48 protein-coding genes and 1 riboswitch (1 of these 49 only partly in view) are annotated in these 48297 nt (G+C 70.7%); of the genes, 13 read left to right on the top strand and 35 right to left on the bottom strand.

The annotated features are described in order from the left end of the window. Window positions 1-298, top strand: partial view of a SpoIIE family protein phosphatase gene (locus AB0K36_RS18780; RefSeq protein ID WP_364595341.1) — the end only. Its footprint begins 1430 nt before the window's first position; 298 of the gene's 1728 nt are visible here — the last part of the coding sequence; its start codon lies off the left edge, out of view; the stop codon is at window positions 296-298. A gap of 102 nt (window positions 299-400) precedes the next feature. Here AB0K36_RS18780 and AB0K36_RS18785 read toward each other — a convergent pair whose 3' ends face one another. The 6 genes from AB0K36_RS18785 to AB0K36_RS18810 all read right to left on the bottom strand — a co-directional run bounded on the left by AB0K36_RS18785 (window position 401) and on the right by AB0K36_RS18810 (window position 8228). After that, the gene (locus AB0K36_RS18785) at window positions 401-1837 is read right to left on the bottom strand and encodes an MFS transporter (RefSeq protein WP_364595343.1); all 1437 of its coding nucleotides are present in this window, start codon (window positions 1835-1837) and stop codon (window positions 401-403) included. Window positions 1838-2124: 287 nt separating this feature from the next. Further along, on the bottom strand, window positions 2125-3105 hold the full coding sequence (gene ku, locus AB0K36_RS18790; RefSeq protein WP_364595345.1) for a non-homologous end joining protein Ku: 981 nt from the start codon (window positions 3103-3105) through the stop codon (window positions 2125-2127). A 267-nt stretch (window positions 3106-3372) separates the two neighbouring features. Then, window positions 3373-4821 (bottom strand): GH1 family beta-glucosidase, encoded by a 1449-nt coding sequence (locus tag AB0K36_RS18795; RefSeq protein WP_364595348.1) that lies wholly within the window; start codon window positions 4819-4821, stop codon window positions 3373-3375. A gap of 55 nt (window positions 4822-4876) precedes the next feature. Then, window positions 4877-5800, bottom strand: a complete 924-nt coding sequence (locus tag AB0K36_RS18800; protein WP_364595351.1) for a carbohydrate ABC transporter permease — start codon at window positions 5798-5800, stop codon at window positions 4877-4879. Further along, a complete protein-coding gene (locus tag AB0K36_RS18805; protein ID WP_364595354.1) occupies window positions 5797-6816 on the bottom strand; it encodes a carbohydrate ABC transporter permease in 1020 nt (339 codons plus the stop codon). Before AB0K36_RS18805 ends, AB0K36_RS18800 begins: the two co-directional genes overlap by 4 nt. A 98-nt stretch (window positions 6817-6914) precedes the next feature. Continuing rightward, entirely contained in the window at window positions 6915-8228 is a 1314-nt protein-coding gene (locus AB0K36_RS18810; RefSeq protein ID WP_364595357.1) for an ABC transporter substrate-binding protein, read from the bottom strand. A 295-nt stretch (window positions 8229-8523) separates the two neighbouring features. Here AB0K36_RS18810 and AB0K36_RS18815 point away from each other — a divergent pair, with 295 nt between their 5' ends. Beyond that, the gene (locus AB0K36_RS18815) at window positions 8524-9540 is read left to right on the top strand and encodes a LacI family DNA-binding transcriptional regulator (protein WP_364595360.1); all 1017 of its coding nucleotides are present in this window, start codon (window positions 8524-8526) and stop codon (window positions 9538-9540) included. 47 nt (window positions 9541-9587) lie between these two features. On the opposite strand, the gene AB0K36_RS18820 is transcribed toward AB0K36_RS18815, so the two are convergent. The 8 genes from AB0K36_RS18820 to AB0K36_RS18855 all read right to left on the bottom strand — a co-directional run bounded on the left by AB0K36_RS18820 (window position 9588) and on the right by AB0K36_RS18855 (window position 16499). Beyond that, on the bottom strand, window positions 9588-10052 hold the full coding sequence (locus AB0K36_RS18820) for a barstar family protein (RefSeq protein ID WP_364595363.1): 465 nt from the start codon (window positions 10050-10052) through the stop codon (window positions 9588-9590). A 101-nt stretch (window positions 10053-10153) separates the two neighbouring features. Further along, a complete protein-coding gene (locus AB0K36_RS18825; RefSeq protein ID WP_364595446.1) occupies window positions 10154-10306 on the bottom strand; it encodes a DUF6126 family protein in 153 nt (50 codons plus the stop codon). 135 nt (window positions 10307-10441) lie between these two features. Continuing rightward, on the bottom strand, window positions 10442-10792 hold the full coding sequence (locus tag AB0K36_RS18830) for an ArsR/SmtB family transcription factor (RefSeq protein WP_189470156.1): 351 nt from the start codon (window positions 10790-10792) through the stop codon (window positions 10442-10444). Window positions 10793-11232: 440 nt separating this feature from the next. Continuing rightward, on the bottom strand, window positions 11233-11973 hold the full coding sequence (locus tag AB0K36_RS18835) for a dienelactone hydrolase family protein (protein WP_364595366.1): 741 nt from the start codon (window positions 11971-11973) through the stop codon (window positions 11233-11235). Window positions 11974-12166: 193 nt separating this feature from the next. Next, window positions 12167-12904: an SAM-dependent methyltransferase gene (locus AB0K36_RS18840; RefSeq protein ID WP_364595369.1), complete on the bottom strand. Its 738-nt coding sequence runs from the start codon at window positions 12902-12904 to the stop codon at window positions 12167-12169. Between the two features lie 128 nt (window positions 12905-13032). Further along, a complete protein-coding gene (gene grpE, locus AB0K36_RS18845) occupies window positions 13033-13974 on the bottom strand; it encodes a nucleotide exchange factor GrpE (RefSeq protein WP_364595372.1) in 942 nt (313 codons plus the stop codon). 47 nt (window positions 13975-14021) lie between these two features. Continuing rightward, window positions 14022-15911, bottom strand: coding sequence for a molecular chaperone DnaK (dnaK, locus tag AB0K36_RS18850; RefSeq protein ID WP_364595375.1), 1890 nt, complete (start codon window positions 15909-15911; stop codon window positions 14022-14024). 108 nt (window positions 15912-16019) lie between these two features. After that, window positions 16020-16499 (bottom strand): J domain-containing protein, encoded by a 480-nt coding sequence (locus tag AB0K36_RS18855; RefSeq protein WP_364595378.1) that lies wholly within the window; start codon window positions 16497-16499, stop codon window positions 16020-16022. A 181-nt stretch (window positions 16500-16680) separates the two neighbouring features. On the opposite strand from AB0K36_RS18855, the gene AB0K36_RS18860 reads away from it, so the two are divergent. The 3 genes from AB0K36_RS18860 (at window position 16681) to AB0K36_RS18870 (ending at window position 18281) form a co-directional block, all read left to right on the top strand. Next, window positions 16681-17082: a hypothetical protein gene (locus AB0K36_RS18860; protein WP_364595381.1), complete on the top strand. Its 402-nt coding sequence runs from the start codon at window positions 16681-16683 to the stop codon at window positions 17080-17082. A 143-nt stretch (window positions 17083-17225) separates the two neighbouring features. Next, window positions 17226-17699 (top strand): hypothetical protein, encoded by a 474-nt coding sequence (locus AB0K36_RS18865; RefSeq protein ID WP_364595384.1) that lies wholly within the window; start codon window positions 17226-17228, stop codon window positions 17697-17699. Window positions 17700-17822: 123 nt separating this feature from the next. Continuing rightward, entirely contained in the window at window positions 17823-18281 is a 459-nt protein-coding gene (locus AB0K36_RS18870; protein WP_364595387.1) for a Rieske (2Fe-2S) protein, read from the top strand. On the opposite strand, the gene AB0K36_RS18875 is transcribed toward AB0K36_RS18870, so the two are convergent. Next, window positions 18268-18918, bottom strand: a complete 651-nt coding sequence (locus AB0K36_RS18875; protein WP_364595390.1) for a cysteine hydrolase family protein — start codon at window positions 18916-18918, stop codon at window positions 18268-18270. The two genes, AB0K36_RS18870 and AB0K36_RS18875, sit on opposite strands and share 14 nt — an antisense overlap. 157 nt (window positions 18919-19075) lie before the next feature. Between AB0K36_RS18875 and AB0K36_RS18880 the strand changes: the two genes are divergently transcribed. Beyond that, on the top strand, window positions 19076-19543 hold the full coding sequence (locus tag AB0K36_RS18880; protein WP_364595393.1) for a pyridoxamine 5'-phosphate oxidase family protein: 468 nt from the start codon (window positions 19076-19078) through the stop codon (window positions 19541-19543). On the opposite strand, the gene AB0K36_RS18885 is transcribed toward AB0K36_RS18880, so the two are convergent. Then, window positions 19532-20446 (bottom strand): LysR family transcriptional regulator, encoded by a 915-nt coding sequence (locus tag AB0K36_RS18885; RefSeq protein ID WP_364595396.1) that lies wholly within the window; start codon window positions 20444-20446, stop codon window positions 19532-19534. The two genes, AB0K36_RS18880 and AB0K36_RS18885, sit on opposite strands and share 12 nt — an antisense overlap. Window positions 20447-20519: 73 nt before the next feature. Between AB0K36_RS18885 and AB0K36_RS18890 the strand changes: the two genes are divergently transcribed. Further along, window positions 20520-21506 carry a DMT family transporter gene (locus AB0K36_RS18890; protein WP_364595399.1) on the top strand — a complete coding sequence of 329 codons (987 nt, stop codon included), beginning with the start codon at window positions 20520-20522 and terminating at the stop codon, window positions 21504-21506. Window positions 21507-21709: 203 nt separating this feature from the next. Here AB0K36_RS18890 and AB0K36_RS18895 read toward each other — a convergent pair whose 3' ends face one another. Then, window positions 21710-23041 carry an aminotransferase class I/II-fold pyridoxal phosphate-dependent enzyme gene (locus AB0K36_RS18895; protein ID WP_364595402.1) on the bottom strand — a complete coding sequence of 444 codons (1332 nt, stop codon included), beginning with the start codon at window positions 23039-23041 and terminating at the stop codon, window positions 21710-21712. 23 nt (window positions 23042-23064) lie between these two features. On the opposite strand from AB0K36_RS18895, the gene AB0K36_RS18900 reads away from it, so the two are divergent. After that, window positions 23065-23736 carry a pyridoxamine 5'-phosphate oxidase family protein gene (locus AB0K36_RS18900; RefSeq protein ID WP_364595405.1) on the top strand — a complete coding sequence of 224 codons (672 nt, stop codon included), beginning with the start codon at window positions 23065-23067 and terminating at the stop codon, window positions 23734-23736. A gap of 165 nt (window positions 23737-23901) precedes the next feature. Here the strand turns inward: AB0K36_RS18900 and AB0K36_RS18905 are convergent, their stop codons facing one another. The 3 genes from AB0K36_RS18905 to AB0K36_RS18915 all read right to left on the bottom strand — a co-directional run bounded on the left by AB0K36_RS18905 (window position 23902) and on the right by AB0K36_RS18915 (window position 26773). Further along, a complete protein-coding gene (locus AB0K36_RS18905) occupies window positions 23902-24843 on the bottom strand; it encodes a DMT family transporter (protein WP_364595449.1) in 942 nt (313 codons plus the stop codon). A gap of 207 nt (window positions 24844-25050) precedes the next feature. Next, window positions 25051-26061, bottom strand: a complete 1011-nt coding sequence (locus tag AB0K36_RS18910) for an EamA family transporter (protein WP_364595408.1) — start codon at window positions 26059-26061, stop codon at window positions 25051-25053. An 82-nt stretch (window positions 26062-26143) separates the two neighbouring features. Beyond that, window positions 26144-26773, bottom strand: a complete 630-nt coding sequence (locus AB0K36_RS18915) for a Clp protease N-terminal domain-containing protein (RefSeq protein WP_435877886.1) — start codon at window positions 26771-26773, stop codon at window positions 26144-26146. Between the two features lie 254 nt (window positions 26774-27027). Here AB0K36_RS18915 and AB0K36_RS18920 point away from each other — a divergent pair, with 254 nt between their 5' ends. Continuing rightward, window positions 27028-27456: a type II toxin-antitoxin system Rv0910 family toxin gene (locus tag AB0K36_RS18920; protein WP_364595411.1), complete on the top strand. Its 429-nt coding sequence runs from the start codon at window positions 27028-27030 to the stop codon at window positions 27454-27456. 106 nt (window positions 27457-27562) lie between these two features. Here AB0K36_RS18920 and AB0K36_RS18925 read toward each other — a convergent pair whose 3' ends face one another. Beyond that, entirely contained in the window at window positions 27563-28165 is a 603-nt protein-coding gene (locus tag AB0K36_RS18925; protein ID WP_364595414.1) for a PadR family transcriptional regulator, read from the bottom strand. A 138-nt stretch (window positions 28166-28303) separates the two neighbouring features. Between AB0K36_RS18925 and AB0K36_RS18930 the strand changes: the two genes are divergently transcribed. After that, window positions 28304-29125: a PhzF family phenazine biosynthesis protein gene (locus tag AB0K36_RS18930; RefSeq protein ID WP_364595417.1), complete on the top strand. Its 822-nt coding sequence runs from the start codon at window positions 28304-28306 to the stop codon at window positions 29123-29125. Between the two features lie 69 nt (window positions 29126-29194). On the opposite strand, the gene AB0K36_RS18935 is transcribed toward AB0K36_RS18930, so the two are convergent. Both AB0K36_RS18935 and AB0K36_RS18940 read right to left on the bottom strand, forming a co-directional pair. Continuing rightward, a complete protein-coding gene (locus tag AB0K36_RS18935) occupies window positions 29195-29995 on the bottom strand; it encodes a CPBP family intramembrane glutamic endopeptidase (protein ID WP_364595454.1) in 801 nt (266 codons plus the stop codon). 130 nt (window positions 29996-30125) lie between these two features. Beyond that, a complete protein-coding gene (locus AB0K36_RS18940) occupies window positions 30126-31634 on the bottom strand; it encodes a glutamate-cysteine ligase family protein (RefSeq protein ID WP_364595420.1) in 1509 nt (502 codons plus the stop codon). A gap of 474 nt (window positions 31635-32108) precedes the next feature. On the opposite strand from AB0K36_RS18940, the gene AB0K36_RS18945 reads away from it, so the two are divergent. Continuing rightward, window positions 32109-32699: a hypothetical protein gene (locus AB0K36_RS18945; RefSeq protein WP_189470200.1), complete on the top strand. Its 591-nt coding sequence runs from the start codon at window positions 32109-32111 to the stop codon at window positions 32697-32699. A gap of 330 nt (window positions 32700-33029) precedes the next feature. Next, complete coding sequence (locus AB0K36_RS18950; protein ID WP_307705317.1) at window positions 33030-33236, top strand: DUF5999 family protein; 207 nt, start codon at window positions 33030-33032, stop codon at window positions 33234-33236. Between the two features lie 114 nt (window positions 33237-33350). On the opposite strand, the gene AB0K36_RS18955 is transcribed toward AB0K36_RS18950, so the two are convergent. After that, a complete protein-coding gene (locus tag AB0K36_RS18955; protein WP_364595424.1) occupies window positions 33351-34094 on the bottom strand; it encodes an alpha/beta fold hydrolase in 744 nt (247 codons plus the stop codon). A gap of 198 nt (window positions 34095-34292) precedes the next feature. Next, on the bottom strand, window positions 34293-37178 hold the full coding sequence (gene gcvP / locus AB0K36_RS18960) for an aminomethyl-transferring glycine dehydrogenase (RefSeq protein WP_364595427.1): 2886 nt from the start codon (window positions 37176-37178) through the stop codon (window positions 34293-34295). 180 nt (window positions 37179-37358) lie between these two features. After that, window positions 37359-37456, bottom strand: a riboswitch (glycine riboswitch). 114 nt (window positions 37457-37570) lie between these two features. Here gcvP and AB0K36_RS18965 point away from each other — a divergent pair. Further along, on the top strand, window positions 37571-37954 hold the full coding sequence (locus tag AB0K36_RS18965) for a PRC-barrel domain-containing protein (RefSeq protein ID WP_189470208.1): 384 nt from the start codon (window positions 37571-37573) through the stop codon (window positions 37952-37954). Window positions 37955-38048: 94 nt separating this feature from the next. Here AB0K36_RS18965 and AB0K36_RS18970 read toward each other — a convergent pair whose 3' ends face one another. From AB0K36_RS18970 to clsA, 10 genes are all read right to left on the bottom strand, one after another. Continuing rightward, window positions 38049-39542 (bottom strand): DNA polymerase IV, encoded by a 1494-nt coding sequence (locus tag AB0K36_RS18970; RefSeq protein ID WP_364595430.1) that lies wholly within the window; start codon window positions 39540-39542, stop codon window positions 38049-38051. Between the two features lie 49 nt (window positions 39543-39591). After that, window positions 39592-40137, bottom strand: coding sequence for a MerR family transcriptional regulator (locus AB0K36_RS18975; protein WP_229835082.1), 546 nt, complete (start codon window positions 40135-40137; stop codon window positions 39592-39594). A gap of 237 nt (window positions 40138-40374) precedes the next feature. Continuing rightward, window positions 40375-40848 (bottom strand): bifunctional nuclease family protein, encoded by a 474-nt coding sequence (locus tag AB0K36_RS18980; RefSeq protein WP_005320145.1) that lies wholly within the window; start codon window positions 40846-40848, stop codon window positions 40375-40377. Between the two features lie 53 nt (window positions 40849-40901). After that, entirely contained in the window at window positions 40902-41645 is a 744-nt protein-coding gene (ftsR, locus tag AB0K36_RS18985; protein ID WP_364595434.1) for a transcriptional regulator FtsR, read from the bottom strand. Window positions 41646-41687: 42 nt separating this feature from the next. Continuing rightward, window positions 41688-42563, bottom strand: coding sequence for a double zinc ribbon and FHA domain-containing protein (locus AB0K36_RS18990; RefSeq protein ID WP_364595457.1), 876 nt, complete (start codon window positions 42561-42563; stop codon window positions 41688-41690). A 148-nt stretch (window positions 42564-42711) separates the two neighbouring features. Beyond that, complete coding sequence (locus AB0K36_RS18995) at window positions 42712-43560, bottom strand: DUF881 domain-containing protein (protein WP_364595460.1); 849 nt, start codon at window positions 43558-43560, stop codon at window positions 42712-42714. Between the two features lie 2 nt (window positions 43561-43562). After that, on the bottom strand, window positions 43563-43895 hold the full coding sequence (locus AB0K36_RS19000; protein ID WP_003970459.1) for a small basic family protein: 333 nt from the start codon (window positions 43893-43895) through the stop codon (window positions 43563-43565). Next, window positions 43892-44818 (bottom strand): DUF881 domain-containing protein, encoded by a 927-nt coding sequence (locus tag AB0K36_RS19005; RefSeq protein WP_364595437.1) that lies wholly within the window; start codon window positions 44816-44818, stop codon window positions 43892-43894. The genes AB0K36_RS19000 and AB0K36_RS19005 overlap by 4 nt, the downstream gene beginning before the upstream one ends. Window positions 44819-44916: 98 nt before the next feature. Then, complete coding sequence (locus AB0K36_RS19010) at window positions 44917-47412, bottom strand: mannose-1-phosphate guanyltransferase (RefSeq protein ID WP_189470220.1); 2496 nt, start codon at window positions 47410-47412, stop codon at window positions 44917-44919. A 122-nt stretch (window positions 47413-47534) separates the two neighbouring features. Further along, window positions 47535-48143 carry a cardiolipin synthase ClsA gene (gene clsA, locus AB0K36_RS19015; RefSeq protein WP_364595440.1) on the bottom strand — a complete coding sequence of 203 codons (609 nt, stop codon included), beginning with the start codon at window positions 48141-48143 and terminating at the stop codon, window positions 47535-47537. Between the last annotated feature and the right edge of the window lie 154 nt (window positions 48144-48297).

Below are 48297 nucleotides of genomic sequence, written 5' to 3' on the forward strand. Positions count from 1 at the left end.
CGTCCTCCTCGGCACCGGCCTCCTGCACCCACGCCCGGACGCGTCGCTGCTCCTGCCACCCGGCGCCACCCTGCTGCTCTACACCGACGGCCTCGTGGAAGAACCCGGCACATCACTCGACGACGGACTCGACCGCCTCAGCCGCCAGGCCGCCGCCCTCGCGCACCACCCCCTGGACGCCTTCACCGACCAACTCCTCGCCCGTACGCGCCCCGCGGCCAACGACGACGACGTCGCCGTCCTCACCCTGCGCACCACCACCCGGACCGGCGACCGGCCCACCACCATGAACCCCTGACTCATTGGACAGAAAAGGGACCGCCCGATGTCTCCTTGAGACGTCGGGCGGTCCCGGTCCGCCGGACCTGTACGCTTCCCCGGCCGCGTAGCAGCCCATCGGCTACACGCCGACCTGCTCACCGTGCGACGCGGGGGCTGCCTGGGCCTGCGCGGCGGCCTTGTCACCGCGCATGAGCAGCAGGGTGATGACGCCACCGATGGCCGCGATCGCGGCGGCGCCGGTGAACGCGGAGGAGAAGCCGTCGGTAAGGGCTGGCAGGTTGCCCGGTTCGCCGGCGCCCTGCGACATGGCGACCGCTGTCAGGGCGGCCAGGCCGAGGGCCGAGCCGACGTTGTAGGTCGTGTTGACGATGCCGGACGCGAGACCGGCCTGCTCCTGCGGGGCGCCGGACATCGCGGCCATCATCGCCGGAATGTAGGCGAGCGACATACCGAGCGCGGCGACGAGCGACGCGGGCAGCACGTCGACGAGGAAGGTACCGGTCGGCTCCACGGCCGACAGCCACAGCAGGCCGGCGGCGAGGACCAGCAGACCGCCCGCGATCAGCGGCTTGGCCCCGAACCTGCCCATGAGCCGGGCCGTGACGGCCGTCATGAAGATCATGAGGAGCACGGTCATGGGCAGCAGCGCGGCGCCGGAGGCGAAGGCTCCGTAGCCGAGAACCTGCTGCAGGTAGAGGTTGAGGAAGTACCACATCGGGATCCACGCGGCGCCCAGCAGCGTCATCGCCAGGTTGGCCGGTCCGAGCCGCGGGACACGCCAGATGCCGAGCGGCATGAGCGGCTCGCGCACCGCCTTCTGGATCACGAAGAAGAGGATCAGCAACGCTGCCGCGCCGGTCAGCTGCAGCACGGTGCCGGTAGAGCCCCAGCCCACCTCCGGCGCCCGGACGACGGCGAAGACCGTGAGCGCCAAACCGGCGGTGACGGCGACCGCGCCCAGTACGTCGACCGAACCGCGACGGCTCGCGACGGACGGCAGCAGCTTGGTGGCGGCGAGGGTCGCCAGGCCGATCGGAACGTAGATGATGAACACCCACGGCCAGCTCAGCCACTCGGTGAACACGCCGCCGAGGAACACACCGGCGGTTCCGCCCGCGGGCGCGGCGGCGCCGTAGAGGGCCATCGCCTTGCCGAGCTCCTTCGGGTTGTGCCCGAAGAGCATCATCAGCAGCGTCATCGCGGCCGGCGCGATCAGTGCGCCGCCCACGCCCTGGACCGCCCGGCCGACGACCTCGACCCAGGCGGTCTGGGCCGCCGCCGCGACGACGGAGCCGGCGATCATGACGACCCAGCCGGCGTTGAACACCTTGCGCGCGCCGAGCAGGTCGGAGAGACGTCCGCCGAGGAGCAGCAGCCCGCCGAAGGCGATGACGTACGCGTTGAAGACCCACTGCAACTCGCCCTGCGAGAAGCCGAGGTCCTTCTGCATCTCGGGGAGCGCGACCCCGATGATCGAGGTGTCCATGATGACCATGAACTGGGCGGCTGCGAGCACGGCGAGCGCCCACCACCGCCGGGGATTGACCGTTGACATGACCGAATCTCCCTTGACTACGTCAATACCCCCCTAGGAGTACCCCCGAATCGGGAAGATACCCCTAGGGGGTATGAAGAAGCAAGGGTTCCTAGCCGATTCCGGCCGACAGGCAGGCGGGAGGGCCCAGGCTCACAGCAGGAAGAGCCGTGGCCATGAGGGCCGCAGCAGTGACGGGCACAGAGACAGCGCGAGGCCGCGGCCGGTCCCCGTTCCGGTCGCGGCCTTCCGGGCGTGAAGGTCCGTGCAGGTTCAGCAGGCCAGGAGGCCCGCGGCTTCCGAGCCCGCTAGGAGGCCCGCGGCTTCCGCCGTTCGGCGGCCTTCTTCGGAGCGGCCTTCTTGGCGGCGGACTTGGCCGCCGTCCCGGCGGCGGTCTTCTTTTCCGCGGTCTTCTGCTCCGCGGTCTTCTTCGCCGTCTTCTTCGCCGTCTTCTTGCCCGCCGTCTTCTTCGGCTTGGGCATCTCGTGCACAGTGGCGTGCTCGCCCTCGCCCCGGGACGCGCGTGCTTGCGTGACGGAGGCGTTGAGGGCGGCCATCAGGTCGACGACCTGGCCTCCCGGCTCCGCCGCCTCCGCTGCGGGGGCAGGCTGCTTGCCTTCGGCCTTGGCGGCGATGAGTTCCTCGAGGGCCTCGCGGTAGTGGTCGGTGTAGTGGGAGATGTCCTCCTCCCCCATCGCGTCCATGAGCGCGATCGCCCCGTCGACCTCCGAATCGTCGATCTCCACGGCCGGCGGTGCCAACGACTCCGGGGACCTGATCTCGTCCGGCCAGTGCATCGAGTGCAGGACCAGGGCCTCGTCCTTGACCCGCAGCAGTCCGAGGCGCTCGCGGCCGCGGAGGGCGAACTTGGCCACGGCGACCTTCGACGACCGCTGCAATGCCTGCCGCAGCAGCTTGTACGGCTTGGCCGCGACCTGACCGTCGCCCTCCAGGTAGTACGAGTCGCCGATCCGTACCGGGTCGATCGACCCCGCCGGCACGAACGCCACGATCTCGATCGCCTTCGCCGTCGGCAGCGGAATCTCCGCCAGGTCCTCGTCCGTCACGGCGACCAACTGGTCCTTGGAGACCTCGTAGCCCTTGACGATCTCGTTGTCGGACAACTGCTTCCCGTCCACTTCGCAGACCTTGCGGTAGCGCACCCGGCCCATGTCCTCCAGGTGGACCTGCCTGAAGGAGATGCTGTGGTTCTCCGTGGCGGGCACGACCTTGATCGGGATCGTGACCAGCCCGAAGCTGATGGCGCCGGACCAGATGGGACGGGGCATGAGCGACCTCCAGTACGGCCCGAGCGCTGCCATGGAGGATCTCGGTCGCGTGTCGCGATCTCGGGGCCGACGCCCTACGGATGCCCGCTCTCACGCCGAGACCCCACAGCTTGTCTTTCGCACAACGCTATGAGGGGGAGACGGTCCATGCCACTCACGGGCATCCCTGTCGCCGGCCGGCGGCGACCCGGGCAGCACGTGACCTTCGTGAACGTCGTGCGGGCCAGGGTCCGGTGCCGTGCACCGGTCCCTGGCCCGTGGCGGACGTCAGTCGAGGGGCGTCAGCGTGCCCGTGCGCGCCAGTTGCGCGTACCAGCGCGAGCTCGCCTTGGGGATGCGCCTGCCCGTCGGGTAGTCGACGTAGACCGTGCCGAAGCGCTTGCTGTACCCGTAGCCCCACTCGAAGTTGTCCAGCAGGGACCAGAGGAAGTAGCCGCGCACGTCCACGCCCGCCTCGATCGCCCGGTGCACCGCCGTGAGGTGTCCGTGCAGATAGGCGATACGGTCCGGGTCGCGGACCTCGCCGCTCGGGTCGACGTAGTCGTCGAAGGCCGCGCCGTTCTCGGTGATCACGAGGGGCGTGCCCGGGAGGTCCGCGCCCAGGCGCAGCAGGAGGTCGTGCATGCCGGTCGGGTCGACCGCCCACCCCATGGCGGTGGTGCTGCCGGGCGGCAGGTGGAAGGCCACGTTGTCGGCGCCGGTCCAGGGGCTGTGGTCGCTTCTGCCGTGGCCGTCGGAGCCGTGGCTCGTCCCGTCGGCCGCGGCAGACACCAGGGTCGGCGTGTAGTAGTTGACGCCCAGGAAGTCGAGCCGCTGCTTGATGTCGACGGTGTCGCCGTCGCGTACGAAGGACCAGTCCGTCAGGCGGGCCGTGTCCTCCAGCAGGTCGGCGGGGTAGGCCCCTTCGAACATGGGCCCGGTGAAGACCCGGTTGGCGAGGGCGTCGATGCGGCGCGCCGCGTCGACGTCGGGGGCCTGCCCGGTGAGCGGCCGCACATGGTGGATGTTGAGGGTGACGGACACCTGGGCGCCGCCGGGCAACGCGGCGCGCAGGGCCTGGACCGCCTTGCCGTGCGCCAGGTTGAGATGGTGCGCGGCGCGCAGGGCCGCCACCGGCTCGGTGCGGCCGGGTGCGTGCACACCGGAGCCGTAGCCGAGGAAGGCGCTGCACCAGGGCTCGTTGAGGGTGGTCCAGGTGCGTACCCGGTCGCCGAGGGCGTCGGCGGCGAGTGCGGCGTACTCCGTGAACCGGTCGGTCGTGGCCCGCTCGGGCCAGCCGCCGGCGTCCTCGAGCTCCTGCGGCAGGTCCCAGTGGTAGAGCGTGGCGACCGGCTGGATGCCCTTGTCCAGCAGTGCGTCGGTGAGCCGGCGGTAGAAGTCCAGTCCCTTCTGCACCGCCGGGCCGCGGCCGGTGGGCTGCACGCGCGGCCAGGAGATCGAGAACCGGTACGCGCCGACGCCGAGGTCGGCCATGATGGCGACGTCTTCACGCCAGCGGTGGTAGTGGTCGGTGGCGATGTCGCCGGTGTCGCCGTTGCGGACCTTGCCTGGGGTGCGGGCGTAGGTGTCCCAGATGGACGGGGTGCGGCCGTCCAGCGCGGCTGCTCCCTCGATCTGGTACGCGGCGGTCGCCGTGCCCCACAGGAAGTCCTGCGGGAAGGTGCGGGTGGCGGGCGCCTGGTCGGCTGGGGCGACGTGCCGGGTTGCGGTGGTCACGTGGGTCCTTCCGGTGACGGGGAGAACGGGAAATGAGGAAGAGGGGGTGTCCGGCTCAGCCCTTGACGGCGCCCTGCATGATGCCGCCGACGATCTGGCGGCCGAAGACGACGAACATCGCCAGGAGCGGCAGCGTGCCCAGCAGGGCGCCGGCCATGATCAGTGACTGGTCGCGGATGTATCCGGCGCTGAGCTGGGTGAGCGCGACGGGCACCGTCGGATTGCTCATGTCCAGGGCGATGAACGGCCAGAAGAAGTCGTTCCAGGCGTGCACGAATGTGATCATGAACAGCACGGACATCGCCGGCCTGGCGATCGGCAGGACGATGCTCCAGAAGATGCGGAGCGAGTGCGCGCCGTCCACCCTGCCCGCCTCGACGAGTTCGTCGGGCAGTGCCTCGGCGAGGTACTGGCGCATGAAGAACACGCCGACGGCGCTGACCAGGGTGGGGAAGATGACGGCGGGCAGTTTCTGTCCCCAGCCCAGGTCGCTCATCATCATGAACAGCGGTACGACGCTGAGTTGGGGCGGCACCATCATCGTGCCGATGACCAGCATCAGCAGCACGTTGCGCGCCTTGAACCGCAGCTTGGCGAAGGCGAAACCGGCGAGCGTGGCGAAGAGCACCGTCGCCAGCGCGATGCAGCCGGCGACGATCAGGCTGTTGATCATCGCCTTGCCCATCGCGGCCTCGTCCCAGGCCCTGGCCAGGTTCTCGAACAGGTTCGGCCCGGGCAGCAGCGGAGGCGGGGTCTGGGTCACGCGGGTGTTGTCCGTCGAGGCCGCCACCATCGTCCAGTACAGCGGGAAGAGCGAGGTGAGCGCGGCGATCGCGAGGAGTACGTAGGCGAGCGGGCCCGCATGGTGCTGACGGCCGGCCCGCATCCGCATCATCGGACGGCGGCGGGCCCTGCCGGGGGATTCCTGGACGGCACCGGGACCGTGCTCGGCCCGGACCGGGAGGCTGTCGGTGGTCATGATGCGGTGCTCCTGGTCGGTCCGGACCTGCGGGACGCGGCGCGCCTGACGAGGCGCTGGACGACGAAGACGAGGACCAGCAGGAGGAACATCACCCATGCGACGGTCGCGGCCCGGCCCATCTGGTAGTTCTTCCAGCCCTCCTCGTACAGCAGCAGTCCGAGGGTCTGGTACTGGTTGTCGGCGCCGCCGGTGATGCCGTTGGGGCCCTGCCCGAAGATGAGCGGTTCGCCGAACAGCTGCGTCGCGCCGATCGTCGACAGCACCATGGTGAAGACGATGGTGGAGCGGATTCCGGGGACGGTGACGGTGAGGAACTGCTGCCAGCGCGAGGCGCCGTCGATGGCGGCCGCTTCGTAACGCTCGCGCGGGACGGCTTGCATGGCGGCGAGGTAGAGCAGTGCGTTGTAGCCGGTCCACCGCCAGATCACAATCGTGGAGATGGCGATCTGGGCGGCCCACTTGTTGTTCTCGAAGTCGACGTTGTCGAAGCCGAAGAGGCCGAGCATCCAGTTGATCATGCCGAAGTCGCGTTCGAAGAGCATGGTGAACACGAGCGCGGCCGCACCGACCGAGGTGGCGTACGGAGTGAGGGCGGCCACCCGGAAGAAGGTCGAGCCGCGCATACGGTAATTGAGCAGGTGGGCGAGGCCGAGGGCCATCAGCAGCTGCGGCACGGTGGAGATCACGCCGAGGGTGATGGTGTTGCCGACCGCGTTCCAGAAGTGTTCGTCCTCCCACAGCGCGACGTAGTTGTCGAAGGCCACCCACTCCATGACGTTCATGGTGGCGAGCTCGACCCGGTGCAGGGAGATCCACGAGGTGTGGACGAGCGGGTAGAAGCTGAAGGCGGCGAAGACGACGAAGAACGGGGCGACGAAGGCGTACGGCGCGCCGCGTACGTCCAGCCGGTGGAGCAGGGCGCGCCGGCGCGGGGGCGCGCCGGCATCGTGTGCGCCGGGAGCCGACTTGTCGGCGGGTCCGCCGGCCGGCGCGACGGGGGTGGAAGCGGCCACGGGGACAACCTTCCTGTGAGGCCTGGGTGCGGAGGGCTCGACCCCGGTGACCGCCTGCCCGTGCGGGCGGCGCGGTCACCGGGCGGACGGGGGCGGGCTCAGCCGGTGGCCTTCTTGATCCGCTCGTCCGTGGTCTTCCAGGCCTCTTCAGGGCTCTTGTTCTGGGACTCGATCAGCGTCAGGCCCTGCGAGAAGATGTCCTTGATCGTGCCGTCCTTGCGTCCGAGGACCTGCTCGTCGGGGATCTCCTGGGCCGCCGCGCCGAAGATCTCGCCGATGGGCGCGCCGCCGAAGTACTCCTGCTCGGCCCCGGTCACGGCCGGCGACGTCAGCGCCTTCTGCGAGGAGGGGAAGTTCCCGAGCTTCTGGAAGACGAACTCCTGCTGCTCCGGCGCGGTGAGCCAGGCGACCAGCTTCTTCGCCTCCTCCTTGACCGGGCTCTGCTCCATCACGCCGAGGAAGGAACCGCCCCAGTTGGCGCCCTTCGGGGCCTTGGCGACGTCCCACTTGCCCTTGTTCTTCGGCCCGGCCTTCTCCGTGATGTGGCCGAGCATCCACGCCGGGCAGACGGTGGTGGCGAAGGTGCTGTTGGACAGGCCGGGGTCCCATCCGGGCTGGAACTGACGCAGTTTGGCGGTCAGTCCGGTCGTCGCGGCCTGTGAGGCGAGGTCCCAGGCGGCGGCGACGGCGGGGCTGTCCTGGTAGATCAGCTCTCCGTCCTTGTCGTAGAACTGCTCGGAGTTGCCGTAGATCATGGCGTTGAACAGGCCGCTGGCGCTGTCCATGAAGGCGACCTGGTCACCCTTGAAACCGGCCTTGAAGTCCTTGCCGGCCTGGACGTACTTCGACCAGTCGCCCGCCCACAGCTTCGCGACCTCGTTCCGGTCCGTCGGCAGTCCGGCCTGCTCGAACAGGTCCTTGCGGTAGCAGACGGCCATCGGGCCGATGTCGGTGCCGAGCCCGATGAGCTTCTTGTCCGGGGTGGTGACCTGGCTGAGCTTCCAGGGCAGGTAGTGATCGATGCCGGGTACGCCGGAGAGGTCGACGAACTTGTCGGCCTGGGTGTCCACGAGCTCCTTGGCCCGCCCGATCTCTATGCCCTGGATGTCCTTCAGTCCGCTGCCGGCCGCCAGGTGCGTCTGCAGGGCCGTGTAGTAGGTCTGCTCGTCACCGGCCACGTCGGCCTTGATGGTGACGTTCGGGTTCTCCTTCATGTAGCGGTCCAGCAGGCCGGTCTCCTTGTACCCCATGACGCCGAAGAGGCCCATGGTGATGGTGACCTTGCCGTCCTTGACGCCGCCGCCGGTACCGGAGTCGCCGCCGCTGCTGCAGCCGACGATCAGGCCGAGGGCGGCGAGCGCGGAGACCGTGCCCGTAATTCTTGTACGCAACAGCTTCTGATTCCTGGTCATGGTGTCCTCCCCAGCGGCGGTGCCGATGCACCGGAATACGGACATGCGGGTCCGCTCAACGGCCCGATCCATCGGTGGGCACGTTCCCAAGCTACGATGGGAACGTGCCCACCAAGGTGCACGAAGACTGACGGCCTCGCTGTGCGCCTGTCAAGAACTTGAAACCAGATCGTCTTCCGACGCACATCTCGGGGGCGAACCCGAGGTGAACCGGCCCGATCGCCGGGCACAGCGCGGACTTCTGGCAAAATGCGCTGCCTGGCGGCGTGTCACGCCGATCGACGAGGGAGGAGCCATGGGGGGCAGCCGGCGGCCGACCATCAAGACCGTGGCAGCGCGGGCCGGTGTGGGCCGCACGACGGTTTCGCGCGTCATCAACGGTTCGGAGCTCGTCAGCGACGAGGCACGGGACGCCGTTCTGGCGGCGATCGCGGAGCTGGGTTACGTACCGAACTCCGTCGCCCGGGGACTGGTCACCAGCAGGACCGACTCGATCGCCCTGGTGATCCCGGAGTCGGAGAGCCGACTGGGCTCGGAGCCGTACTTCTCGGCGGTCATCCGGGGCGTCAGCACCGGCCTGGCCGACACCCGGACCCAGCTCCAACTGGTCCTCGTACGGGACAAGGGTGAACAGGACCAGCTCACCGACTCGGTCGCCGCACGACGGGTGGACGGCGTCCTGCTGGTCTCCGTGCACGAGCAGGACCCCCTGCCAGGGCTGCTCGAGGACATGGGGCTGCCGACCGTGCTCGCCGGCCGCCGCTCCCCCGCCGAGTCGCTGAGCCACGCCCACTCCGACAACGTGGGCGGCGCCGCCGCCGCGGTGCGGCACCTGGTGGAACGGGGCCGGAAGACCATCACGACGATCACCGGACCGCTCGACATGGACGTCGGCCGGAGCCGCCTGCACGGCTGGCGCGAAGCCCTTACCGCGGCCGGCCGGGACTCCGGCGGCCACCTCGTCGCCGCCGCCGACTTCACCGAGGAGGGCGGCAGACAGGCCATGCGTTCGCTTCTTGAACGGATCCCGGAACTCGACGCCGTCTTCGCGGCGTCAGACGTGATGGCCGCCGGCGCGATGAGCGAGCTGCGCGCGCAGGGTCGACGGATCCCCGAGGACGTGGCGGTGATCGGCTTCGACGACTCCTTCATCGCCCGGCACACCGACCCCCCGCTGACGACCGTGCGCCAGCCCGTCGAGGAGATCGGCCGGACCATCGCCCGCATCCTGCTGGCCGAGATCACCGACCCCGGCGCTCGACGTCAGCACGTCGTACTGCCCACGGAGCTCGTCGTCCGCGACTCCACCTGACGCGCGACCGGAAGCAGCGCCCTTGTCACGGGCCCGGGCCCGCCGACCTACGACGAGGGCGCTCCTTCCGGGCGAGACCGCAGCTGGTCCCGAAGGAACGGGACCGATGCGGCGTCGCACGACATGACGATCACGAGTCTGCCGGATTCGATGCCCTCGGGCCGCTGTGTGAAGGACCATCGCTGTCCTGCCCGCAGGAGGGCCTTGAACAGCAGCAGTCGTTCAGCGGGATTCTCCGACAGTGCCTCGTCCGCCGCTTCGAGGATCAGCACGTAGTGGTCCACAGACAGCCACTTCAGGTCGCGCAGACAGTCGGCGAGGGCATCCCAGTTCCACCCGAAGTAGTCGGGCAGTCTCAGCCTGTCGTAGAACTGCTGGAAGACGGCGTCCGCGTCGTGCATCTCCCGGCCGTCGAGACGCGCTACGTAGGTCCTGCCGGTCGCGGGGAGCAGTACATCGACAGGCAGGGCGCCTTGCTTCGCGACCACGTGCAACCAGGGCACGGCGTGCACGGCCCCCCCTCCCTCCCGTGATCGAGCGACTTCTCTTCGGACAGTGCCCTGGCGGCCGCCAGGACCGGGCGTCGGCCGAACCCGCTCATGCGGGTCCGCCGTCACTTCTGCGCGTGCTCGCCCACGTAGAACAGAAGCCAGACGAAGCCGGCGAACAAGTGGCTCGCGAAGACGTACACGAAGACGCGCAGCATCACACCGCGCTCCTTCCACTTCTCCAGGTCCTGCTCTTCGTGCTTCGCCTTGCGTGCCACGTCGTCCCTCACAGTCGTCTCGGTCAAGCGGCTTCGCGCGCCCGGAGCCGGTACCGCACAAGCGGTTTTCGCGCTGTCCCGCGGCGGGTCCGGCCGCCGGCCGGTGAGCGCGGCGGCTTACGCCGCGCTCTCGCGTCAGGACGTTTCCTTCTCCGCCTGGCGCAGCTCGGCCAGCAGTTCCTGCTGCCCGGTCAGCAGCACCGACAGAATGCGGCGGGCAGCGGCGAGCAGCTCCGCCACGTCCCCTCCCGCCAGCTCGTAGACGACCGTCGAACTCTCGCGGGTCGCCCGGACGATGCCCGAGCGGCGCAGCACCGCCAACTGCTGCGACAGACTCGAAGGCTCGATCTCGATCGCCGCCAGCAGGTCCCGTACCGGCATCGGCCCGTCCTGCAGCAGCTCGAGAACCCGGATACGCACCGGGTGTCCCAGCATCCGAAAGAACTCGGCCTTCGCCTGATACAGCGGTACCGGAAGAGCGGTCATGCCTCCCTCACCCCGTCCTCCCTCGCCTCAGCGGCTCGCTCACGCCACGCTCCTGCCCTCATCACCTGCTGACTTGAAAAACTCTTCACATCGTAAACCCCGCCGGGCATGCGGCGGCGTGGCGCTCCTCGGATCCAGGCATCGGGGACAGGCGAGATCCGGACGGCGCCCGTCGGGGCCGTCCGCAGCCCCACCAGCGCTCCTGCCGCATGAACGATCCCGCTCTGGAGCTGCTGCGCACCCGTCCGGAGCTCGCCTGGCTTCTTCTATGAAAACCGACAGCGCCTGAAACCGAACTTCATGACTTCAGGCAGCACGGGCCCCCTGCCGAGAGTTCAGCAGGGGCCCACGGTGTGGGGAACTGCGGAGGGCCAGGACCCGATGAACGGCAGGCCGGCCGACATGAGCTACCGTCTGCTGCTTGGTCCGGCGAATCGGCCTCACTTCAGATGTCGGGTGAAGAACCGGGCCGCGGAGTCGGCGGCGAATTGCGGGACGCCGGTGTGTCCGCCCATGTTGGCGTGCAGGGTCTTCTCCCTGGAGCCGAAGGCGTCGAACAGGTCGAGGGCCGTCTGTCGGTCGTTCCCTTCGTCGTCCCACTGCAGCAGCACGTGCAGCGGAACGGTGACCTGGCGGGCCTCCTCGAACATGGCGCGAGGGACGAAACTCCCGGCGAACAGAACGGCGGCCGCGATGCGCGGCTCGACCACCGCCAGCCGGGTCCCGATGGAGATCACGCCTCCCGAGTACCCGACCGGGCCGCCGATCTCGGGCAGCGAAAGGAGGGCATCCAGGGCGGCCTGCCATTCCGGAACCGCCTTGTCGACGAGCGGGAGGACGAGGGCGTCGACGATCTCGTCGCTGACCGGCTCGCCGGCCTCCATCGCCCGGCGCAGGTCGGCGCGGGCCTGCTCGGCGGCGGGCCAACGGGGCCGGTCACCGCTTCCGGGAAGTTCGATGGTGGCCGTGGCGAAGCCATCCGCTACGGAGTGCCGGGCCCGGGCCACCAGTCGGGGGTACATCTTGCGCAGCCCGAGGGGAGGGTGGCCGAGCAGGATCAGCGGCGCCGGTGCGGACGCGGAGGCGGATGCGGGCGTCCACAGGAGGCCGGGGATCTCACCGAGGGTGAATTCGCGTTCGAGGACGCCGTCGTCGAGGCGCTGCTCGGAAGTGAAACGCATGGTCGTGCCTTTCGGGAGTGCACTGGAACGGCGCTCCCGGACGACCGCCTATCGCCCGACCGTGACCCCGGGGAGGAGCACCCATGTCGATACTGCGTTCACGGGTACCACCTCCTCGATCTCTCGCACGGCCTCCGGAAATGTAGCGGTGGTCGCCCTCGTCCGCCAACCGGGTTTTGCGATCCGGCCCGGCTCAGTCGGCCGTGCGCCGCAGGACCAGGGAGACGAAGCCCCAGCTGTCGCGGTAGACGCGCAGCCAATCGGACCGGTGGGCAGTGGCCACGGCGAGCGCCTGCGGACTGTCCGGATCGTCACGGTGGTCGAGAGCCCAGGTGGCCAGTGATCCCGTCCACGACCACTCGTAGGCGTCGAGCTCCTGACGGGTGCTCACGTGTCCGTGCACCGGTGTCCAGCCGTCGTCGACGACCCGCTCCACCGTGGTCGCCAGGTCGGTGAGGTCCCCGAGCATCTCGACGGCCTCCTGTGAGGGCGCGCGCTCCCAGAAACCGTCCCCGATCAGGACGCGGCCCCCGGGCGCCAGGTGCGTGCGTGCCGCCGCGAGGGTGGGGAGCAACCCGCCGAAGGCGTGCGCCGCCCCTGTACTGATCACAAGATCGAAAGCGTGCGGCGAGTCGAAGCCGGCCGCGTCGTGGTGATGGAGGGTGAGGCGCTCGTGGACCCCGAGCTCGATCGCGGTCTCTCTCGCTCGGGCCAGGGCGCGTTCGGAGACGTCGACGCCGTCGCCCTTCAGACGGGGCTGCGCGGCCAAGGCGCGCAGCAGCCACTCCCCGCCGCCGCAGCCCAGGTCCAGCACGCGCTCGGCGCCGGGTCGGATGCCGTGCCGGAGCAGCAGGCGTACGGAGTCGTCGTCCAGCGGGGACGCTACAGGGTGATCGACATGGGCGAGGCACGAGATCTGTTGACGGTCCACCGGCGCAGCCTGGCAGTGCCGGTGGACGCACGCACCTGCTTTTCCGGATGCGGGCGCGGGCACCGGCGCGGGCCGGATGCCGGTACCGGGGACCGGAGCGGATCGGGACGCCGGACGCCGGACGCCGATCAGACCTCGGACCGGGTCCCGCGCTCGCCGCCCTCCCCCGGCCCGCCGTCCGGCCGTTCCCGACGCGAGCCCGGCTCGCCGGCGGCCGGCGAGCCGCCCCCTACAGCGGCGACCCCACCCGAACCGGTGCCCCCGCCCGAGCCGATGGTCGACTGAACCGTGCCGATGGTATGCGGAACCGAGCCCGTGGTCTGCGGAACCGAGCCCGTGGTCGGCGGACCCGTGACGACTACCTGTGCGGGCCGCAGGAGATGGTCACCGACCCGGTAACCGGGCCGCAGCACCGCGCTGCAGACAGGCCGCTCCTGCTGCTCCGACTCCGTGTAGTCGAGCGCCTCATGGGCCGTCGGATCGAACGGCTCCCCCACCTCGCCGACGGACTGCAGACCGAGCGCGGCCAGTCGTGCCTCGAGGAGATCGGCGACGCACGTGAACCCCTTGGACGTCTCACCGTGCTCGCGCGCCTGGACGACGGTGTCCATGACCGGCAGGAGAGCGCCGAGCACGTTGGACACGGCGATCTCCTGCACCGCCATGCGGTCGCGTCGCACGCGCTTGCGGTAGTTGTCGTACTCGGCCTTCGTCCGCTGCAGATCGGCGGTCCGTTCGGACAGTTGTGAGCGCAGCTTCGCGATCTCCGGTGGTTCGTCGCCGCCGGGCACGTCAGCCGCCGCCGTCCGCTCCGGCGCCTGGTCCTGCGCCCGCCCCTGATCCTGCCCACGCCCAAGCCCCTGCCCCTGCCCCTGCCCCGCAGCCCGGCCGTGCTCCGGCTCCGGCTCCGGGCGCGGATGCGGATGCCGGGCCTCCAGGCCCGCCCCCGCACCGGCCGTCCGCGGCGCCGCCGCGTCGGTGTTCTCCGATGTCGCGGGCCCAGGTGACCCGGTGGTCCCACGCAGCTCCAGGGTGACCGGATCGATCCGGCGTCGGTCGCGGATGATCACGGGCGGACGCTGCTCCCTCCTGTCAGCGCGTCGATCGTTCGGAACGCTCATCCTTCGCCTCCCTGCCGCCTGTCCTCGTCGACGACCTCGGCGTCGACGACCTCGTCGTCGGACGCGCCCTCTCCCTCGCCGCTCGCCTGGCCACCGGTGGCCCCTCCCGTGCCCGTCGCGCCCGCCCCGCCCTCGGGCCGGGCCTGGGCGTAGATGGCGGAGCCGACCTTCTGGGCGGCCACGCTGACCTTCTCCGTGGCCTCGCGGATCGCGGTCGTGTCGTCGCCCTTGAGCTTCTCCTTGAGGTCGCCGATCGCGGTCTCGACCTCCTGCCTGGCGTCCTGCGGGACCTGGTCCGCCTGGTCGCGCAGCAGCTTCTCGGTGTTGTAGACCAGCCCCTCCGCCTGGTTGCGGGTCTCGGCCGCCTCCTTGCGGCGCCGGTCGTCCTCCGCGTGCTGCTCGGCCTCGCGCATCATGCGGTCGATGTCCTGCTTGGGCAGGGCGGAGCCGCCGGTGACGGTCATCTTCTGCTCCTTGCCCGTGCCCAGGTCCTTCGCGGTCACGTGCATGATGCCGTTGGCGTCGATGTCGAACGTGACTTCGATCTGCGGCACCCCGCGCGGGGCCGGCGGCAGACCGGTCAGCTCGAACATCCCGAGCTTCTTGTTGTACGCCGCGATCTCACGCTCGCCCTGGAAGACCTGGATCTGCACGGACGGCTGGTTGTCCTCGGCCGTGGTGAAGACCTCGGAACGCTTGGTCGGGATCGTGGTGTTGCGCTCGATGAGCTTCGTCATGATGCCGCCCTTGGTCTCAATACCGAGGGACAGCGGGGTCACGTCCAGCAGCAGGACGTCCTTGACCTCGCCCCGCAGCACACCGGCCTGGAGCGAGGCGCCGATGGCGACGACCTCGTCCGGGTTCACACCCTTGTGCGGATCCTTGCCGGTCAGTTCCTTGACGAGCTCGGTGACGGCGGGCATCCGGGTCGAGCCACCCACCAGGATCACGTGGTCGATGTCGTCGACGCTGATGCCGGCGTCCTTGATCGCGTTGTGGAACGGGGCCTTGCAGCGCTCCAGCAGGTCAGCGGTCAACTGCTGGAACTGGGCGCGCGTCAGCTTCTCGTCCAGGTGCAGCGGGCCCTCGGCGGAGGCCGTGATGTAGGGCAGGTTGATCGTCGTCTCGGTCGCGGAGGAGAGCTCGACCTTGGCCCGCTCCGCGGCTTCCCGCAGCCGCTGCAGGGCCATCTTGTCCTGAGCGAGGTCGATGCCGTAGCCGTTCTTGAACTGCTTGACCAGATGGTCGACGACGCGCTGGTCCCAGTCGTCGCCGCCGAGGTGGGTGTCACCGTTGGTGGCCTTCACCTCCACCAGGCCCTCCCCGATGTCCAGCAGCGACACGTCGAACGTGCCGCCACCGAGGTCGAAGACGAGGACCGTCTGGTCGTTCTCCTTGTCCAGGCCGTACGCGAGCGCGGCGGCGGTGGGCTCGTTGATGATCCGCAGCACATTGAGACCGGCGATCTCCCCCGCCTCCTTGGTGGCGGTGCGCTGCGAGTCGTTGAAGTAGGCGGGCACGGTGATCACGGCGTCGGTCACGTCCTCGCCGAGATAGGCCTCCGCGTCCCGCTTCAGCTTCTGCAGCACCCGGGAGGAGATCTCCTGCGCGGTGTAGCGCTTGCCGTCGATGGAGCCCGAGTCCGGGAAGCGCCACTGCGCCTCCCCCATGTGCCGCTTGACCGAGCGGGCGGTGCGTTCGACGTTGGTCACCGCCTGACGCTTGGCGATCTCCCCGACGAGCACTTCGCCGCTCTTCGCGAAGGCGACCACCGAGGGCGTGGTCCGCGCCCCCTCCGTACTGGCGATGACGGTCGGCTCGCCGCCTTCGAGGACGGACACCACCGAGTTGGTCGTACCGAGGTCGATACCGACTGCACGGGTCATCTCAGCTCTCCTTCCTGCACGGGCTCGTCGGCGCGCCCGCCGGGGCGCGCCGCGCCGGAGGTCCGGCCGCGGTCGGCACCGCGCCACCGCTCGCGCGGAGACGGCGGTTCATGGCCACTGCCACGGGTCCACGTCCATGACCCACCGCAGCAGCAGGGTCAGCGGATCCGAGGAGTACGGGGCCTCCTGCGGAGGGACGTGTACCCGGACAGGGCCCGCGCGCACGCTCGGGGCTCGCGGCCCGATTCCCAGGACCGCCGGCGGCTCTGCCGACAGGCGTTCGTCGGCTCGCCTACGGGTCGGAGGACCGGACGGCCGGTCGACGGTCACCGGGATCCGCCGGGCTCCGGAGGTCCGGCCGCGGTTGCGCTCCGCGTCGTAGCGTTGCCGCAGCACCGGATCGCGGAGGGTCGCGTACGCCGCCACGACGGCGGCGAGCTCGTCGAGCCGCGCCGCTCCGGCCGGGCCTGAGTCCGGGTGCAGGGCCCGGACCTGCCGACGGTACGCCGTGGTGATCTGGCGGGACGTCGCTGACGGCTCGACGCCGAGCACCGTGTAATGGTCACGGGAGAGGGGTGGCCCCGGCATCTCACCCACCTCCTTTCCCAGCGGGGCGGCAGCAGCACGGAACCGGGCTGTTCCTCGTCAAATATGTACATAAAACTTGAGTCGGGTGTTGTCAAGGCTGCTCCTGCGGAGACACCTGAACCTGCGGAGACACCTAAAATGGAAGCTGCAGGCCGCATCCGACGGGATGGAGGTGGACGACGTGATCACCGAGATGGCAGTCGAGCGCGTGGAGTTCACCTGTGGCAGGTGCTGGCACGAGTGGAGCGCCGACTACGACGTCCAGCAGTACCGCGACGACCAGGGCGGGCAGTGGGAGTACTTCTCCCGTGACGGCATGCCGGTGGCCTCCCCGTACACGCCCGCGGGCGCACCGCCGTGTCCGATCTGCGGCCGCCGATGGGTGGGCCGCATCCTGGCGCGGCGGCCCGTCCCCATGCCCCCGGGGGCGGCCCAGACGCCCCGACTGAAGATCACCGACACGTCCGGGCACCGCTCGGAGCGGCACGGAGCACGCCTCCTCGGCTCGTCCGCGCACGTCCAGCCCGAACCGCTGGGGCCGCCGGCGGACGAAGGCAGCAGCGAGTCTCGCGTTCCACGCTGACCGGCCGGCGGTTCCCCGGCGGTCCGGCCGACGAAGGCCCGCACGGACGGCTGTACGGCCCTGATACGACGGTTGCGGCCTTGAACCGCGGCCCTGAACACAGAACACGTCCCGAAGACACGCCTCAAAGGAGGTGCAGCGCCATGGCCCGCCTAGCAGTCAGAGGCGAGGAGCTGATCGTCGAACTGACCTGGTGGGAAAAGATCACCGCACGGCACGCGGACGTCCGGGTGCCGCTCGCGGCGGTGGAGAAGGTGACGGTGGAACGCGACTGGCGGCGCGCCGTGCGAGGCGAGCCCTCCCGCGGCGTGTGGATCGGTGACCTGTTGTATCTCGGCGTGCGCGAGCAGGCGGACGTGCGGGACTTCGTCGCGATCCGCCCGCGTCGCGGTCCCGTGGCGCGCGTCGACCTGCGCCCGGCGGCGTCACCGTTCGCCCGTGTCGCCGTCTCCGACCGCGTCCCCGAAGCCACGGCGGCCACCGTACGCACGGCCGTGAGCCACCATCTGCTCGCGCCGGCCGGCTCCGGTTGCGCCGACCCCGACCCGGCACCGCGCAGAAGGCCCGCCTGGCTGCCGGGCCGCTCGCCGGCACCGGCTCCCCCGGCGGGCATCTGAGCAGGGAGTCCGGATCGCAGGACGAGCGGTCGAAATTCCTGATTCCTTGAACGCCGCGGCCCCTCGGCGCGTACAACATCACGAACCGGCCGGTACGGGGCCGGACGAGACGAGGGAGCCAGCATGACCGGAACGCAGGGGACCGCCCGGACCGTGGCGCGCCGCACCGTCGTCGCCGCCGTGGGCGGGGCCGGCCTCTCCGTCGCCCTGACGGCGTGCGGCGGCTCGGACGACTCGGCGCAGTCCGTGTCGGACAAGCCGGCCGGCGAGGGCGCCGCCTCGGGAGGCGGCACCGGGGGCGGCACGGTGATCGCCAAGACCACCGACATCCCGGAGGGCGGCGGCAAGATCGTCGGGGACGTGGTGATCACCCAGCCGGTGGCGGGCGAGTTCAAGGCCTTCTCGTCCAAGTGCACGCATCAGGGCTGCGCGGTGACGGGCATCGCCGACGGCACCATCAACTGTCCCTGCCACAACAGCCGGTTCGACGCCACGGACGGCAGCGTCAAGGCAGGTCCCGCGACGAAGCCGCTGCCGCCCGCCGCGATCACGGTGGAGGGTGACTCGATCAAGCTCGCGTGACGCGGCGCGGCCCTTTCCAGCAGGAGACCACCTCGTCGGTGGTGGCGATCGTCGCCACCAGCGACAAGGTGTTGCGGATCATCGCGGGCGTGTACTCGGCGGGCACTCCCGCGATGGCGTCGGCCACGACGACGGCGGTGTAGCCGAGGTTCACCGCGTCGAAGACCGCGTTGGGCACCGCCACGTTCGCCGACACCCCGGTGACGACAAGGGTGCGGCAGCCGAGGTTGCGCAGGATCGGGTCGACGTCCGTGCCGGCCAGCGGCGACAGGCCGTGCAGTCTTCGCACGACGATGTCCTCGGGCGCCACGTCGATCGGTGGAGCGAGACGCACCGCCGCGGAGCCGGTGTGCTGCTGGACGGGCAGCCGGGCGGCGGCCCTGAACAGCCGTGCGTTCCGGTTGGACCCTCTGCCGTCGGGCCGCCGCTCGGCCACCGCGTGCAGCACCTGCACTCCGGTGTCATGGGCCGCGGCGACCAGCCGGGCGACGTTGCGGAGGGCGCCGGAAGAACTTGCCGTCGCGGCGAGTTCCGGCAGTGCGCTGCCCTTGCCGACGACGCCCTGCTGGCATTCGACGGTGAGGAGCACGGTGGTGGGCGCCTCGAGCTGCTCCAGGAGCTGATGGAAGGATGACACGCGGCTCCTCCTCGGTGTCCCGGCCCTTCGGCACGGGAGGCGCGACGGTAGCCGCCGTTGCGTACGAGGGGAAGAGCCTCCATGCTGACGCACAACATTTCTGACAGACCGTCAGTAATGCGTTCCGCCGTGTCAGCCGTTGCCGGGGAGGCCGCACATGACCGCCATACAGCGCCGGGGCCGTCGCATCATGATGACCCCCGCCGAGCTGGACGCGTTCCTGACAGAGCAGCGGACCTGCCGGGTGGCCACGGTGTCACCCGACGGGCGTCCGCACGTCAGCGCGCTGTGGTTCGCCTGGGACGGCACATCGCTGTGGCTCTACTCCCTCACCCGCAGCAGGCGCTGGGCGGAGCTGCGCCGCGATCCGCGGCTCGCCGTGGTCGTCGACGCCGGCGAGGAGTACGGGGAACTGCGGGGTGTCGAGCTGTCCGGCACGGCCGAGTTCGTGGGCGAGGCCCCGCGGACGGGTGAGCACTGTCCCGAACTGGCGGAACCGGAAGCCCTGTTCGCCCGGAAGAACTTCGGCCTCGACACGATGCCCCACGACGGCCGGCACGCCTGGCTGCGGCTCACCCCGGACGCGGTCGCTTCCTGGGACTTCCGCAAGCTGTCAGCGCTCTGACTCCTCGACCGGCCCGGCGGCGGCGCGCAGCGCCTCCACCGCCGCCCTGATGGAGGGCCTGCGGTCGGCGTCGGTGCGCCACACCGCGTAGACGTGGCGGCGCATCCGCTGCCGTACGGGGACGAGCGCGACACCCACGGGAACGGGCCCCCGGCCGAGCCGGGGCGCCACGCAGACGCCGAGGCCGGCGGCGATCAGGGCGAGCTGGGTGTGGTGTTCGCCCGCCCTGTGCCCGATCCGCGGCTCGAATCCCTTGGAGCGCAGGGTGAACATCAGCCACTCGTGGCAGAACTCGCCCTCCGGCCAGGACACCCACTCGTCGTCGGCGAAGTCCTCCAGGTCGACCTCCGCGCGGTCGGCCAGGGGATGACTCGCGGGCATCGCGACATCGGGCACGTCGTCGAGCAGTTGCGCCTGCGCCAGGCCGCCGGGGACGGGAAGCCGTTTGTTGCTCCAGTCGAGCACAACGGCGAGGTCGAGGTCCCCGCGGATGACCGCCCTGACACCGGCTTCGGGCTCCAACTCCGTGGAGAGCACCCGCAGTTCCGGGTGGTCCCGGCGCAGGGTGGACACGGCCACCGGGAAGAGGCCGCGGGCCGCGGTGGGGAACGCCCCGATCCGGACCTCGCCGACCGCCTGACCTCGCCGCGCCTCGATGTCGGACTGGGCGAGCTCGACCTGGGAGAGGATGCGCGCGGCATGGTCGGCGAGGAGCCTGCCGGCGTCGGTGAGGCGCACGCCGCGCCCGTTCTTCGCCAGCAGCTGCTGCCCGACCTCCCGCTCCAGCTTCGCCATCTGCTGGGAGACGGCCGAGGTGGTGACGTGCAGCCCGTCGGCGGCGGCACTGACGGAGCCGTGCCGGGCCAGGGCGTCCAGGGTGCGCAGTCTCTCCAGGTTCAACATGTAAGCGATGCTAAGCGAAGAGGTCGAGAAATTCTCGCTTGTCCTAAGAGGTGCGACGCGCGATCGTGGGGCCATGAGCAGCGCAACCACCGAGGCCGACGAGGCCCGCGCCCGCACCCTTCCCCCGGTCCCGCCGGGGGCCGCCCCCGCCGGGACCACCTCCGCCGTCCGCCCGCCCCGACGGGCCGTCGACTGGCGCATCCGCTTCGCGGTGCTCTCCGCGGTGTGGGGCTTCAGCTTCCTTCTCATCAAGGTGGGCACGGGGGCGTACGCGCCGTTCCAGGTCACCTTCGGCCGCCTCTTCTTCGGCACGGCGGTGCTCGCGGTCGCGATGGCGGTCCGCCGTGACCGGCTGCCGAGCGGCCTGCGCACCTGGGGTCATCTGACGGTCGCGGCCTTCCTGCTCAACGCGCTGCCGTTCTCGCTCTTCGCCTATTCCGAGCTCACGATCCCCTCGACGCTCGCCGGCATCTGCAACGCCACCTCGCCGCTGTGGGGCATGGCGCTCTCCCTCGTCGCACTGTCCGAGGACCGGCCGACCCGGCGCCGCGTCGCGGGTCTCGGTATCGGGTTCCTCGGCGTCCTCACCGTCCTCGGCGCGTGGCAGGGCTTCTCGGGGCTCGACTTCTCCGGCACGGCCATGGCACTGCTCGCCTCGCTCAGCTATCCGATCGGCTGGATCTACGTACGCCGCACCCTGGCGGGCTCCAGCCACTCCCACCTCTCCCTGACGGGTGCCCAACTGGGCCTGGCGACCGTTCAACTCGCCGTCGTCACGCCGCTGTTCACCACGGTGCCGGACTCGTTCCCGCTCGTGCCCCTGCTCGCGGTGATCGCGCTCGGCGTCCTCGGCACGGGACTGGCGCTGCTCGTCCAGTACGGGCTGGTGGCGGAGGTCGGGCCGACGACGGCGCAGATGGTCACGTACTTCATCCCGGTCATCGCCACGGCGGCCGGCGTGGCGCTGCTCGACGAGCACCTGGCCTGGAACACCCCGGTGGGCGCGTTGATCGTCCTGGTGGGTGCCGCGCTGACGCAGAGCCGGCCGAAGCGGATCTGAGCCCGCACGGGGGTATCCGCCCCCGAAGCGACCCGAGCCCGCAAGGGTCACCCCCGAAACGGGCGTGAGCCCGCCCGGCGCCGACCGCCCCGGGCCTCGGACGGCCGGGCCGCTGCCGAACGGGCCCGCTGCCGGCGCCGGGACCGCTGCCGGACGGTACGCGACGCCGGCGCCGGGACCGCCGGCGTCGGGTACCGTCCGGATCAGCCGTAGCTGCGGGCGGGCATCGGGCCGACCGCCGAGGCCACCGCGTCGGCGAGCGGCTCGATGTCGGCGGCCGTCAGGTCGGAGACGGTCAGACGGACCCCGGGCGGCGACGACATCCGGAACCGCGCCCCGGGGGCCACCGCCCACCCGGCGTGCAGAAGCCGGGCCACCGCTCCCGTCTCGTCCCGGACCGGCACCCATACGTTCATCCCGCTCCGGCCGCGGGCCTCGACGCCGCGCCTGGCCAGCGCGCCGATCAGAGCGTCGCGCCGTTCGCCGTATGAGCGGGCCACGAGGGCGGGGTCGACAGCCCCGGACGCCCACAGGTGCGCGACCGTGTGCTGCAGCAGCCGGCTTACCCAGCCCGGCCCGAGGCCGAGCCGTCCCTGTACGCGGTCGATGGTGACGGTGTCGCCCGTGAGGACGGCGACCCGCAGATCGGGCCCGTAGGCCTTGGCCGCGGAACGCACGAACACCCAGCTGTCCGTCGGCCCCGCGAGGGGGTGCAACGGCTGGTCCACGATGGCGTGTCCGTGGTCGTCCTCGATGAGCAGGGTGCGCGGGAACCGTGCGAGCGAGGCACGCAGTTCGTCCGCGCGCCCGCGGCTCAGGACCGCGCCCGTCGGGTTCTGCGCCCGGTCGGTGACGACGATCGCCCGGGCTCCCGCACCGAGCGCCCGCTCCACGTCCCCGGGCAGCGGGCCGTCGTCGTCGAGTGCGACCGGCAGCGGCTTGAGGCCGAGCGCGGAGACGAGATCGAGCAGACTTCCCCAGCCCGGGTCCTCCACGGCGACGGCGTCGCCGGGCCGCAGATGCGCGGCGAGGACCCGCTCGATGGCGTCCAGCGATCCGGACGTCGCGGCGAGCGGCCCTGCGGGGACCCCGTCGGCGTCCATCGAGGCGCGTGCGAGGCGCACGAACTCGGGGTCCAGCGGCGCCCTTCCGTACAGTCCGGGTTCCTCCGCGTGCCGTCCGGCCGCGGCGGCGAGCGCCTCACGCAGCGGCGGCAGGAGCGCCAGGTCCGGGTTGCCCTCGCCGAGGTCGCGCACGCCGGGGGGTGCGTCGACCCGGATCGATCCGCGCACGGTACTGGCCGGGCGGGGGCGCACCCGGCTGCCCCGGCGGCCGGCGGTCTCGATCACCCCGCGCTCGCGCAGGGTCCGGTAGGCGGCCGCGACGGTGTTCGGGTTCACCCCCAGCTCCGTGGCCAACTCCCTCATCGGAGGCAGCAGTCGGCCCGGTTCGAGCTCTCCGGAGCCCACTGCCCGCTCGATGCTCGCGGCAATCTCGGATGCACGCCGCCCAACGATCCGATACTCTCCTAGCACAAAAGACATTATGCACTAGTGCAATGGAGAGCGCAATGCCGGAGACCACGGAAGCCCTGTACGAGCCGACCGACCGGACGATTCCCACCCGCTCCCGGGAGCGGGCATCGTACGACCGCGAACTGGTGCACTCGATACTCGACACGGCGTACGTCTGCCACCTCGGGTTCGTACGCGACGGAGCACCCGTCGTCCTGCCGACGCTGTACGCCCGCGTCGGCGAGCGGCTGTACGTCCACGGGTCGACCGGGTCCCGTCCCCTGCGGATGGCGGGCGAGACGGACCCCGGGCTGCCCGTGTGCCTGACGGTGACGCACGTCGACGGTCTCGTCCTTGCGCGCTCGGCCTTCCACCACTCGCTCAACTACCGCTCGGTGGTGGTGCACGGCACCGCCCGGCAGGTCACCGACCCGTCGGAGAAGCGCACCGCGCTCGACGCACTCGTGGAGCATGCCGTTCCCGGCCGTTCCACGGACTCCCGCCCGGCGAACGCCAAGGAACTGGCGGCGACGGCGGTACTCCGCCTCGATCTGGCGGAGGTGTCGGCGAAGACCCGCACGGGCGGGCCGAACGACGACCCGGCCGATCTGGACCTCCCCTACTGGGCGGGCGTCGTCCCCGTCACCACCACCCGCGGCCTGCCGGACCCGTCGCTGGACCTCTCCCCCTCCACGCCGCTCCCCGCCTACCTCTGACGCGCCGCCGCGTCGGTCCACGAGCGGCGGGCCCTGCCGAACGGGGGTCGGCAGGACCGCCGCACAACCTCTACCTGCGCCCCGAGCGTGCCCTCGCCGCCGCCCGCGACGTGAGTGACGCCTCGGACATCGGCATGCGCTTCGGCCGCTCGCGCCCCGAGGGCCTCACGCCGCGGCCGGCACCCGCCTCCGGACCGCGGCGCCACGCGCCTCCGCCGCCGCGAGACCGGCGACCGCCGTGAGCAGCAGCAGCGTCCCCGCCACCGTGGCCGGCGTCAGGCGCTCGCCGAGCAGGGTCACCGCCATGACCGCCGCGCTCACCGGCTCCAGCAGCATGATCACCGAGACGGTCGCCGCCCTGACCACGGCCGCGCCCGCGAAGTAGAGGGCGTAGGCGAGCGCCGTCGGCACGGCCGCGACATAGACCAGCAGCCCGAGGACCCTGGCCGCCTCCGCGGTGTGCGGCAGCAGTCCCTCGCCGATCGCCATCGGCAGCAGACCCACGGACCCGATCGCGAACGCCCACGCCGTCGTGGACAGCGAGTCACCACCGCCGCCGTCCCGGCCGAGCCACCGCGTCAGCAGCGTGATCGCCGCGTATCCGGCGGCCGACAGCACGGCGAGCGCGACGCCCGACGGCTGCACCTCGGCGCCCTCGCCGCCGAGGACCAGGACGCCGAGCCCGGCCAGCGCTCCCGCGACGGCCAGGATCCCGCCGCGGCCGAGCCGCTCCCCCATGGTCAGGCGTGCCCCGACGGCGATGAGCACAGGGCCTGCGCCCAGCGTCACGACGGTGCCGACGGCGAGGCCGGTCGCCTCCACGGCCGCGAAGTAGGCGCTCTGGAAGACGGTGAGACCGACTCCCGTGGCGAGAATGCGCAGCACCCTCCGCCGGCGCGGTTCGGCGGGCGCGGTGGCTCCCCGGCGACGCCGGGCGCGCATCGCGAGAACGGGCAGCAGCAGGAGGAGCCCGCCGACGCACCGCCAGAACGACAGGGCGAGCGGCCCCAGATCGCTCACCGCGAAGACGAGCGAGGCGGCGGCGCCGGCGGTCCCCCAGGCGAACCCGGCGAACACGAGACAGGTCAGACCGCGGCCCACGGACATGATGGCGGGCACGCCGGCAGCAGGAGTTGAAGAGGAATTCGACACGTGACTTCTCCGTATGAAGAACGGGACGGCTGATCGCTCGGCTCAGTCACGCGGGCAGCACCGACCGCTCGGGGAAGACACCCCGAGCCAGGTCTCCTTGAGAACGTCCGCCCGCGCTAGGCGGCGGGCGGCGGAAGTACGGTCGAATGCATGATCGCCACCCTACGTCGCGCGGTGACCGGCGGACAACTCACCCGCGGCGGGCCCGTCGCCGGCCGCCGCGGGCAGGGCTTCCGGCCCACCTGCCGCCACCGGCCCGGACGGCGGCCGGGGAGCCTGGGACTGTGCGATGAACGCCCCGAACAGGACGACCGCGCCACCGAAGATCTGCGGCGCGGAAAGGTGCTCACGCAGCAGCACCCACGCCAGCACGGTCGCGATGACCGCCTCCAGGCACGCGACGACACCCGCCACCTGAGGCGAGAGCCGGCGCACCGACACCACACCGGTGACGTACGCGAGCACGGTGGCGATCAGCACGATCCACGCCAGCAGCATCGCGGCCGGGACGTCGGTTCCTCCCATGTCGGCGTCACCGGCGAGCAGCGACCAGTCCATGCCCCACGGCCGGGCCACGACCGTCAGCACCGCGGCGCCGATGAGGAGGCCGTACGCGATCACGCCCAACGGGTCGGGGGCGTCGTCGCTGTCGCCGCCCTGGTCGGACAGGACGAAGTAGCCCACCTGACAGCAGGCGGCGCCGAGGGCCAGCAGCAGGCCGAGCACATCGAACCGCAGCCCCGCCCACACCTCGACGACACACGCGAGGCCCGCGACCGCAAGCACGACGCCCGCGGCGGCGGCCCTGGTCACCGGCCTGCGCTGGACGAAGCGGACCCAGCCGAGCACCAGGGCGGGCGCCAGGTACTCGATGAGCAGTGCGACGCCGACAGGGATGCGGGAGATGGCGGCGAAGTAGCACGCCTGCACGCCCGCCACGGCCAGCAGGCCGAAGCCGGCCAGCAGCGCGGGCCTGCGCCTCAGAAGTCCGCGGTGACGCCAGGCCAGCGGGAGCATCACGAGCGCGGCGCCCGCGACCCGTAGCCACACGACGTGGAGGGGGTCGAGCCCCGCTTCGATCAGCGGCTTGGCCGCGACACCCGATCCACCGAACGCGAACGCCGAGCCCAGGGCGAGTCCCAGGCCGGCGCTCCTTCCCTGAGACGCTTGCATCGGCACATCATGTCAGCAGCCGTCAGCACCGTCACCCCTGTGACACATGTCGAGACACTTCCCGGCACGCCCCCGGAGGCCACTACGCGGCGGGCCCGGCGGACACCCGTTCCGCAATCCGCGCCGCAAGCACCGACACGTCGACCCGGGCCCTGCGCAGCACTTCGGCGGCCCGGCAGTCGCGATCGGCGGCGATGCGGGCCAGCACGTCGATCCCCGCCGCCCGGGTGTCCCCGCGGAGCCTCGCCGTGGCCAGCGCGCCCACCAGGGCGGCCACGGCCGACGGCGACCAGCCCGGCAGGTCGGGCAGCGCCGCACCGGCCGAACGGCCGGGCGCCTGTGCCGTACCGGGCACCGCGGTGCCCGGCGACGGCAGCCGCGGCGCACCGCCCTCTCCCACCACCGGCAGCGCGACCGAGTCCTCGACGGAGCCCCGCCAGGCGAGCCCGTAGCCGATGCTGCGCTGGACGAGGTAGCCGAGCACCCGCGCCAGTTGCGCGGGCGACCCGAACACCGCCCGGACCTCGGGGTCCCGTTCCATCAGGGAGTGGAGGAGATGGGCGGTGTCGATCTGCCTGTCGCCGTCGCGCAGCACCCTCCTGCGGGCACCCGCGACCACCGATGCCAGCTCCACGGTGAGCGCGGCTTCGAGATCGGCACGGACAGGGGCGGCAGGATGCTGCCGGGGCAGCCACGGGGCAGGACTTCGCACGCTCCCACCTCATCAGGCATCCACTGCCCCGGCGTCCACGCGGGGAAGCATTTGCGCATCCCACCGGAGTTGGGCACACCCGGGCGATTCCTCCTCCTTGCGGATGAGAAGCCGCCGCCGTCCCCTGACTCATCACCTGCGGCCCGCCGGTGACGACCGCCGACAGCACGTAACTGACAGGTCGTCAGTATTGAATGTTCCCGCACGCACGGCTACGGTCCGCGCACCGGAACCCGACACGAAGGGGTGGTCGCATGGCCGAAGTCAGTGCCGAGGCGCGCATCGAGGCACCGGCCGCGAAGGTCTGGGCCCAGCTGACCGACTTCGCCTCGTACGGCCGCTGGAACGCCACCCACACCAGCTTCCCCAAGGGCGGCCCCGAACCGCTGGAGACGGGCGCCACCTTCGCGGAGAACATGAAGCTGATGGGCTTCCCCGCCGAAGTGACCTGGACGGTGGAGGAGTTGGAGGCCGAGCGGGTGCTCGCCATCAGGGGCAAAGGACCGATGTCCGTCGTTGTGGGCACCCGCTACTCGCTCACCCCGGCCGACGGCGCGACCGACGTGCGCATCGACGGCGAGTTCACCGGTGCGGCCGTCTCGCTCATGGCCGGCAAGCTGAAGGACTCGGCGACCGCGGCGCTCAACGAGTCGCTCCGCAAGCTGGGGGGACTGGTCGCCTGACCCCGCACGCCGGGCGGGCAGGTCGCCCGGGCAGCCGTCACGGACGGCATCGGCCGCGGAGACGACAGAAGGGCCCCGCGCCGACGCGGGGCCCTTCACGCCTGACTCAGTGCTCGTCGGCCAGGATCAGGTAGAGCTTCTTGCGGGCCTCGTTGATCACGGCGACGGCCTTCTGCCGCTGCTCGGCGGTGCCCGACTTCCAGACCTGGCCGAACGCCTCCATCAGGCCGAAGCCGGCCTGCCGGATCTCGTTGACCGTGTCCCAGTCGACACCGCGACCCGCCTCCTCCCAGGGAGCCTCCGGGCCCGATTCGGCCTCGGCGCGCCCGGTGTCGGTCAGGGTGAACAGCTTCTTGCCGCCGTCGCTTTGGCTGACGATCAGCCCCTCGTCCTCCAGCATCTGAAGGGTCGGATAGACGGACCCCGGGCTGGGCTTCCACGCCCCGCCGCTGCGTTCGTCGATCTCCTGGATCATCTCGTAGCCGTGCATCGGGCGGTTCTTCAGCAGCGCCAGGATCGAGGCACGGACATCACCCCGCCGCGCCCTGCCCCGGCCGCCGCCACGCCCGCGTCCGCCGCCGAAAGGCCCGCCGAACGGCGGTCCCCAGGGCCCGAACGCCGCACGCCGGCCCTCGTACTCACCCCAACCGTGATGGCCGGGCCCGCAGTGTCCGCGGCCGCCTTCCGGCCCGTTTCCTTGTGAAGGCATCGCTACGCTCCTTCCATCGTTGATCAGTCGCGATGCTTCAACGATATATCGGAAACAAACTAACGACAAGGCCTCACCGGGCCGCCGACCCCGAATTGGCCTTGGCCTGCCCGTTCACCGGAGCTCTACGGTCGACCCATGCGGATTCGAATCGTCGACGCGTTCACCGACCGCCCCTTCGCGGGCAATCCCGCCGGAGTGCTGCTGCTGGACTCCGCCGGATTCCCTCCTGACACCTGGCTCCAGAACGTCGCCGCGGAGCTGAACCTCTCGGAGACCGCCTTCGCCCACCCCCTGCCCGCCGGGGGCGACGCGGACTGGGCACTGCGCTGGTTCACCCCGGCCACGGAGGTCGACATGTGCGGCCACGCCACCCTGGCGACGGCGCACGTACTGCACACGACGGGAGCGGCGACGGGCACGGTGCGCTTCACCGCGCGCTGCGGCATCCTGCTGACCACCGCGCACGTGGACGGCACGGTCACCCTCGACTTCCCCACCGCTCCCCTGCGAGAGGTGGCGGTCCCCGACGGCGTCGCCGAGGCGCTGGGCGCGAAGGTGCTCGCCACCCATGACACCGGGCCCCACATCGGGGACCTGCTGGTGGAAATGGCCGACGAGCGGACCGTGCGCGCTCTGGACCCCGATTTCGCCGCCCTGGTGGCGCATTCCGAGCGCGGGATCATCGCCACCGCCGCAGCGGCGGACCCCTCCGCCGGCTACGACTTCGTCTCCCGCGGCTTCTTCCCCAGGGTCGGCATCGACGAGGACCCGGTCACGGGGAGCGCCCACACGGCACTCGCGCCCTTCTGGTCCGCGCGCCTCGGCCGCGACGAGCTGACCGGCCTCCAGGCCTCGGCCCGCTCCGGCCTGGTCCGCACCGCCCTGCGCGGCGACCGCACCCTGCTGACCGGCCGCGCGGTGACCGTGATCGACGGCGAACTGCTCACCGCTCCCTGAGCACACCACGACCGAGGGGATGCACGGCAGACACCGTGCACCCCCTCGGTCGCGCTGCCGGCCCGCCGGTCACGGCGTGGGAAGCCAGTCCACTCTCCCGGACAGCAGTCCGTATCCGACGAAGGCGACGATGTCGAGCAGGGCGTGCGCCGCCACCAGCGGCCCCACCCGGCCCCACCTGCGGTACAGCAGGACGAAGACCACGCCCATCACCATGTTGCCGATGAACCCGCCGATGCCCTGGTACAGGTGGTACGAGCCGCGCAGCACCGAGCTGGCGACCAGCGCCGCCATCGGTGTCCAGCCGAGCTGACCGAGCCTGCGCAGCAGATACCCGACGACGATCACCTCCTCCACCACGGAGTTCTGGATCGCGGAGAGGATCAGCACCGGGTACTTCCACCAGACCTCGGGCAGCGCCTCCGGCACGACGGTGAGGTTGAAACCGGAGGCCCTCGCCACCAGGTAGAAGGCCAGCCCCGCGCTTCCGATACCGGCGGCCACGAGCGCGCCACGGCCTATGTCGGACCAGGGCCGGCTCCGGTCGAAACCGATCGAGGAGAGCCCGGCACGCTCGCGGATCAGCAGATGCGCGACGAGCGCGACGGGCACCAGCGCCGTCGCGATCCCGAAGAGCTGCCACGCCAGATCGAGCCACGGCCGCCCGGGCGCGAAGGACCCGTTGAGCGTCGCGGCCTGGTCCTTCAGCCCGCCGGGCTTCGTCAGCGATCCGATGAAGCTGATCAGCGCGGACACACCGCTGGCGCCGAGCGACAGGGCGAGCACGAGCAGCGTCTCCGACCGGAGGGTCCTGCGCGACACCGCCTCCCGCGGAAAGGACCCGGCCGCGTCTCCCGCCTGCGCCTGCACTACAGCCTCCAGTTGCTCCACCGCATGGGACGTCACAGCTTGCCCGACGAACCTACGGCGGTCGCAGCCAGGTCCCGCGCACGCGTCCACGACCGCGCCGAGCCACCGTGCGTCCGCGTGCCCGGGTCGGTCAGGAGCGCGCCCCCGGGAAACCCACCGGCCATGTGTGCACCGGCTGCCCCTCACGCATCAGCTCGCAGTAGCGGCGGGTCATCGCCGCCAGCGCCACCTCACGCTCCAGCCCCGCCTCACGGGCGCGGTGATAGGTGTCCGCCTGCCAGGAGGCTCCGTTCATCCGGCGACGGCACCGCTCCTCGATCACTCCCAGATACAGGTCGCGATCGGCGGGCGCCACGTTCCACGCGTCGAGACCCGCCGCGGCCAGCGGCAGCAACTCGTCCCGGACGAGCTTGACGACCGGCACCTGCGTGACGCCGCCCCGGCCGGGACGGGGCCACTGGAGCTCGGCGTCGATACCGTGCCGGCACGCGGTCTCGAAGTTCTGGTCGGCGGCGGCGAAGGGCAGCCGCGTCCACACCGGACGAGAGTCCTCCGCGAGCGCTCGCACCAGCCCGTAGTAGAACGCGGCGTTGGCGATCACGTCGGTCACCGTGGGACCGGCGGGCAGCACGCGGTTCTCGACCCGCAGGTGGGGGACGCCGTCGACGACCGCGTACACGGGACGGTTCCAGCGGTAGATCGTGCCGTTGTGCAGGACCAGCTCCTGGAGCCGCGGCACTCCGCCGTCCTCCAGCACCCGCAGCGGTTCCTCGTCGTCGCAGAAGGGCAGCAGCGCCGGGAAGTAGCGGATGTTCTCCTCGAAGAGGTCGTAGGCCGATTCCACCCAGCGCTCACCGAACCAGGTACGCGGGCGCACACCCTGCGCCTGGAGCTCCGGCGGGCGGGTGTCCGTGGCCTGCTGGAAGAGCGGCGGCCGCGACTCGCGCCACAGCTCCTTGCCGAACAGGAACGGCGCGTTGGCGCCGACGGCGACCTGCACGGCGGCCACCGCCTGCGCGGCGTTCCACACGTCGGCGAACCGGCCGGGGGTCACCTGGAGATGCAGTTGCACCGACGTGCAGGCGGCTTCCGGCGCGATCGACGCAGACGTGCACGTGAGCCGCTCCACCCCCTCGATGTCGAGGGTGAAATCCTCCCCGCGGGCCGCCACGATCTGATCGTTGAGCAGCATGTAACGGTCGACGTCGGAGAGGTTCGCGGACACCAGATCCTGCTGCGCCAGCGTCGGCAGAATGCCGATCATCACGATCCCGGCACCGAGTTCCTGTGCCTTGCGATCGGCATATCCCAGCCCGGTATGCAACTCCTCCGCCAGCTGATCGAGCACGCGGCCGCCCAATCGGTGCGGGACGATGTTTACTTCCAGATTGAACATGCCGAGCTCGGTCTGGAAATCGGGACTGGCGATACGGGAGAGAACTTCGGCATTCATCATCCGAGGCATCCCGTCCGCGCCCGCGAGATTCAGCTCTATCTCGAGCCCCATCAGATTCTTGGGCCGGTCGAACCTCTTCTCCGCCAGAAGCCGCCCCAGGCCGGCCAGGCACTGTTGCAGCTTGCCTCGGTACCGCTGCCGATCGGACAGGTCGAACCCGCCTGCCTCGACCTTCTCCCCCATCGAAGCGTCCCTCCTCGAGTGGGTCCCACGTGGCGAGGACCGCTCACGTCACGGACGATAATGCCCAGCCTCATTGATCCATAACGCCCCGCGCGGACTCTGCGGCCGGTAGGCTGGACACAGGCGTCCAGCGGGCACATTCCCCTGGCATGAGGCGAACCGCAATTGCAGGCATGGACGGCGACGGAAAACACAGGCTTGATTCGGCCTACCGCGTCGGAGCCGAAACCGCAGGCCGCAGCCTCGAGAGCACGGGAAAGCAGCAGAAATGCCGCATGAAACGGGCCGGTTCACGTCTTGCCCGAAATACCTGCGACGGGTAGCGGAAACATTACGTGAACACGCGTCGTATAAACTCCGCGAGGGCGGTGAGTTCGTATCCGGTGTCTTCCGGCCGCTGGCCGCCCCGCACGCAGACAGTGACGTCCGCACCTTCACGCTCCACCGTGTCTCCTGAGTGAGAGGCGACCCATCATGCCGCTGCTTGTCCCCCCGGCCCCCGCGCCTGCCCTGCGAAGCGTCCTCGCGGCACTCGGTTCCCCCACAGCCGTCCGCGAGGCCCGAACACCCGCTCTGAGGTCCGTCCAGGGGCCGCTGAGCGCCGAACTGCCGCTGCCGGTCCATGTACTGGACCGGATCGTGCCGAGCGGCCGCACCCCGCACACCAGGCTCACCGGCTGGCGTTTCCTGATCCGCAGCGGCGACCGCACCGTGGCCGCCGCGGACACCATGCTCACGCCGGACGGCTGGACCTTCTCGCACTTCTTCGAGGGCCCCTACCTCGACTCGACCGAACGCGCCCTGCGCCAGGCCGAGTCGACCGGCGCCCCGTTCCAGCCCAGACTCCTGTCCGTTCCCGAGCTCTACATGCTCACGCTCTGGCTGCACGGCGACGTCGAGGCCGACGCCGCGTCCGGCACCCCGCAGCCTTCCGACGTCCTCGTCCCTCTCGCCCCCGCGCCACCGGGCATAGCCGCCCACCGGCCGCACCGGGTCGCGGACCTGCTGCCCCTCATGACCCTGCGGGTGACGCCGGCCCCGCTGCTCGACTCGCCGGCGGCCTGACAGGAGAACACTTAGGACATCACACCCACAGGAGACACCCGATACGCCCCGCGACCGGAAGGTCGCGGGGCGTACCGGTGCTCCGGGTACTGGCCCGTTGTGACTAGCCCGGCCGGGCCACTGCGAACCACCCGAAAGGACAGCCCCGTCGAACTGAACCGCCCGAGCGGGTGGTGCGTCATCAATCAGTAGGAAGAGCTGCTGTGAAATGCCTGCGGAGCGACCTCCGCGGGTGAACACTGGGGACCGACCGACAGATACGGGGGAGCGGCCATGAACACCTCATCGAGCCGCACGACACACACCACATCACAGCGAAAGAACCCATCAATGTGCCAGCACCAGCCAGCCTGTCCCACATCCGACTCCGCCGACCGTGAGGCGGCCCGCCTCGTCGCGCACCATCCGGAACAGGGCTGGAGCCTGCTGTGCAACGGCGTGCTCCTCTTCGAGGACACCGGCGAGCTGCTGCCCGACGGCCGGATCATCGCCCCGCGCCGTACGGCGGACGCCGGCCCGCTGGTGACCGCCGCCTAGGCCCGGACAGGGCCCAGTAGGGCTGAAACCGGTCGACGAAGTGGGTGCGGCTTCAGCCGCACCCGCCGAAGGCCGGCGGCTGCGGCGGCCGTCGGCGCGACCACCGCCGGACGGTCAGTCCTCGTACAGGCCGACGCCCTCGCCGGCCGCCGCGCGTACCAGGACGCCGGCCAGCTCCACAGGGGTGGAGAGCATCGGGTAGTGGCCGGTGGCCAGTTCGAAGAAGGTGACTCCGGGCTCGGCGAGCTTGGCGAACCGCGGCAGGCCGGTGCCGTGCAGCGTGCGGGCGAACTCCAGGCTGAGGCCGTTCGCGAGGCAGAACACCCCGGTGGTCGGGAGCTTGAGCCAGGCGCCGGTCAGCTCGATCGGCTCCGTGACGGTCCGGACCGGTTGCGGGGTGGCCAGGCGGTGGTAGCGCTCCAGCTCCGCCGGCGGGACCGCGTGCACCGCCGGGATCTCCTCGGGTACCGGGACGACGCCGCCGAGGGCACGGTCCAGCAGACCGAGCTGCGGCATCTGCGCCACCACCGACTCACCCGGCTCCGGGAAGCCGGTGTCCACGAACACCACCCGGGCGACCTGTCCGGGGCACCGGTCGGCCGCCGCGAGGGCGGGGAAGGCACCGTAGCTGTGCGCCACCAGCACAGTCCCCGGCCCCTCCGTGTCGAGCAGCGCCGCCACGGCGTCGGTGTGCTCCGCCAGGCCCACGCCGGCGGGGTCGTCCTCCCCCGCCCTCTCGGCCATGCCGGGCAGGGTGACCGGAAGCGCCCGGTGCCCCTGCGCGGTCAGCTCGGCGGCCACCGCCTCCCAGGCCCAGCCACCCATGAAAAGCCCCGGGACCAGTAGAAACGTCGTCATGACAGACCTCTTTCGAAGCATCGCGTGCGGTCGATCAGGACGGTAGGACCTCCCTCTGGGGGAGATTCCAGCCGTTTGTGACGTGCGGGACCGGCAAGATCCGCCGGACAGGCCTGGGCCTCTTCAGGAGCACGGGAAAGCGAAGGGCCGGCCCGGAGACTTCCGGACCGGCCCGACGCATGTGCCGTGCGACTCGCGTCAGTTGTCGTACTCCTCCAGCGGCGGGCAGGAGCAGACGAGGTTACGGTCGCCGAAGGCTCCGTCGATGCGGCGCACCGGCGGCCAGTACTTGTCGGCCGCGTTCACGCCCGCCGGGAAGACGGCCTCCTCGCGGCTGTAGGCGTGATCCCACTCGCCCCCGAGCGCGGACGCCGTGTGCGGAGCGTTGCGCAGCGGGTTGTCGTCGGCGGACCACTCGCCCGACGCGACCTTCTCGATCTCGCCGCGGATCGCGATCATGGTGTCGCAGAAGCGGTCGAGCTCGGCGAGGTCCTCGCTCTCGGTCGGCTCGATCATCAGCGTGCCGGCCACCGGGAAGGACATCGTCGGCGCGTGGAAGCCGTAGTCGATCAGGCGCTTGGCGATGTCGTCGACGCTGACACCGGTCGCCTTGGACAGCGGCCGCAGATCGACGATGCACTCGTGGGCGACCAGGCCGGCCGGGCCGGTGTAGAGCACCGGGTAGTGCGGCTCGAGGCGCTTGGCGATGTAGTTCGCCGCGAGCACGGCGACCTGCGTCGCCCGCTTGAGGCCCTCTCCGCCCATCAGCCGGACGTACGCCCACGAGATCGGCAGGATGCCCGCCGAGCCCCACGGAGCCGCTGAGATCGGTCCCACGCCCGTCTGGGGGCCGGCCGCCGGCTGCAGCGGGTGGTTCGGCAGATAGGGCGCGAGATGGGCGCGCACACCGACCGGGCCGACGCCCGGGCCGCCGCCGCCGTGCGGGATGCAGAAGGTCTTGTGCAGGTTCAGGTGCGAGACGTCGCCGCCGAACCGGCCCGGCTTGGCGAGACCCACCAGGGCGTTGAGGTTGGCGCCGTCGACGTACACCTGGCCGCCCGCGTCGTGCACCTGGGCGCAGATGTCGGCGACGTGCTCCTCGAACACACCGTGCGTCGACGGGTAGGTGATCATCAGCACGGACAGTTCGTCGCGGTACTGCTCGATCTTGGCGCGCAGGTCCTCGACGTCGATCTCACCGTCGTCGGCGGTCTTCACCACGACGACCTTCATGCCGGCCATCACGGCGCTGGCGGCGTTGGTGCCGTGCGCGGAGGACGGAATCAGACAGACCGTGCGGCCCGCGTTCCCGTTGGCGCGGTGGTAGGCGCGGACGGCCAGCAGACCCGCCAGCTCGCCCTGCGACCCGGCGTTGGGCTGGATGGAGACCTTGTCGTAGCCGGTGACCTCGGCGAGGCGCTCCTCCAGCTCGTGGATCAGGGTCAGGTAGCCCTGGGCCTGCTCCACCGGGGCGAACGGGTGGATCTGGCCGAACTCCGGCCAGGTCACCGGCTCCATCTCGGTGGTCGCGTTCAGCTTCATGGTGCAGGAGCCGAGCGGGATCATGCCGCGGTCCAGCGCGTAGTCACGGTCGGCGAGCCGGCGCAGGTAGCGCAGCATCGCGGTCTCGGAGCGGTGCTGGTGGAAGACCGGGTGGGTCAGGTACTCGTCGTCGCGCAGCAGCGCGGCGGGCAGGGCGTCCACGCCGGCCGCGTCCAGGGCGTCGATGTCCCCGTCCACGCCGAAGGCGGCCCAGACGGCGGCCAGCTGCTCGCGGCCGGTGGTCTCGTCGCAGGCGAGGGAGACGTGATCGGCGTCCACCAGGTACAGGTTGACGCCGCGCTCGCGGGCGGCGGCGACCACGTCCGCGGCCCTGCCGGGCACGCGGGCGGTCAGGGTGTCGAAGTACGAGCCGTGCAGCAGCTCGACACCGCCGGCCCGCAGCCCTTCGGCGAGGATCGCGGCGTAACGGTGGGTGCGCCGGGCGATCGCACGCAGCCCGTCCGGCCCGTGGTAGACGGCGTACATGCCCGCCATCACGGCGAGCAGGACCTGCGCGGTGCAGATGTTGCTGGTGGCCTTCTCGCGGCGGATGTGCTGCTCGCGGGTCTGCAGCGCCAGCCGGTAGGCCTTGTTGCCGTCGGCGTCGACGGAGACGCCCACGAGGCGGCCGGGCAGGCTGCGCGCGAACTTGTCGCGGACGGCCATGTAGCCGGCGTGCGGTCCGCCGAAGCCCATCGGGACACCGAAGCGCTGGGTGGTGCCGACGGCGATGTCCGCGCCGAGCTCGCCGGGCGAGGTGAGCAGCGTCAGAGCCAGCAGGTCCGCGGCGACCGTGACGATCGCGCCGAGCTCGTGCGCCTGCTCGATCACGGGCTTGAGGTCGCGCACGGCACCGGAGGCGCCCGGGTACTGCAGCAGCACGCCGAACACGCCGCGCTCGGCGATCTCCGCGGGGATGCCCTCGCTGAGGTCGGCGGTGACGATCTCGACGCCGGTGGGCTCGGCACGCGTCTCTATCACAGCCAGCGTCTGGGGCAGGGCGTCCGCGTCGACCAGGAAGACGCCGTTCTTGACCTTGCCCACCCGGCGGGCCAGCGACATGGCCTCCGCGGCGGCCGTGCCCTCGTCGAGGAGCGAGGCGCCGGAGGTGGGCAGCCCGGTCAGGTCGGCGACGACGGTCTGGAAGTTGAGCAGCGCCTCGAGCCGGCCCTGCGAGATCTCCGGCTGGTACGGCGTGTACGCCGTGTACCAGGCCGGGTTCTCCATGACGTTCCGCAGGATGACCGGCGGCGTGAACGTCCCGTAGTAGCCCAGGCCGATCATGGGCGCGAGCACCTGGTTGCGGTCCGCCAGGGTGCGCAGCTCCGCGAGGACGTCCGCCTCGGTGCGGGCGTCAGGGAGGTCGAGGGCCTCGGCGCTCTTGATGACGTCCGGTACGGCGGCGGCGGTGAGCTCGTCGAGGGAGCCGTAGCCCACATGGGCGAGCATCTTGGCCTGGGCACCGGCGTCGGGCCCGATGTGCCGCTGCTCGAACGGAATCCCTCGCTCCAGCTGGGAGAGCGGAATGCGGTTGGCGGTCATGGTGGGAGGCCTCCTGGTCTTCGCGACCTGCGAGGGGCATCACGGCACGGATGCCCGGACGGCCTCCCCCTCTGTCATCTCGACCTGAGAGCTTCACCGGGCGTCACGGAGCGACATCCCGGCTTTCACCGTCGGTGAGAGCGGATGCCGTCCGACGCCCGCTCTGCTTTCCAGAGTGACCTCGTCCGTGCGGTACAGGTGCCTGAGAGATTCCGGGGAGGATTTGCTCCTTCGGCGCCTCCGGACTTCTCTCCGGAGGACTCTCCCGCACAGGGTCAGCGGCCGTTTGCCAGCGTACCAGCGTGCATCGCGCCGGATCGCTCGAGTGGCCGACACCCGGAATGTGGACTTTTGTAGTCGTTGGAGAACAGTTGCGACCACTTGGAGGGACCGTGCAGACCGACATCGATCCGCGCAGCCTGATCGGCCGCAAGGCGTTCGACCGCAACGGAACCAAGATCGGAACCGTTGACGAGGTGTACCTGGACGACGCCACGGGCGTGCCCGAGTGGGCGGCCGTGCGCACAGGCCTCTTCAGCCGTGACGCCTTCGTCCCTCTCGAGCCGAGCGAGCTCGTCGACAACGCGCTGCACGTGCCCTACGAGCGCGCACTGATCAAGGACGCGCCCGACTTCGGAGTGGGCCGCCACCTGTCGCCCGAGCAGGAACTCCAGCTCTACCACCACTACGGACTCGACCTCTCCGGTCCGCCTCCCGCACCGGCGCCCGCTTCCGGCGACCGTTCCTTCGGCCGGGTCGCGGGGCAGGAGGACTGACCGGCAGCCGCGCTCCGGCGTCGCCGGGTCCGGACGCAGGACCAAGCCCCTGTCCCACCGCCGCTTCCCCGTCGCCCCTCCCCCGCCGCGCCCCTCAGCCCGGCCGCCGGTCCGGGACGGTCTCCGGAATCGAAGCCGGACCCACCTGCCCGCTCCCGCCGCCGCCCATGGCCGGCGGGGGCTCCGTCCGCCCGGCGGGCCGCACCAGCGGCAGTGGGTCCGCGGCTTCCAGATCCTCGTCGTCCACCCGGAACGTCCGCACCCTGCCCGGCGCCGACCACGGCTCCTCGAACCGCACGGTGACCCTGCCGACGCCGCTGCCCTGGACCCAGCCCGGCCCGTACGTCGCATGGCGCACGTCCTGTCCGGCCGCCCAGCGCCGCTCCGCCGGGTCGGGCCGCGCTGGCTCGGGACGCTGCGGTTCGCCCGTCTCGGACGCGGCTCCCTCCGGCACGGTGGGCGCACCCTCCTCGGACTCGGCCCCCGCAGCCGCCTCGGCCTCGGCCTCCGCCTCTGCGGCGGCCTGCGCGAACAGGTCCTCCTGGGTGTAGTCCGCGAGCCCCGTCACGCCCACGCCCAGCAGCCGTACGCCGCCGGTGGTGTCCACCGACTCCAGCAGCCTGCCTGCCGCCTCCCGCACCACCGCGGGGTCGTCCGTCGGGCCGCGCAGCGTCTCCGAGCGCGTCAGCGTCGAGAAGTCGTACCGGCGCACCTTCAGCACGATGGTCCGGCCGGAGTGGCCGCTGCCGCGGAGCCGCCGCACGCACCGCTCGGCGAGCCGGTCCACCTCGAGCCGGACCCGCACCCGGTCGTGCAGGTCCACGTCGAAGGTGTCCTCCACGGACACCGACTTCGCGTCCCGCTCCGCCACCACGGGCCGGTCGTCGTGCCCCAGAGCCATCCGGAACAGCGATGCCCCGTGCGCCCTGCCGAGCAGCCGTACCAGCTCGTCCTCGCCCGCCTCCGCGAGGTCCGCGACCGTGGTCATGCCGGCCCTCCGCAGGTGCTCCCCCGTCGCGGGCCCCACACCGGGCAGCGTCCGGACGGGCAGCGGCCCGAGCAGGTCCCGCTCGGTCCCGGGGTCGATCAGCACCAGGCCGTCGGGCTTGGCCTGCTCGGACGCGATCTTGGCGATCATCTTGGAGCCTGCCAGTCCGACCGACCCGGTGAGCCCCGTGACGGCCCGGATGTCGGCGCGCAGCCGCTCCCCCGTCTCACGGGCGGACGGGGCGTCGTGGGCCGCGCCACCGGCCTCCAGGTCGACGAAGGCCTCATCGAGGCTCAGCGGCTCCACCAGCGGCGACAACCGCCCCAGCAGCTCCATGACCTGCTCGCTCACCGAGCGGTACAACGAGAAGCGTGGTACGAGACAGGCGGCGTTCGGTGCGAGCCGTCTGGCCTGCGCCATCGGCATCGCCGAATGCACACCGAAACGCCGGGCCTCGTAGGAGGCCGTGGCCACCACCCCGCGCGGACCGAGTCCGCCGACGATCACCGGCTTTCCGCGCAGCGAGGGCTTCGCCGCCTGCTCGGCGGCGGCGAAGAAGGCATCCATGTCGAGATGCAGGATCGTCGGCGCGGTTCTCACATGTTCGATGCTCCCCCACAGCACTGACAACGGGGAGCGGCGACGGCCGTCAGACGGCCCGGTCGCGTCTGCGTCTGGCCAGCTCGTCCGCGGGGTTGTGGCCCACCAGGGTCTCCCCGGTGTCGATCCGCTCGCCGTGCAACTGCGACAGCGCCGTCTCGACGTCCCGCCACACGACTCCCACGGCGATGCCGAAGACGCCCTGCCCACCCTGGAGAAGGCCGACCACCTCGTCGGGCGACGAGCATTCGTACACCGTCGCGCCGTCGCTCATCAGTGTCATGCGCTCAAGGTCCCGGAAGCCTCGGTCCCGCAGGTGCTGGACGGCCGCCCGGATGTTCTGAAGCGCCACCCCGGTGTCCAGGAAGCGCTTGACGATCTTGAGGACGACCACGTCGCGGAAGCTGTAGAGCCGCTGCGTGCCCGAACCGTACGCGGGCCTGACGCTGGGCTCGACGAGACCGGTGCGCGCCCAGTAGTCGAGCTGCCGGTAGGTGATCCCGGCGGCCGCGCAGGCCGTGGGCCCGCGATAGCCGATGGTGTCGGTGGAGGGCGCGGCTGCGCTGTCGTGCAGCGGGTACGGCCCGCTGTCCACCGGACCGGGTCCGGGGCCGCCCCCAAGCGTACTGTCGCCGCTGCTTCTCACGCCGACCTCCGTCCTTGACCTGCCACCTCGAAGGTAGGGAGTCACCAGGGGTGCGTCAACGATCGCCACACTCGGCACGCCGAGTGATAATCACCCTGAGAGTGGTTTCCCGTGCCCCCATCCGGGGAAAGGCTGCTCGAATGCGCCGACGCGGAGCGGTCAGCCGCCCTCGCGTCGGCGGAACCGTCACTGGTTGCTGGACCCGAAGTCCTCGGGGGAGATCTGGTCGAGGAACTCGCGGAACTTCTCCACCTCGTCCTCCTGCTCGTCCGGGATGGCGATACCCGCGTCGTCCAGCACCCCGTCACTGCCGTAGATCGGCGTACCGGTGCGCAGGGCGAGAGCTATCGCGTCGGACGGCCTGGCGCTCACCTCGACCCCGCTGGCGAAGACCAGCTCCGCGTAGAAGACGCCTTCACGCAGGTCGGTGATGCGGACCTGGGTGAGCTCCTGGCCCACCGCCTCCAGCACGTCCTTGAAGAGGTCGTGGGTCAGCGGCCTGGCCGGTGCCATGCCCTGCTGGGCGAAGGCAATGGCGGTCGCCTCCCCGGGACCGATCCAGATGGGGAGGTACCGATCGCCTCCCACTTCACGCAGGAGCACGATCGGTTGGTTCGAGGGCATTTCGACCCGGACACCCACAACGTCGAGCTCGTTCACACAGCAACCCTAGGACGTGCGCGACCGGTTTGGGTAGTCGGGCTGGTCCAAGATCAGTGGAGCCGCACTCCGAGGGCGGTCTGAACCAGTGCCGCATGGAGCCTCACGGAGAGCGTCACCAGCTCTTTCGTGGTCGCCTCCGCATGGGCCCTGGTCTGCGGATTACGGTGCCGGCGCAGCGGTGCGACGACCTGTTCGACCAGGCCGGCATCGCGGTCCGCGGACGCTTTCATGGCGCGCAGGTGCCGGGGCTCGAGACCGAATCTGCCCAGCTCCGCGACCATCCGTGCGACCGTGACCGCCTCCGGCTCGTAGGCGCCGCTCCCGTCCGGGGTGAGCAGACCGTACGACTCCCACTCGGTGAGCTCCTCCTCGGAGACCTCGGCGGCGGCCAGCAGGGCCGCACGGCCGATACGGCCCGCGGGCGGACGCTCGGCCTCCGGCTCCCAGGAACCGTCGAAGAGGTCCCGCTGCGGGCCCTGTGCGGGCAGCTGCACCTGCTCGCCCCGCTCGAGGGCGTCCAGCTGCTCGCGGATCACCTTCAGGGGGAGGTAGTGGTCACGCTGCATCCGCAGCACGAGCGCGAGCCGCTCCACGTCCCGGGCCGTGAATTTGCGGTACCCGGAGGGCGTACGGCTCGGCTCGACGAGGCCCTCGGCCTCCAAGAACCTGATCTTGGAGATCGTGACTTCCGGGAACTCGTCGCGCAGGTGCCCGAGGACCGCGCCGATGCTCATCGGGCGGTCACCCGCGGCGGCGGTGCCGTGACCGGCACCGCCCGTCGGTGTTCGCAGCATGTGCCTTCCCTGGGGGTCACCCCGGACAGAGTCTGGGGAGGGTTACACGCCCCGCTGGCTCGCGTAGAAGACCAGCCGGTACTTGCCGATCTGGACCTCGTCGCCGTTGGCAAGCACCACGGAGTCGATCCGCTCGCGGTTGACGTACGTGCCGTTGAGGCTGCCGACGTCGGAGACGGTGAAACCGCCGTCCTGGCCGCGCCTGAACTCCACGTGCCGCCTCGACACCGTGACGTCGTCGAGGAAGATGTCGCTCTGCGGATGACGCCCGGCCGTGGTCAGCTCACCGTCCAGCAGGAAGCGGCTGCCCGAGTTGGGCCCGCGGCGGACGACCAGGAGCGCGGAGCCGAGCGGCAGTGCCTCGACGGCGGCCTGGGCCTCCGGCGAGAGCGAGGGGACGGCGGTCTGGCCGGTCACCTCCGAGTCGTAGGCCTCGATGCCGGAGATGGAGATCGTCGACGTCGTCTCCGACGCACGCTCCGCCGGCGCGCCACCCCTCAGCGGCGCACCGCAGTTGGAGCAGAACCGACCGGCCTCGGTGTTCCGGTGGCCGCACCTCGAACAAACCGGCAAACCCGCCATGGACGGATCCTCCTGCCGCGGCTGCCCCGCGTGGGGATTGGTCGCATACGGGTCGGAGGCAAACCCTCCACCCGCACTTGAGGTTGATGGATCCCCGAAACCTATGCCGCGGGCACCGGCAGGGTCAACAGACGACGCGCCCTGTCCGCCCGAATTGTCACCACCGGCCACCTCGTCCCGGAACAGCGGGCGCTCGCCGCCCTGCTCCTCGCTCTGACCATGACGCGGCGCGCGATGGCGGGCGTTGCCGTCCTCGCGTGAGCTCTTGCCGAACAACTTCGCAAACAACTTCACGGGCGTTTCCCCTTGACCGAAATAGACCCGCCCGTGGGGCAGGACGAACCCTCAACCAACACACCTGCCGAACCGGACACCCTCACAACGTCCGTACCCTCCGGACAGTTTCCACCACGCACCACATATGTGATGCGTCGCCCCCCTGCAATCCTCTGCCCGGCTCCGGCGCTCCCCATGTCCCCCCGCTTCACTGCGGTGACGACCGAGCGTAGTCAGGCCGCTCCGCCGGTCGCAAGGCGTCGACAATGATCTTCTCTGATCGCTCCACGGTAGCCGTGGCCTGCTCCTTCTCCAGCGTCTGCACGACACCCCCGGGGATGTTCAGCGCCGGCTCCAGGTCCTGCGGCTTGCCGATGACCTTGAAGGTGTACGGAGCGTTGATCCGCTTGCCGTCGACCTCTATGTCCCCGGCCGCCCCCGAGAAGAAAGTGTCCGCGACGACCCGGATGCCGTTCACCTGGATCGCCTCCGCACCGGCCGCGCGCAGCTCCTGGATCGTGTCGAGGAGCATGTCGGACTCCACGGTCCCGGACGGATCCTGGATCGTGAGAGTGATGCCCGGCCCCTCCGCGGCGACCGTGCCGGCCAGGATGCCGAGCTGCTGCTCCTTCTGCTGCGTCTGCTTCCGGGCCTCTTCCGCCTGGTCCGAGCTGTTCTCGAGCTCGGTGCGCTGGTCCTCGAGGCGCTGCTTCTCGTCCTCCAGCCGCTGAGTGCGGTTGTCCAGCTCGTCGAGGATGCGCACCAGGTCCTCCTGCCGTGCGCCGCGCAGCGCGCTTTCGTCGCTGTTGGAACGGACCTGAATGGCCAGGCCCAGACCGAGGACGAACAACAGCACGGCGACGATCAGTTGGGCGCGCGTCACCCGCGGCGGCCACACCGCCGCACCGAGCCGCTGCCGCCCGGTCCGCACCTCCGACTCCGACGGATCCGGTTCCTCCGCGACGGGCGGCGCGGGCGGCTGCGCCTGCGGGAGCGGCTGGGCACGCGTCGGCCGCGGCTCCGGCGCCTCGTTCCTGGGGGTCTCCTCGCTGCTCATCGTCACGCCCGGAAGACGTGCCGGCGGATGGCCGCGGCGTTGGAGAAGATCCGGATGCCCAGCACGACGACCACTCCCGTGGACAACTGCGCGCCGACGCCCAGCTTGTCGCCGAGGAACACGATCAGCGCCGCCACCACGACGTTCGAGAGGAAGGACACGACGAAGACCTTGTCGACGAAGATCCCGTCGAGCATGGCCCGCAGACCGCCGAACACCGCGTCGAGCGCGGCGACGACCGCGATCGGCAGATAGGGCTCGACCACCGCCGGCACCTCGGGCCGGACCAAAAGCCCGACCACGACTCCCACGACGAGGCCCAGTACGGCGATCACGATGTGCCCTTCTCTGATTCGGCCGCGCCCTGCCCACTGCCCTGCGGGGCGCCGGCGGTCGTCGGCTCAGCTGTTCGTACGATCAAGCTCGGGGCCGCGGGCAGTCGCACCGACTCCTCGTCGGACATGCTGGTGCGGATTCCGAAGTCCTCTTTGAGGACCTGGAGATACTGCCCGTCGGCGCTGCCTTGGAAGGCGGTACGCAGCCTGCTGCCGTCCCCCACCGCGAGCACCGTGTACGGCGGCACCAGCGGCCTGTTGTCGACCAGTATGGCGTCGCCGGCCGCGCGGATCGCCGACAGGGCGGTCAGCCGCTGCCCGTTGATCGCGATCGCCTCGGCGCCGGACTCCCAGAGGCCGTTGACGATCCGCTGCATGTCCCGGTCCCGTACCCGGCCGGTGTCGGAGAAGCCGCTGCTCTCCCGCGGCCCGTCGCCGCCCTGGTCGGTCCCCTTGGCATCGTCCACGACGAGTTGGACGCCCGGGCCGTGCACCTCGGTGGCGCCCGCCAGCAGGGGAACCGTCGCGCCCTGCTCCTCGCCGTGCGCGTTGAGGGCCTTGCGCTGCCGCTCCTCGACGTCGGACCGCAGGGCCTCGACGTCCCGCTCCACGGCGTCGGCCTTCTTGGTCTGGGCCTCGACGCGGTCGATGAGCTCCTCGCGCTCCTTGGCCAGCACCGGTGCCGAGATCTGCGCCTCCGCGGCTCCGAGCGTCACGACCGCGGCCGCGAGCACGAGCCCGGCGGCCAGTCCCAGCTTGGCGCGCAGCGTCCGGGGCATGCCGCCGCCCTCGGCCCTGCGGGCCGCCGCCTCCGCGTAACCGTCGTCGAGGCTGTGCTCCATGACATTGGTCAGCAGCGACATGGACGCATCAGGGCGCGCGGGCGGAGAACCTGTGCTCCGAACGGGGGGCTGCTGCGACATGCCGCACATCGTCGCACGTCGCAACCGCTACCGCCGAATGGCCCCACCGGTGTGCCGGCGGACGCCCCGCGGGCGTCCGCCGGCACACCGGCAACGCGTCAGTGACCTGCGCTGTCCACCACGGACGACCATTCGTCCAGGAGCGCCTGGGCCGACGCGTCGTCCGGCCCCTCCGCCCACAGATGGGTGACGGCCTCCGACGGGTCGGGGAGCACCATCACCCACCGGCCGTCGGCCTCGACCACGCGCACACCGTCGGTGGTGTCCACGTGCCTGTCCCCGGCGGCCTCGACCACGCGCCGCATCACGAGCCCCTTGACCGCCCACGGCGTCGCGAGGTCCCGCCTGAGCACATGGGCCCGCGGGATCCGGGCGTCGATCTGGCTCAGTGTGAGCTGTGTACGCGCGACCAGACCGACCAGCCGCACGAACGCGGCCGTACCGTCGAAGACGCTGCTGAACTCCGGCACGATGAAGCCGCCACGACCGTCGCCACCGAAGATCGTGGTCTCCTCCCGGCACACCCTCGTCAGGTCGTCAGGGGACGTCGTCGTCCACTCGACCTGCGTGCCGTGGTACGCCGCCACCTGCTCGGCGATCCTCGTCGTCGTCACCGGCAGCGCCACGCCGCCGCTGCGCCGCTCCGCCGCGACCAGGTCGAGCAGCACCAGCAGCGCCCGGTCGTCCTCGACGATCCGGCCCCGCTCGTCGACCAGGGAGATCCGTTCACCGACGGGGTCGAAGCGGACACCGAACGCCGCACGCGCGGAGGCGACGATCTCCCCCAGCCGGACCAGGCCGGACCGCCGGGTGTCCGCGGACTCCGTAGGCCGCGACTCGTCGAGACCGGGGTTGATCGTGAGCGCGTCGACCCCGAGGCGACCCAACAGGCTCGGCAGCACAAGACCGGCGCTGCCGTTGGACGCGTCGATGACGACCTTGAGGCCCGACTCGGCGATCCCGGTGGTGTCCACGTTCCGCAGCAGGGAGCCGGTGTACGAGTCGAAGACGCTCGACGGGAAGTGCAGATCGCCGATCTCGCCCGGGAACGCACGCCGGTACTCCTGACGCGCGTACACCCGGTCCAGCTTCCGCTGCCCACCCTGCGACAGGTCCGCGCCTCGTTCGTCGAAGAACATGATGTCGACGGAGTCGGGCACACCAGGCGACGTACGGATCATGATGCCGCCCGCACTTCCGCGGGCCGTCTGCTGGCGCGCCACGGGCAGCGGCACGTTCTCCAGGTCGCGTACGTCGATGGCACTGGCCTGGAGCGCCGAGATCACCGCCCGCTTCAGGGCGCGTGCACCACGGGAGTGGTCACGTGCGGTGGTGACCGTGGCGCCCTTCTTCAGCGTGGTGGCGTACGCGCCGGCCAGGCGCACCACGACCTCTGGCGTGATCTCCACGTTGAGGATGCCGGACACGCCTCTGGCACCGAAGAGATGCGCCTGTCCCCGGGACTCCCAGATGACGGACGTGTTGACGAACGCACCGGCCTCGACGGTCTTGAACGGATAGACCCGGACGTTGCCCTGGACGATCGATTCTTCGCCGACGAGGCACTCGTCACCGATGACGGCGCCGTCCTCGATGCGGGCGGCGCGCATGATGTCGGTGTTCTTGCCGATGACGCAGCCGCGGAGATTGCTCTGCGGACCGATGTAGACGTTGTCGTGGACCACTGCCTTGTGAAGGAACGCGCCGGTCTTCACGACGACGTTGGATCCCACGACGGTGTGTTCACGGATCTCGACGCCTGCCTCGACCTTGGCGTAGTCGCCGATGTAGAGCGGACCTCGCAGCGTCGCGTCGGGATGGACCTCCGCGCCCTCGGCGACCCACACACCGGGAGAGATCTCGAAGCCGTCGAGCTCGACGTCCACCTTGCGCTCCAGGACGTCGGCCTGCGCCTTCACATAGCTCTCGTGAGTGCCGACGTCCTCCCAGTAGCCCTCTGCGACATAGCCGTAGATCGGCTTGCCTTCCTTCATGAGCTGCGGGAAGACATCCCCGGACCAGTCGACGGGAACGTCGGGCTGGACATAGTCGAAGACCTCGGGCTCCATCACGTAAATGCCCGTGTTGACCGTGTCGGAGAAGACCTGCCCCCATGTCGGCTTCTCGAGGAAGCGCTCGACCTTTCCCTCTTCGTCGACGATCGTGATGCCGAATTCCAGCGGATTCGGCACCCGCGTCAGACACACGGTGACGAGTGCGCCCTTCTCCTTGTGGAAGGAGATGAGGTCGGTCAGGTCGAAGTCGGTGAGGGCGTCACCGGAAATCACGAGGAACGCGTCGTCCTTCAGCGCTTCCTCTGCGTTCTTCACACTGCCGGCAGTGCCGAGTGGCTTCTCCTCGTTGGCATAAGTGAGCTCCATTCCGAGCTCTTCGCCGTCACCGAAGTAATTCTTCACAAGTGAGGCGAGAAATTGCACGGTCACAACGGTCTCAGTGAGCCCGTGCCGCTTGAGCAGCCTGAGTACATGCTCCATGATTGGCCGGTTGGCCACCGGCAGGAGCGGCTTGGGCATGCTCGAGGTCATGGGGCGAAGTCGGGTACCTTCGCCGCCGGCCATCACGACGGCCTTCATGTCGGAAGCGTCCTCCTTGAAGAGACGACTGTCTGGCCGACTTCACCCGTCCAAAAGTGACCGCTGGTGACATGTGGTGACACGCGCGGCCGGCGACACAGCGCGCTCCCACACCGACGAGGTCAATCGGCCATAGTGTCCGCTTTGACGAGACGGCGGACCTGAATCACATAGAGGATCCCTGCCCACCAATACAGAGTTGTACCCCATCCCGCGAACGCCCATCCGAAAATCGCCGCGAGTGACGCAAGCCACCCCGTTCCGTCACTCAGGAGCAGCAAGGGGAAGGCGTACATGAGGTTGAAGGTCGCCGCCTTGCCCAGGAAGTTCACCTGGGGCGGCGGATAGCCGTGGCGACGGAGGATTCCCACCATCACCAGCAGCATCACTTCACGGGCCAATAGCGCGGCCGTCACCCACAGCGGCAGAATCTCCCGCCAGGTGAGACCGACAAGGGTCGACAGGATGTAGAGACGGTCGGCGGCCGGGTCGAGGATGCGCCCCAGGCTGCTGATCTGGTTCCAGCGTCGGGCCAGCTTGCCGTCGAGATAGTCACTGACGCCGCTGAGCATCAGTACCAGCAACGCCCAGCCGTCACTCTGGGGCCCGCCGAACTCGGGGCGGAGAATCAGCCACAGGAACAGCGGCACGCCGACGAGGCGAGCCATGCTCAGGATGTTGGGGATGGTGAGTACCCTGTCCGTTTGAACGCGGGTCTCCTGGACCTCCACCCGGGGGCCTCCTGTGTGGAACGTGCCGACGATGCTCCCTGACCTTACCTGCAGCGGGCGCCGGCCTGTGCAGTGGCCCCCTGAACGCAGGAAAGCCCCGCACCAGAGGTGCGGGGCTTTCCCACAATGATTGTTCGGCGGCGTCCTACTCTCC

The sequence above is a fragment of the Streptomyces kurssanovii genome (genome assembly GCF_040677245.1).
In the GTDB taxonomy this organism is placed as follows: Bacteria; Actinomycetota; Actinomycetes; order Streptomycetales; family Streptomycetaceae; genus Streptomyces; species Streptomyces kurssanovii.

What these genes read in the sequence shown, in the direction of transcription:
- AB0K36_RS18785 (WP_364595343.1), bottom strand. Translation starts at nt 1,837, where the DNA reads ATGTCAACGGTCAATCCCCGGCGGTGGTGGGCGCTCGCCGTGCTCGCA.
- ku (WP_364595345.1), bottom strand. Translation starts at nt 3,105, where the DNA reads ATGCCCCGTCCCATCTGGTCCGGCGCCATCAGCTTCGGGCTGGTCACG.
- AB0K36_RS18800 (WP_364595351.1), bottom strand. Translation starts at nt 5,800, where the DNA reads ATGACCACCGACAGCCTCCCGGTCCGGGCCGAGCACGGTCCCGGTGCC.
- AB0K36_RS18810 (WP_364595357.1), bottom strand. Translation starts at nt 8,228, where the DNA reads ATGACCAGGAATCAGAAGCTGTTGCGTACAAGAATTACGGGCACGGTC.
- AB0K36_RS18815 (WP_364595360.1), top strand. Translation starts at nt 8,524, where the DNA reads ATGGGGGGCAGCCGGCGGCCGACCATCAAGACCGTGGCAGCGCGGGCC.
- AB0K36_RS18830 (WP_189470156.1), bottom strand. Translation starts at nt 10,792, where the DNA reads ATGACCGCTCTTCCGGTACCGCTGTATCAGGCGAAGGCCGAGTTCTTT.
- AB0K36_RS18835 (WP_364595366.1), bottom strand. Translation starts at nt 11,973, where the DNA reads ATGCGTTTCACTTCCGAGCAGCGCCTCGACGACGGCGTCCTCGAACGC.
- dnaK (WP_364595375.1), bottom strand. Translation starts at nt 15,911, where the DNA reads ATGACCCGTGCAGTCGGTATCGACCTCGGTACGACCAACTCGGTGGTG.
- AB0K36_RS18855 (WP_364595378.1), bottom strand. Translation starts at nt 16,499, where the DNA reads ATGCCGGGGCCACCCCTCTCCCGTGACCATTACACGGTGCTCGGCGTC.
- AB0K36_RS18865 (WP_364595384.1), top strand. Translation starts at nt 17,226, where the DNA reads ATGGCCCGCCTAGCAGTCAGAGGCGAGGAGCTGATCGTCGAACTGACC.
- AB0K36_RS18870 (WP_364595387.1), top strand. Translation starts at nt 17,823, where the DNA reads ATGACCGGAACGCAGGGGACCGCCCGGACCGTGGCGCGCCGCACCGTC.
- AB0K36_RS18880 (WP_364595393.1), top strand. Translation starts at nt 19,076, where the DNA reads ATGACCGCCATACAGCGCCGGGGCCGTCGCATCATGATGACCCCCGCC.
- AB0K36_RS18885 (WP_364595396.1), bottom strand. Translation starts at nt 20,446, where the DNA reads ATGTTGAACCTGGAGAGACTGCGCACCCTGGACGCCCTGGCCCGGCAC.
- AB0K36_RS18890 (WP_364595399.1), top strand. Translation starts at nt 20,520, where the DNA reads ATGAGCAGCGCAACCACCGAGGCCGACGAGGCCCGCGCCCGCACCCTT.
- AB0K36_RS18900 (WP_364595405.1), top strand. Translation starts at nt 23,065, where the DNA reads ATGGAGAGCGCAATGCCGGAGACCACGGAAGCCCTGTACGAGCCGACC.
- AB0K36_RS18905 (WP_364595449.1), bottom strand. Translation starts at nt 24,843, where the DNA reads ATGTCCGTGGGCCGCGGTCTGACCTGTCTCGTGTTCGCCGGGTTCGCC.
- AB0K36_RS18910 (WP_364595408.1), bottom strand. Translation starts at nt 26,061, where the DNA reads ATGCAAGCGTCTCAGGGAAGGAGCGCCGGCCTGGGACTCGCCCTGGGC.
- AB0K36_RS18920 (WP_364595411.1), top strand. Translation starts at nt 27,028, where the DNA reads ATGGCCGAAGTCAGTGCCGAGGCGCGCATCGAGGCACCGGCCGCGAAG.
- AB0K36_RS18925 (WP_364595414.1), bottom strand. Translation starts at nt 28,165, where the DNA reads ATGCCTTCACAAGGAAACGGGCCGGAAGGCGGCCGCGGACACTGCGGG.
- AB0K36_RS18930 (WP_364595417.1), top strand. Translation starts at nt 28,304, where the DNA reads ATGCGGATTCGAATCGTCGACGCGTTCACCGACCGCCCCTTCGCGGGC.
- AB0K36_RS18940 (WP_364595420.1), bottom strand. Translation starts at nt 31,634, where the DNA reads ATGGGGGAGAAGGTCGAGGCAGGCGGGTTCGACCTGTCCGATCGGCAG.
- AB0K36_RS18945 (WP_189470200.1), top strand. Translation starts at nt 32,109, where the DNA reads ATGCCGCTGCTTGTCCCCCCGGCCCCCGCGCCTGCCCTGCGAAGCGTC.
- AB0K36_RS18950 (WP_307705317.1), top strand. Translation starts at nt 33,030, where the DNA reads ATGTGCCAGCACCAGCCAGCCTGTCCCACATCCGACTCCGCCGACCGT.
- AB0K36_RS18955 (WP_364595424.1), bottom strand. Translation starts at nt 34,094, where the DNA reads ATGACGACGTTTCTACTGGTCCCGGGGCTTTTCATGGGTGGCTGGGCC.
- gcvP (WP_364595427.1), bottom strand. Translation starts at nt 37,178, where the DNA reads ATGACCGCCAACCGCATTCCGCTCTCCCAGCTGGAGCGAGGGATTCCG.
- ftsR (WP_364595434.1), bottom strand. Translation starts at nt 41,645, where the DNA reads ATGCTGCGAACACCGACGGGCGGTGCCGGTCACGGCACCGCCGCCGCG.
- AB0K36_RS18995 (WP_364595460.1), bottom strand. Translation starts at nt 43,560, where the DNA reads ATGAGCAGCGAGGAGACCCCCAGGAACGAGGCGCCGGAGCCGCGGCCG.
- AB0K36_RS19005 (WP_364595437.1), bottom strand. Translation starts at nt 44,818, where the DNA reads ATGTCGCAGCAGCCCCCCGTTCGGAGCACAGGTTCTCCGCCCGCGCGC.
- AB0K36_RS19010 (WP_189470220.1), bottom strand. Translation starts at nt 47,412, where the DNA reads ATGAAGGCCGTCGTGATGGCCGGCGGCGAAGGTACCCGACTTCGCCCC.